Below are 57,671 nucleotides of genomic sequence, written 5' to 3' on the forward strand. Positions count from 1 at the left end.
TCGATTGCGTCTAGGCCTATTTCGGTTGCCTTGCTTTCAAGCTTCACCGATTTTTCTAATACACCACCAAGGCCGATGATGTCGCCTTGTGGCAAAAGCGCTGTTCTATCATCGTAAAGCCTTTCAAGATAAACACGCTCCCCGCTTGCGGGACCGTAATTATTCTTGCCGAAAGTAAGCATCAGGTACTTTCGCCTATTGATGCCCAGACTTTCCGCCTTCTTCTCCGGCAAGTAATGGCTAAGAAGAAAGTTTGCCCTAGCGTTATCAGTCAATCGTTTAGCTCCGCCGGTGGCGTCGTCATCAATATGTGCGTTATCGCTACCTTTGCGAGTATGAGCAAGGATAAGTGTGCAACAGCGCGCATTAGGTTTAAGCATCTCAACAGCGGTGATATAGGCCTTTGCATCGCCGTTGTCGTTCTCGTCGCCTGCGTTTGTCCGAGAATAGGTATCGATAATTAGCAACGCTAAGTTCGTCCCATATGCGTCCTCAATAGCCTCTGACAGCTTTACGCCATAGTCGGATAGACTCGCTTGTTTGCCGCGCTCTTTTGTTGTGAGCGAAGGATTATCCCCGCCAATATATTTTATGTGTATGTTTTGCACACTATCGTAAATCGCCTTGGCCGCTTCGTGCCCGTATTCTTTTTCGGCATTGGATGCGGCGTGCGCTATGCACTTTTGAAGGCGTCGCTCTGCTTCGGGTCTATCATCCTCGGCAGTCAAATACAGGACTTGCCCTTGTCGGTTTACCTTGTTGCTGAAAAGGTCACCACCGGACGCAACCGCGACGGTCATTTGCAACGCAAGATAGCTCTTACCGACCCCGCCTGCCGCGCTTAAAATCGCCACGATACCTTCAGGGAATATGTCTTGTATTAAGAATTTTCTAGGCTTCAAAGGCTTTGAGATTAAATCCTGATTCACCGTCGCATCGTGGAAGTAATCCGCCCAAATATCTTTATTCTGTGGCCCAGTACCGTCGGGCAAATAAGGCTTGGCGTAGTGAATAACCGTAGCAAACGTATTACCGCCATCTCGTTCGCTGTCGATATACGGCCAGACGCGTTCTAAAAAGAAGTCTTCATTGTGTACGGGATTACGGCGGCTGAATTCTAGCGCGAGATCAAGCGCGTCTTCGCTACCGCCAAACTGGTGATGAACACCACAAACAATACTGAACCAATCATCGTATTGGATTTGCTCTTGGTCTGCTTTCCCATCGTTCGGGATAGCTGCAAGGTATTTTCGGGCTTCTTCTATAGTGATGTCGGGCTTAGGCGTTAAGTCTTGCACGGACATTGCGGCGTCTATTTCGTCGAAGAAGGATTTCGAAGTAGTCGGCAAGCTAATGTCGCCGTGTTCGCGCGACCACAACACATCCCCTTTCTCAGTTTTTAGGCGTGATGAACCACGACTAACAGGCGTCATGCCAGCTTCTTGCGCCAGTTCCATAAACTTCTCTTGCAGTTCAATGATACTGTCCGGCGCGATTACTGTTAGATCGTCACGTTCAATGCTTATTAGGCCATCGCATCGCTGCAGTTTTCCGTTGTCTTGCATTTGCGCCCAACGCATCTTACGCCCGTTCGGGTGCGTGCCGTACGCAAGGAATTGTTGACCTGATCCAAGCACTTCAATTTGTGCGGTCGTCTGTTTTCCGTCGTCGTCTCTTGAGAATTTAGGCGTAGAGAACTTAGACAGGAGCACTATGCCGTCCTCCAAGCGGTAGAAAAGCATAAACTTAGGACTCTGGCCTATGCGAACGGGCGTATCCCCGAGCAACTTTATCGTCTGCCTCAGAAGCAATCCGGACAAATCTTTGTCGTAGCAATCCACGTCCACCACCACTAGGCCTCGTGCGGGTATGCCTACATTGCAATAATCCCCGCCATAGCCGTTAGACAGTGATTTGTCTATGTCACAAACATAACTTTCATCGCGCCACCCTTTAATAAGTGGCGCTTTTTGTTTATGTTTAATCGGGATAGGCTCGTAGCCTTTTGCTTGAAGCGCCTTACCATGTATGGCGAGCGCATTAGTTTGATTATTCATTGCTATCACCCCCACGGCCCCAAGCATCGAGCAGTTGCCTACCTCTCTCGATTGCCGTTGGCTCAATTAAACGATAGCGCTTGAGATATGTCGTTTTGCCGGTTCTATCACGATGCGGCTCTGACTTGCGTTCAAACACGATGCCGTAATCATTTGCCAATTTTGAAACGGTGCTATGCAGGCACAGGTCATTGTATTGGCTAAGCGCGTCTAGGCGATTTAATCCTTTCGCACCGGCTTGTAAAAAGCTGTCTAAGCAATCGGATAATTTCGTTTTCTTCGGATTTACGCGCATGACTCGGCCTCCATCAAACCCCGTCTTGCGACAGGCCGAAGCATTTGCCATTCACGGCTTAACGCAATGCGAAGCAATGCAGGTGTTTGTATGCTTTCAACCGGCAAGGCTTGAGCACCGAACAAGTCCGGGTCTTCAGCCTCATAAGTTTTGAAAACCTCTTTAACCTCTGCGTTTGATGAGTTTTGCTCACGACCTAGCAAGAAACAAAGCACGTGTGCTAAGCCTTTAGCCCGCTGTAATGGGGCGAACTTGCTCAGGGCTTCGCTTGCAGGTGAATGCTTGGTATCGATGCGCAAATAAATTTCATCACTGCCGTTAAAATCGTACTCTAGTTTGACGCCGCAATCGTAAGCCCATGTGAAAATCATTCCTAGGTCACCGGCGCAAAATCCAAGATGTTTAATGCCGTGGAAGGCTATCCAGAATGAACGCTTCTCAAACCAAAATTCTGTGTTGTTGATTGCTGATTCGAGTACAGCAAGCATGGCTTCAAGCCGCGCTTCTAAGCTATGGTTTGTATTGCTGTTTTTTGCTAAACTTTTGTTTGCAATCACATGCCTTGTGTTTGTTGGTGATGTAGAGCCGGTGGGGGCGAAACCACCGGCTTTCTTATTTAAGCTCATGCCTTATACCTCCGCCGCTTCATGCTTATTTAATTCTGCCATCACATCATCAAAGATTTGCTTGCGTTTTAGTTCTAACTTTTTAACTAAATTTATTAGCTCTGCGTCTTCGCAACCTGCGGCACGTGCTGCGATTAAGGCGTCAATCTCGTGCTTTAGATAGCCCGAGGAACGAGGGCCTAATCTGATCGGCTTAACCATCAGTCCTTCTTGTTGAAGGCTCCACATTCTAGTTTTCGTGCAGCCAGTAACAACTCGTGCTTCGGTGGGTCTGATTATTGAAATATTTTGCATCTGCTATGCTCCGTTAAGTTCCACAAAGTTCGTCTTTATGGATAGGAGCAATGCTAAAATCGGTGGGGTTTTAAGAGTAAGGAAGTGTTCTGCGAGTTTTTGAGAAGACTCTACCTTTTTTCGTTTACCAAAATCGTGACGCCGTTTTGACTAGAGTCCATATCAATACGCTTCACATTTTTAATGCAATCATCAGCGCTTTGACGAATGCCTAATATCTCGAAAACGTCATACAAAATTTTACTGAATAACGTAGTTCGACCTGTATCAGGGTTGCGAGTAGTAGTTGCGGGCAGACCGTTATCTCTGAGCGCCTTGGCAATTAACGCGGCGAGTATCCTTGCTTCGTCTTTGTTCGGCCCTGTCTTTGTTTCCATCGAGTCTAATTTGGTTTGTAGCCGAACAATAGCCGCACTTACATCTTCGCCCTGCGAAGCCAACAAGCCCAAAGCATCTTGCGCAAAGCTCAGGCATGGTTCGTTACGCATAAGTTTTACGAAGTTGATATCGGGCACCACATGACCGTTTGTAACTTTGCACATTTTGTCACTCGCTTTTTTCAGGGATACCAGACCCGAATGCATTTGCTTAACTGACCGCTTCAATTCAGTAATTGAGCTTGCTTGCGTCTGCGCCTTAATCGACGTGCTATAACCACAGGCCGCATCAAGTATGCTTGAAAGAATGGTGTCTGTCGCTTCGGCATCTGTACAGACTTCTAATTGCGGCTTAATTTTTTCATTTATCGATTGGCTGAGTGTTTCACGTTCGTCAGTGGGTAAAGCATCCGCTACCCAGTTAGTTAAGAATTTAGACATTATCCCACCACCTTAAGATTTCTTGCGCCTGCCGCAACACTCATATTGCCGGTGGCCGCCAATTCGATATGCTCAGACCACCACTGCATGAGCACGCGTCTACGCTCTAAGTAATCCGAACGGTTGTATGCTTTTCGTACCCTGTTTTTATCGACGTGCGACAAGCACACCTCGACAAGCTCACTGTCGAAACCTTGTTCATTTAACGTTGTGCTAGCCAACGCTCTAAGACCATGCGAGACGAGTTCACCTTTAAAGCCGATACGCTTAAGCGCCATGTTAGCGGTCTGGACATTTGCGTGCTTGCCGTGGCCTCTATGGCTTGGGAAAAGGTAATCACTGTTGCCACGTATTGATTCCAACGTATCGAGTAGCGCTAGTGTTTGCTCTGTTAACGGTATGACATGTTCGATGCCGCGCTTCATGCGTTCGGCAGGTATGATCCAGATTTTTTTATCTCGGTCTATTTCATCCCATGTTGCCATTGCCGTTTCACTCGGGCGGGTCATGGTGTGTAGTTGCCATTCAACCAAGCACCTAGTTGTCAGCATTAAGTTAGCACTCGCAAGGCTCTGCATAAGCTCGGGTAGTCTTTCCGGCTTAATCGTTGCCATATGTTTGGGTGCGGGCGTTATGAATACTTTTGCTATGTGCGTGAGCGGGTTGGCGTCTATGTAGCCGCTGTTTAATGCTAGGGTCATTATCTCGTTCACTGTGCGACACAATCGCTTAACCGTTTCTAAAGCACCTCTTGCTTCGATGGGGCGAAGCACTCTTTGCATAACAAGAGGCGTGATCTCTCTTATTGGCTTTTGCCCAAGCACCGGCAAAACATGATTTCTTAAAATCTCAAGGTGCTTGTCAGCGGTTGCTTTCTTTACTTTTGAAAGCTTGAGTCCATACCACTGATTTGTGACGGCTTCGAGCGTACGCGAATAAGCAACTTGCTCGGCTACTAGTGAGTCGGTTTTATGTTGCTTCGGGTCAATACCCTTATCTAGCAATGCGCGCGCATCTGCTCGCTTCTCTCGCGCTCTGGCTAATGTAACATCGGGATAGACACCAAAGCCTAAGTTTGTGCGCTTCTTAGTGATAGGGTGTTGATAGTTGAATATCCATGTTTTGGTGCCGGTCGGTTTGACGCGCACCGCAAGCCCTTTACCGTCTGACAGTGAATACTCTTTTGATTTTGGCTTTGCTTGTTTTACTTCTGTATCGGTCAGTGCTGTGGTCGTATTTGGCATCGTAATGTAACACTCCGCGTTCTTTATCGAGTCAATGTTACATTCAATGGTACATCAAGTTCTAGATGTTAGCGAACCAACAAGAACCAATTAGAACACTAGCTTAGCTTTAAGTTATTGTTTTTAGAGAGTTTTAGACCCGTATAGAGTATTTTGGAATGAAAAAATGGTGGCCCGACCCTGACTTGAACAGGGGACCTGCCGATTATGAGTCGGATGCTCTAACCAACTGAGCTATCGGGCCATTGTTTGAAGCGGAGCGAAGTATAATGATTTTTGCGTTTTATGTCACCAACACCCGCTATATTTTTCATAAAATCTAGCTAACTTGTTGCAATTGCTAAAGTTTGCCAAGACTTTGCCGTCATATATGTGCAATATATATCAAATTTTGCTATGTTTTGTGCATAGCATCGCGCATATGATTGGAGAGTGCGAATGAACGACCAACCGTATTTGCTTAGTGGGCGCAATACAATTATCCATAAGCAACGTAAAGTTGACCTACTCATTGTGAACAGCCGACAAGATCCAGTGCTAATGGTGATTCATAATGGTATAGAATCTTACACTGGAAAAATACCCGAGAACAAACTTGAAGCAAAACGAATGGACGTGGCTAAAGTCGACGTGGCGTCTCCCGAAAACTTTGGGGATTACCGTAATCTGCTGTTCGTTCAAACTTTGAATAATAAAGAGTACAAAATTGATTATTCGAAGAAAGGAACCGATTTGTTTATCACTGTTCATCAAGAGAGTACCTTCTAGACTCTTCCCAAAATAGAGCTTACGCTTAGGTAAGCTCTATACTTATACGCCCAGAAACTCTGCCTCAAACTTAATAAATAAAGCTATCGAGAAATTAACCGATATCTTTAATAGCGTTAATTTTTACTAATGCCCATTGCCGGGTAATTTAATTTGCTTTTTTTAGGTCGGACTCTTTCTATGCTATCAGTATTAATTTGTGACGATTCTATGGTCGCTCGCAAACAAGTCGCTAAATGTTTACCGCAAGATCTAGATAGTAGTATTCATTTTGCAAAGCACGGTGAACAAGCGCTTGACGCGATTTGTGAAAATAAAGGCGATTTGTTGCTGCTGGATTTAAATATGCCAGTAATGGATGGTTACGAAACGCTCTCTCATATAAAAGAACAAGAGCTGGGCACAAAAACCATCGTCATATCAGGTGACATCCAACCCGAAGCACGCCAGCGCGTCATCAACTTGGGCGCGATAGATTTTATTCAAAAACCGGTGAATCCTGATGAACTGCGTCGCGTACTTGAAAAGCACGATGTGCTAAGCCCCCAGCAAGGCAGTGCAGATGAGCCTTACGAACTCGCTGAAGATATTAGAGATTGCTATCAAGAAGTTGCAAATGTCGCGATGGGCCAAGCGGGTGATCATTTAGCGCGCATCATGAACGTATTTGTTCGTCTTCCCATCCCAAATGTCAATTTAATCGAAGTGTCGGAGCTTCACATGATGCTATCCGATGTTGATTCGAATGAGACTACCTCAGGCGTATGTCAGGGCTTTCTTGGCGACGGCATCAGCGGTGAGGCGCTTTGTGTACTAAGCGACTCAAGTTTCAGCGATATGGCGAAAATCATGCAGGTCAAGGGAGAGCTTGATGACCAGATGCAATTAGAATTGCTTATGGACGTGGGCAGTATTCTCATAGGAACCTGTCTTCGAGGATTAGCAAATCAGCTCGATATGCAATTTAGACAAGGACATCCTGTAGTGCTAGGTCAGCACCAAAGCGTGCAAGAATTGATTCAAGCTAACAAAGGCACTTGGAAGCGCACGCTTGCCATTGAACTGAGCTACGGGCTTGAAAATTTCAATGTGCAGTGCGATTTAATGCTCTTATTTACCGAAGACTCCATGGAAATGATGAACGCAAAACTCGCGCACCTATTGGAGGACGAGTAGTGTCAAATATGCAAGCAGCGAATGCGCCTATCAACAAAGACGCACTAAACGAAATACTCGAAATGCATTGGATGATGGATATGATCCAGACTGTGGATGTAGGCATTGTTGTGTTCAACCGCCAGTTTGAAGTAAAGGTATGGAATGGATTTATGGAAGCACACAGTGGCTTACTGCCTTCCGATGTACGTGATAAAGCCTTGTTTACTTTGTTTCCGGATATATCCTCAACATGGCTCTCTCAAAAGGTAAAAAGCGTGTTCGATTTACGCACTCGCGCCTTCGTAACGTGGGAGCAACGCCCCTACTTATTTAAGTTTAGAAACTACCGCCCCATTACCAGCAATGCACCATACATGTATCAAAATCTTGTATTTTCCCCATTGGTATCTGCCACAGGAAAAGTAGAACATGTGTGTATGATGATTTATGACATGACCGACGCTGCCTCTGCCAAAAAGCAGCTATTATCGCTACAGGTTAAAGAAGCGGAGCAAAACGAAACGAAGCGCTAGTCGCATGGCAATTGCTTTTTCATCGTTGCCGTGTGGCTGATTAAAAGTTGGTCTGTGAATTGCTAACCCCTCGTTAAGATTTCCTTATTCTAACGAAGGGTTTATGCAAGCGCGCATGCACTTTTATTTTTTTAGCCTGATAGTAGTGGTTTTACTTACTGGGTGTGGGTCCGGTGGCGGAACAAATGACTTGCCTGCGTCTCAAACCCAAGAGGTACTGGTAAACGCTGGTGTGAATTTGAGTGTGTCCGAGGGAGAGAGTGGGCAACTCTCAGGAGCGGCAAGCGGCGGGACGCCCCCCTACACCTATACATGGACCGCGCCAGAAGCAATCGCGTTAAGTCAAACTGATAATAGCAATGCAGATGCGAGCTTTGTCGCCCCCACCTTGATACAAAGCACCAGTTACACGCTAACGCTTGAGGCTCGCGATAGCAATGGTTCGGGCGGACAAAAATCTATCACTCTAACGGTTGAGCCTATAAATCTTCTGCCTGTTGCACAAATTACCGCCAATAACCTAGCTGAATATGCTGCTTTAAGCTATCCGGTGAACACCGAAGTGACGCTGGATGCATCCAGGAGTTTTGATGAAGATGCACCACGCGATTTGCCGGAAATTGCCGCTTACAATTGGCAACAGCTTGCCGGTAGTGACGTTTTGCAAGGCGCAAACACCACAAGCTCAAGCTTAAGTTTTATTACGCCTGTGACCATTGAACCAATGCAAGCTGAATTTTTGTTGACGGTGACTGACCAAGAGGGCGCGAGCGCTAGTAGTCAAATAAGCCTCTCATTGCTTGGTGAAAGAGGCACCTTGCCGTTAGTGAATGCAGGAAAGGCAATTGCAGTGTTTTCGGGTGAGCAGTTGTCACTATCTGGAAGCGTTAGCAGTTTATCGCCGAATGCCGCACCGTTTGCCCTTGAGTGGCAACATGACTTCAGCGAAGCGATTGTCATAAACAATGAACGTACTCTGGGCACCTATGCGCTGGCGCCAATTGTGTCTGAGCCTACACCTATCAACTTTACCTTGACTGCGATAGACAGCTTCTCAAATAGTGCAGCGGATACTCAAACCTTTACGGTCTACCCCCCACAAAAAGGAGTAGTCAACGACAGCGGCGTCACGTTAAGCACAAGCTCTAACCTTATTAGCGAAAACTATGCGCCAGACTATGCCGGTCAAGATGCGCAGTACGGTGCAGACAGGCAGCAAGTCACGGGCTTAATAGATAAAATTGGGCATGGGCAAGCAGGCTTTGATTTCACTAAGCTTAACGCCAATGGTGATCCCATTGGACATTTGGAAGATTCCTTTTCATGTGTTCGCGACAATACGAGCGGTTTAGTTTGGGAGGTGAAAAGTATTTCGGTCAGCGAGCCTGGCGCTAATTCACATCTTTTCACTTGGTACTCAGAAGAAGAAAATGGTGGCTTTGAAGGTGAATTAAACCTAGGTAGTGAACGTTGTGCGCTGACTAGCGGGCAATGCAATACGCAAGCTTATGTAGATTATGTCAATTCGGTCGGTTTATGTGGATTCTTCGACTGGCGTTTACCTAACGTGTATGAGCTACGGTCAATTGTGCACTATGGAAAATCGAATGCGCCATTCATTGATGATGACTTCTTTGCCAATGCATTGCCTAACGATTCAGCTTCAATATCACTTTGGTATTGGACATCACAGTCAAGTGCTGACGGCGTTAGTGAAGAGCTTGCTCGCACTGCCTGGGCAATCGACTTTGGCAGCGGCCTCGACAGCTTCTTAAATAAGGCAAACGAAGCACATATTCGTCTGGTTAGAGCGGGAAGAAATACACAATGAAATACGCATTTTTAATATCAAAGAGATGGGTTTTAGTTAGCTGCTGGGCGGTTTTGGCTTTAAGCAGCCTCAGCGTGGATGCGTCAACAGAGTCAATATGCTTGTCAAACATTACTGAAACAAGTGCTGCCGACGATTATGAAGAAGTTGACTCTAACGAAGTTGCTCATATCCCAACAGGCTTAGTATTTACCCGCTGCGCAATAGGTCAAAAGTGGGAAAATGATCAGTGCGTTGGAGTGGCGAGTTTAATGACTTGGCAAGAAGCATTAAATACCAGCCTTGGTTTCGAGCTTAATCAATCAAAGAACTGGCGTTTACCAAACATCAAGGAGCTAAGCGTTATCGTGGAGCGCTCCTGCGTTAGACCGTCCGTAAATACTGAGATTTTTCACAACTCCCCGATTGATGATTTTTGGACGTCTACACCATCTATGCAAAATGCTGAGAATGCGTGGTTTATCTCATTCGCTAACGGCACAAGCTCAGTTAAGAACAAAGATCGCAGCTTGGCGATCCGCATGGTTCGAACGCGCTTACCGACTGAGTGAGCGCGAATCATATAATCAGGCTTACGCAGGTTCTGCTGGGAGTGTTTCGATGACTCTTTTGGCAAGTTGAGATACGAGCTTGCGCATTTTCGATACCGCTTCGCCGTACCCGTCTTTGTCCATTTCCGCCTGCAAATTAAAGCGATGTTTGGTGGTATCCGTCAGTTCCCAAGTGATGTCATTGCTAACAACTTGATTTGGACTGCCTATAAACTCTGCAATCTGAAAATAACCGGTAAAATGGACGTCGCCTTCCTGAGTCGGATAAAAATGCTCAATATGTACGTTAACCACTATGCATTCCGTGCATGAAGAATAAGCAGCGCTATCGCTCAGCGTAGCATTTATATCTGCACTTAGCGCACTGCTGATGCTGTCAGACACTCTATTCGCCCAGCGATGATATTGTGCTATTTGCATGGCGTTATTGCTGTTGACCATGACTAGACTCGATTGCTTTAAATAATCGGGCACATCTACAACCGTCACCTTTGCTTTTGCCACCTTGATCGTATCTGCATCAGCTGAAAGTGCAGTGTCCAATAAATAGTGCTGAGTTTTTGGTAGCGGTTGAACAGACGAGCAGGCAGCAAGACTAAACAATAAGAAAATACTTAACACTCTAACTATCATGGCTTTTTACCTTCTGGCTCAGGGTCGGCAACCGCGTCCTCGCTAAATATAATGGTATTGGGTTTTGCACTGACTTTTTCGATAAAAGGTTGCAAGCTGTCGAGTGTTTCTTGCAGCTTTATTAAATTTGATTCAAGCGCTTCATATGCGGGTGAGCCTGGTTGCATACCACGCAAGGCTTTTTGAGCTTCGGTCATGGTGCGACTGATATTGTCGACCATCTCTTTGGTGGCTTTGACGGTTTCATCTGCTTGCTTCATGGACTGTTGGGCAACAGTCATAGTGTCGTTCAGTGCAGCTATGATTGCATCTAAGTCTAATTCATTTAATTTGCTGAGGAGTTTGTCGGTTTGCTCTAGTATGCCGTCAAAGCCAGATGCACCAACCGGAATAAGGGTATATCGGCCGAACGTTGTGACTTCACTGCCACCCTCTAAGCTCATATCAAGACTGACTTTCATGGCGCCCGTAAGATAATTCGCGCTTTCTATCGTTGCGGCAAGACCATCTTCAATCCAGAGTTCAAATTGGTTTTGGAACCATTCCATACCATAGCTGGCATCTTGAGTAAGCCGTTTTGGCTCAATATGAATAATCACCGGGATGCGCTCTTCCCCCGGATTGATTTGTTGGGTTTGATGAAAGCCTAAATATGGTGTTGCCACGCGCCCTATCCGAATGCCTCTATACTCAACAGGCGTGCCGGCAGTCACACCGGCAACGGAGCCGGAAATGAGCAGTGCAAATTCTAAATATTCATATTCCCGATCTTCGGTAACGCTGGTTTTGTTTGGATAGAGTTTGAAACTTCGTGATTCAGTCACGCGCTGTCCCATACTTAGGTCTTCTGGAACGTCAAACTGCACGCCACCTGCAATGAACGATTCAATTGATGAGAAATCTACACTTAACCCTTCCAGGCCGGTGCTGACCTCAAAGCCGCCAGCATTCCAAAAGAAGGAGTTAGTCGTTACCAGCTTATGATATGGGGCGGTGATGAAGACCTCATAGCTGATTTCACCTGTTTCTACATCAAAGTCGACAGCTTCAACCGCACCTACATCGAATCCCCTGTAAATAACTGGGTTACCAACTCGTAGCGCTTTACCGCCATTGGATGTCAAAGTGAGCTTTAAGCCATCATCGTTGGGGTTAGATATGGGGGGCGTTTCAAGCCCTTCAAATTGTGTGCTGGTTTGATTGTTTTTACCCGGCTCCATCGCGATGTAAGCGCCTGAAAGCAGCGTGCTTACGCCACTTATACCACTAGAACCTATTCGAGGACGCACCACCCAAAACTGGCTGTCGCTGCGCAAAAAGCGCTCCATTTCTCGGTCAATGCTAACGTTGGCAATGACTCGCTCATCGTCTTCACTAAATTGGATGCTTTCAACTAAGCCAATATTAACATCTTTATATTTAACGCGTGTCTTTTTGACCTCTAAGCCTTTGGCGTTTTCAAATGATATGGCAATGTTTACGCCGCTATTTTGCCAAGCCTCATAGACTAAACTGAGTGCAATCAGAATAGCGATAATGGGCAAAGCCCAAATTGCTGAGATAGTCGATTTTCTCTTAATGATAGGCGCTGAAGCAGTTTCATCTGCTTGCTCGGTATTACGTTTTTCGTTGTTCTTTTCAGTGTCTGGATCAGTCATTCATAACCTGTTTAGCGCTCTTTGTGGCGCTTGTACCTGTTGCCATTTTATCCCAAATTAGTCGCACGTCGAACTGTTGAGCAGACAGCATCGTCAGTAATACCACAATTGCGAACGCCTGAACTGCGACACCTGGATGGATAGCGATAATGCCGCTTATTTGCACCAGCGCCACCAGAATTGCGACTACAAACACATCTACCATTGACCATTTGCCAATAAACTCAGTGAGTAAATATAAGTCTGTAAGCTCTTTATATTTCATTGTCTCTCTGACTTTTACACAGTAGCATAGCCAAGCAATGATCAACATTTTTGCCACTGGGATAATCACGCTGGCGGTAAAAATAACAAAAGCAACAAAGTATGAGCCGTGATCAAGAAAAAGCAGCACGCCACCAATAATTGTCGATCCCTCCTCGCTCCCCAATACGTCGGTTTTCATGATCGGATATATATTGGCAGGAATGTAAAAAAGCATTGCCGTTAGCAATAAGGCTAGTGTTTTTTGAACGCTGTTGGGTCTTCGCAAATACAAACGCTTATTACACAAAGTGCAATGCGAATGTTTGCGAACGTCGGTTAAAGATAAGCATCGCGTGCAGCTAGCAAGCCCTAAATCTGAAGCGCGTTTGTGCGATTGTGAAGGCCTGTTGCCCTGTAAATGTGTCGCCGAGTCATGCACCAGAGAACACCTTCTGCGTGTCATGTTTATTCATTCTCACCCAAAACCAAAGTTGACGTTTGCTGACAATGTTACTAATTATCGAAAGCAATATGGTAAAAGCAATGTAGGACCAAAAAGAAATGCCCAGCACCAGCTCAGCCATTTCAATCAATTTAAACAGAGCGACGAGCATGGCGATCACAAAAACGTCGGCCATAATCCATGGTTGTAAGGCTCCTAATAGTTTTGCAAAAAAGACTGTACCGGTTTTGTCAGCGCTGAACATCATTGGGAATAACATCATCAGCAAGCCTGTCAAAAAGATGCCTGGCAATACAATTACGCCAGCAAAAACGAGTGTTGCAATTAAGTAATAACCATCTTCTACAAGCACCATAGGTGTTTGCAACAAGATAATGGTATTGCTTGCTCCGCTTCGCTCCATCGAAAGGAAGGGAAATGATACGGCTAGTCCAAGACAAATGAGCGCGCAGAGTGCATACGCAACCGTCATATCGATAGGGTAGCGCCTGCCAACAAATTGCGTTGTTCCGCATTGAGGACAACAGAGTTTTTCATTGATGTTGAGTTGGCTAGGGAGCGCAATCAAGGTATCGCAGTCATGACAGGCTATGCGCGTGGCTTTTTCATCCATGACTATTTACGGCCTCATTTAGCGTATAGTGTACATGTGAAAAGTATAACCGATCTTAAGGAGATAGAAAGCTCAGCATCTACCTGCAAATCGTCAGTGCGATTTTGGATGGAGATTTGATACATATACGTCTATTTTCGCTACTACTAAAAATAATAACAATTTTGTGGATTCTCATAATGCAGATTAATGGGCTATTTTGCACCTTTAAAGGGTATGCTCTCATTATGAATTAACATTACATTCACATATGGCAAGACGATGAAAAGACGTGAAATGCTTTTGGCCAGCGCATCTTTGCTAGGGCTTAGCGCTATGACTCCTGTAATGGCGGCTTTGCTGGCTACAAAGAGCGGCTCTGAACAAAGCGCCGGTTTCGAGTCAGCTTTTAGCGCGCAAGAACGGGACATGTTAAGTACGATTGTCGATTTACTGATCCCCAAAACCGACACGCCCGGCGCTTTAGAAGCAAAGGTAGATATCTTTATCGATGAGTTGGTCAGTAACTGGTATGGCTCGCAGGAGCAAGCCTATTTTTTAAAGGGCTTTCGAATACTGAATCATCACTGTATTTCGTCATTTTCAAAAGGCTTTCTAGATTGCGATAAACAGCACCAGCTTGTCGCGTTAGAAGATGCGCAGCAAAACGCGCTTGGTTCGCTGAGCGACGGGAAACTTGGACTGGATACCGAGCGGGTGTCAGCTAACCCCAATGATTGGGCGTTGTGGGGCGATAGACCGCGCGCGGGCGGGGCTTTTTTTGCACAGCTAAAAGGGCTTACAGTACTTGCCTACTACACATCAGAACTAGGCGCGACGCAGGCACTTATTTATGATCCAGTGCCGGGCAGTCACGATGGAAATTTTGATTTTGCGAAAGTGAATAAGCACTTTATTAGTTAAAGGTTAAAGCATGACAAACGACTATGATTATGACGCAATTGTTGTTGGTTCTGGCGCCAGCGGTGGTTGGGCAGCAAAGGAGTTATGCGAAGCTGGGCTTAAGGTGATGGTATTGGAGCGTGGCGGGCCAATGGAGCACAGCAAGGGCTATGTCACTGAATTTCAAAAACCGTGGGAACGAGCCCATGACAATGGCGCAAGTGATGCCCGTCGACAACAAGAATACGGGCCTTATGCGAACCACGTCGGCAGTCGAAGCGAGCACTTTTTCGCTAAGTTCAAAGATGCGCCTTATGTGACCGACAAGCACAGTTCTTTTGTATGGGTGCGTCCAGGTACCGTGGGAGGTAAGTCGCTTACTTGGGGCCGTCAAGTTTATCGATGGAGCGATTTAGACTTTGAAGCAAATAAAACTGACGGTCACGGCATTGATTGGCCTATTAGATACAAAGATATTGCGCCATGGTACGAGAGAGTAGAGCGCTATATTGGTGTCTCAGGCTCAAAGGAGAACTTACCTCAGCTGCCTGATAGTGTTTACACGCCAGCGATGTCCTTAAATGCGGCGGAGCTCTTTGTAAAAGACAAAGTGGAAAAACAGTTCCCCGACAGAAAAATCATTATCGGAAGGGTCGCGAATACAACTGAAGCTAAGCCTGAGCAAGGCCGAAATAAATGTCAGTTTCGCAATCAATGCAGTACAGGTTGTTCTTTTGCTGCGTATTATTCATCAGTTAGTGTCTCACTACCGGCAGCAGATAGAACCGGAAATTTAACTATTAGACCGCATTCTGTTGTAAGCGAACTCATTTACGATCACGAAACAAAGCGCGTCTGTGGAGTGCGCATTATTGATGCAAAAAGCAAAGCGTCTTTTGTGCTTAAATCTAAAATTGTGTTTTTATGTGCTTCGACTATTGCCTCCACCCAGATATTAATGAACTCTAAATCAGAGCATATGCCTAAAGGCCTTGGCGGGCATTCAGGTGCGCTTGGCCGTTATCTAATGGATCATACTTGGGGCACACGAATTACAGGCCTCGTGCCCGGCCTGGTTGGAAAAATTGAGCGTGGCCGCAGGCCAAATGGTCTATACATTCCGCGTTTTCGCAACTTGAACGGTCAGCAAGACAAAGATGTCAACTTTTTACGTGGATACAACTTTCAAGGAGGCGCCAGTAGCGAAAGCTGGTGGCAACGGGCTGCTGCGTCTAGCGCAATCGGCGAGCAGTTCAAACTGGATGTGCAAACTCCTGGACCATGGCGTTTAGCTTTGTATGGTTTCGCGGAATGCTTGCCTTATCGCGATAATTATATGACTTTGGATGAGGGTCGCAAAGATCCATACGGTATTCCTCAAGTGCAATTTCACGCATCTTTCAGAGAAAATGAATTTAATGCTGCTGCAGATATGATAAGACAAGGTGAGGCGATGCTCAAAGCCGCAGGTTTATCCGAGATCAAAAGCAATTTAGGTGAGATGCGACCTGGCTTAGCCATTCATGAAATGGGAACCGCTCGCATGGGGCATGATTCGTCTAACTCAGTGCTTAACAAATGGAATCAAGTGCACGATGCGCCAAACGTATTTGTCACAGATGGTGCCTGCATGACTTCTAGCAGTAGCGTTAACCCCACGCTTACGTTTATGGCAATAACGGCAAGAGCTGCAAATAAGGCGGTTGAGTTACTCAAAGCGAAGCAAATCTAGACTCAAACAAACTCACCAAGCAGCGTGTTGAGATACCTGCGGCCTAAATCGGTAACTTGCCAATGAGTGCGGGTTTGTGTCACTAAACCTTTGTCGCAAGCGGTGTTTAGGGTTTGCTGGTCTTTGTCACTAAGCTTGGAAAATGTGAGTTTTTCAAAGTCATCGATTGGGCAGGGCTCAACTAAGCGAAATCGATTCATAAAAAACTCAAAGGCGAGATCGCCTTTTGGGACAACATGTTTTTTGTAGAGATATGACCTAGATAAGTCCATATAGCCTTTAGGATGTTTTACCTTTTCTGTTCTTAAAATATGACCAGAATTTAGGTCAGTTATTTTACCGTGGGCACCACAACCAATGCCGATGTAATCTCCGTATCGCCAGTAATTGAGATTGTGTTGGCATCGATGCTCGGGCAGCCCGTACCCTGATATTTCGTACTGTTCATAGCCATTGGCACTAAGCAATGCTTGTCCTTGTTGTTGAATATCCCACAAAATGTCGTCGTCGGGCAGTACTGGAGGTTTGGATGCGAAAGAGGTGTTGGGTTCAATAGTAAGCTGATACCACGATATATGAGGCGCATCACTTTTCATTGCAGTGCTAAGGTCTTGCATGGCTTGTTCAAGCGTTTGTTTGGGCAGCCCGTGCATAATGTCTGCATTGTAAGAATTAAGACCCAAGCGCTTCGCATAGCTCAAGGCATCGCGGGCTTGACGGGTATCATGAATTCGCCCCAAGATACGAAGATGCTCGGTGTTAAATGATTGTACGCCTACCGATATTCGGTTTATGCCAGCTTGTTTAAAACCTTCAAATTTCTCCGCTTCTACCGTTCCGGGATTTGCTTCCATTGTAATTTCTGCATTTTCTAATACGGGTACACGCTGCTTGATGCCATTTAGTATTTTTTCAATTCCCGAGGGGCTGAATACGCTTGGGGTGCCACCGCCAATAAAAATACTGCCAATGCTTCGCAGCGCACTGTCGTATTTAATCCACTGTAGATCATGCGTTAAATCGTCAAGCAGGTGCGCGATGTACTCATTCTCTGGGACTCCGCTTTTGATTTGGTGGGAGTTAAAATCACAGTAGGGACACTTTTGCACGCACCAAGGGATATGGATATAAAGAGAGAGAGGAGGCATCGGTTACAGCGCGCTTGAAACGTGCTGCATAAGCTGAGTAAGCGCTTTTCCTCGATGGCTTTGGGTATTTTTAATTTGTTTATCTAGCTGCGCCACGGTGCATTTGTGTTCGGGTAAATAGAACACCGGATCGTATCCAAAACCACCTTCTCCCAATGGCTCCTGAGCAATCACGCCATGCCATTCACCCTGACAAATGATGGGCGTTGGATCGTTGCCGTGGCGCATAAACGCAAGTACACACAAAAATTTAGCGTGTCGATGTTTTTTGCCATTCAATTCGTTGAGCAGTTTTTGATAATTACCCACATCATCGCCGTGTTTCCCAGCATAACGGGCGCTGTAAATACCGGGAGCACCATCGAGTGCATCTACTACTAAGCCACTGTCGTCTGCAATAGCCGGTAAGTTAGTTTCACGAGATGCGTGTTTGGCTTTTAGAATGGCGTTTTCAATAAATGTTGAGCCCGTTTCTGCCACGTCGGACACTAAAAATTCGGATTGTGGCACAACTTCAATTTTGTATTGCTCGAACAGGGAGGAGAATTCAGCTACTTTGCCCTTGTTGCCCGTAGCTAAAACAATCTGCTGCATGCTCAGGGGTAAACTCATCTTTTGTGACGCTTTTTGACTTTAGTTACTGGTGTTTTACGCTTAAGTTTGGTTTTAGATTTGTTTTTTGATTTATTCTTCTTAACTAGCTTTGGCGCTTTGTGCTTGGGGCGTAAATCATCGATAACACGCGCTTTGAATGCTTCACCTGTGTAGCGTTCAATCTTACCCACCCATTTATAATCATGCGCTTCAATTAATGAAATGGCGGTGCCTTTTGCTCCCGCTCTGCCGGTTCTACCAATTCGGTGCACGTATACGTCAGCGCCGCGCGGCATGTCGTAATTGATAACATGACTTACGTCAGGAACATCAATACCACGTGCAGCAACATCGGTTGCTAAAAGAATATTTGCCTCACCAGATTTAAACGACGCTAACGCGGCGTTGCGCTTGTCTTGGGGCATTTCACCTTGCAAATATACCATGTTGTATGCATTGAAGAGTTTGTCTTTCAGTGCATGCAATCGCTCACGTGTTTTGATAAATACGATGCACGAGTCAATAGTATTATTGAGGTGATATTCCAGTAGCGCATCTTTGTGCGCTAGGTCATCACATAAGTGATACCACTGCTGCGTCTTCGCCTTTTCTTTACGAGAGGGTGTTGCGTTGAAGATTTTTGGATCATCAAGCAAGTCATTGGCAAAGTTTCTTACGCCACGTCCTTCCAGTGTGGCAGAGAAGAGCATGCTTTGCTTTCGCCATCTTGCTTCGCCTGCAATTTGATTAACAATAGCTGAAAAACCCATATCAAGCATACGGTCCGCTTCGTCCAAAACAAGAGATTCAATGTCTCTGCAGTCAAACGTTTCTTTCTCGATGTGTTCAAACAATCGCCCTGGTGTGGCAACCAAAATATCCACTTGTTGCTCTAAGGTTGCTTTGTCGGTGCCGTAATTAATACCGCCAGTGATCACGCCGCAGGATAAATCGCAGTGTTTAGTGATAGCTTTGGCTTGCTCACATACTTGATTAGCAAGTTCCCGTGTGGGCACTAAAACTAACGCTCGGGCACTTCCTTGCTGATGTTTGGGGTGATCTAGCAGAAACTGACATACAGGCAACAAAAATGCGGCTGTTTTGCCCGTGCCGGTGGGGGCACTGGCTAATATATCATGTCCTTCCATGGCATCTGGAATAACAAGACTTTGAATGCTAGTAGGCTGAGTGTAGCCCATGTCAGCGAGTGCACGACAAAGCGCGTCATCTAACTCTAGTGATTCAAACATGTGCTTATTCCTCTTGCGGTTGCCATTGATTCAGTCATCAGCAATGGCATAAATGTTTTCAGTATTTTGGCGGGGAGTTTACACGAAATTTTGCTTGTATGGATGACAAGATTTACCAGATCATCACTATGCCATCGAGGGTTGGCTGTCCAAAGAGAAACTGCGCCTTAAATCATCCAAGAGGCTGTGCCCTTGAAACATAGAGACTCGGCACCTTGCGAACTTCATTAAAGCGCTTAGCAATGGCCAAATGCTTGTTCTTGTTCTAGCGAAGCGTTTTAACGTTTAAACTTAAGGATTTTAGCACTCGACGCATTAGATGAGACTTCGCCAATGGCGCGTTTATCCTCAGAATTATCTGGAACCTGCGTGATAATATTTGCGTTTTTGCCGGCCAGGTGATTAAGGTGAACACGCATTTTATTAAAAGAGTCGTGCATCATTTTGGTCACCTCCAAACACGAAACAAATGGCTTGTGCTTATTTGCTTCTCGCTTCGCATCAATTTGGAATTGTAGGCCTCGAAGGCGTTTTTGAGATTTTTTCGAGGCCTTCTGTAACGCTTGCTCGATTAGTTGTTTGCGCATTTCTTCAAACTCTTCAGGGGAAGAGTTGTGTAGCTCTTTCATACGATCGAAATCAAAATCTAACTCCGTAGACATATACCTCTCCATTACATCTCAATTTGCACTCAACTCATTGCAATGTACAAGTTTGCAGGAAATATGCCTAAATATATCTTTATGTTTATCAAAAGCTTACTACTTCCTCGCAGTGTGCACCTGTGAAAGTGTAAATAAAGTTGACACCGGCCATCGCTTTTTGTTCTGTGTTAATTAACCTCAACTCGGGATAAGCGACAGCGCCAAGTAGTGCTAGTTTAATAAATACATAGTTAAAATAAGCATTTGCACTATCGCTTATCCCGAGTTGAGGTTAATTAAAACAACAACCGGGTTCGAGCTTGGCTTGTAAGATACTCAGAAGATATTCCAAAGGCAGTTTTCCTTAAGGTGTAGGATTTTAGGTGTGAAGCAATACCAAATTATTGAAGTGCGTTTGATATTGATTCGAGGCGAGCCTTTCGGATAGCGTCTCTTATTTCAGAGCCTTGCAGACCCTGCTTGACGAATGCTTGAGCATCAATGCTGCCAAGGCTGTCCAGTAGATTTAGCCACAACTCCTGTTGAGGATAGGCTTTGCTTGCAAAGTCTTTTCGTCCTAAAAAGTCGCATTTGCAGGCATCTAGTAATAGCTTGAACCTATCTTTGCGCCTAAATGCATCTGCTTTTTCAAAAACATTTATAATCTCTTCAGCGGACTTTTCTTGGACTCGGTGGATCACGCTATGGTGCTCGCTGACCAACAGGGCCAACTCTTTGCAATCATTGGGCACACTCAAGCGCTTGCTGCATGCTTTGATGGCGCTTAAGCCTAAGTCATCGTGCCCGTGATGAGAGGGCCACTGGGTAACATCCGTGAGGGCTTTGCCGTAGTCATGGGTCAATGCTGCATAACGCACAGCAAGCTTAGTTTTGGCAAGGGCAGCTTGTTTAATAACCATCATGGTGTGCAATCCGGTGTCAATTTCAGGGTGCCATTTGCTTGGGTTCGGTACTCCCCACAATACATCCAACTCTTTAAACCAATAGCTAAGCGCGTTCACTGACTTTAAGGTGGTGAAATACACCTGAGGATCGTTTTCCATCAAACTTTTAGCAGATTCTTGCCAAACGCGCTCAGCGCTTAATGTCTCTAGCTCGCCGCTAGTAGACAAGGATCGCATTAGATCGAGCGTTTCACTGGCAATACCAAATCCTAGATAGTGATAGCGCGCCGCAAAACGAGCGACTCTTAACACGCGAAGAGGGTCTTCACTAAAAGCATCGCTTACATGTCTAAGAATTCTATTTTTGAGATCTTTTTGGCCACCGAAAGGATCGATAATATTGCCCATTTCATCCTGCGCCATGGCGTTAACTGTGAGGTCTCGCCTTAACAAGTCTTGCTCTAGGGTAATTGAACTTGACGTATCGCACTCAAACCCCGTGTAGCCCGTACCTTTTTTACGTTCGGTCCGAGCGAGGGCGTATTCTTCTTTCGATTTAGGATGTAAAAATACGGGAAAGTCTTTGCCAACCTGCACAAATCCCAGGTCTAACATTTGTTTTACCGTTGCGCCCACTACCACGTAGTCGCGCTCTTTTATTGCGCGACCAAGCAACTGATCTCTGACAGCTCCGCCAACTAGATAGGTTTTCAAATGCTTTTGACCTTTATTATGTGCATTGCTGATTATCTCTCAGGCAAAGCTTATGAACAAATACTAATTCTATTTAAACCGCGTAGGCGTTAAGCGCATTTGATATCTTATCGAAGGAAAAGTTGAACAAACTAGACAGTCATTGACTCAAAGCGCTTATCTGATACCGTTACTGCAATAGACACTCAAGCATCTAAAAAACCGTGTATTTAAATTATTTCGGATTGAGCGACAATCCATTCTCGATCGCTCCAAATCCAGCGTACTTGTTCATGAGCACGCAACACAAGCAGGCATTAGCGCATCTTTCTTTCGGTCTGCGAGAGTCGGGTGGCTTTGTGATGTTAACAGGGGAAGTGGGCACGGGAAAAACGACCGTATCGCGAAAACTAATGCAAGATTTATCGGCAGACACCCAAGTTGCCATGATCCTCAATCCGACCCTATCTGCATTAGAACTGCTCGCTACCATCTGTGATGAACTTGGTATCGGATATACGGACAATGACAAAAGCCTTAAATCCTTCACCGACAAAATCTTGAAAAAGTTGGCTGATAACCATGAGCAAGGCATCAATACGGTGCTAATTATTGATGAAGCGCAACATCTTTTACCTGAGGTCTTGGAGCAATTACGGCTACTCACCAATTTGGAAACGAATCGAGAAAAGCTATTAAAAGTGGTGCTTATTGGACAACCTGAGCTTCAGCAGTTACTGCGCAGAAATGAGCTAAGGCAACTTGCGCAGCGGATCACCGCTCGATATCACTTGCTCCCCCTGACTCAGCAAGAGGTAGGGCAATATGTTGATCATCGCCTGAGCGTTGCAGACCTAAGCCAAAGCCCGTTTACGCGCGCATCAATTGAGCATTTGTTCGCGATTTCAGGCGGTATCCCTAGGGTGATTAATCTTTTGTGCGATAGAGCGCTGTCTTTAGGCTACGCTCTACAGCGCCCGTTTATTGACTATCAAGTGATGACATCTGCAAGCTATCAAGTTCTGGGTGACGATATTGTAAAGCAGCGTCAATGGAGCCTTTGGCGCAAAAGATACATTTTCTCGTTTAGTTCGGCGCTCGCAGTGGGACTTATCGCAGGGTACTTGCTGGTATGAGCCAATTAGTAGTAGTACCCATAGACCAGCTTGCACCGGGTATGATGGTCACTCGCGTGATGCAGCAAAATGGGCCGGTTAAAATTCGCCGTGTAGGCATGATAAAGTCAAACGAGATGGTAAAAGGCCTTAAAGAAATGGGTGTTTTACTGCTTGAGGTGAATCAGGAAGCATCATTAGGCACTTCACAAGCGCTGGAGCCTGAAAATGAGCCCGACACTACAGCAGCAGTCAAGGATGAGCCGCCGCAATTGAATGTTGCAACCGTTACCCAGCGTTTGATGGCGCAAAACAAACATAATGAAGTGGTTGATAGGGAGTTATCGCAGCATTTCCACCGCTCTATGTTTATGCCAGCAGTGGAAGAAATGCCCTCGAAATGGCGCTTATATGGACAGCCATACTCGATTTTATTCGCCTGCATTGCATTTGGTTTTTTAATTGGCCTTAGCGTATTTTATTTGCCAGCTAAGATTGCCCAATCTTCACTGCTTGCAGATGATGCTGATGTCATGCAGCACCAAGCGGACGAAGCGCCATTGCAAGTGTCTCAACCCAGTATCATGCAAACCCCACGTGTCGATGAAGATGAAAAACAAGTTAACGCCAATGCCGCGGCTTTAAATGGCGCCGATGTTCCAAGAAGCGATGCAGACTCTTTGGCGGCTGTGGCGTCAGCACAAGAGAAAACTGAAGGTACCATTAGCGCACAAACACCTAGTTTGTCAGACAGTGATAGTTTAAGCGACGCAAGTAATACCAACATCGACGGCGTAGAGGTTGAAGATGGGCAAATTGTTCTGGGTTACGTATCTCCAGAATTAGCTCCCGAGCTCGGCATTCAATCAGGTGCAAATAGTGGAGCACAGGCTCCACAATCAAGCGCGCCACAGCCAAGCGGCGAAAATCAAGCATCAAGCTCATCACTGCTTTCATCAGAATTACTTAGGCGGGTCAATCAAGCCGCAGCTGAGTTAGAGGCAGAAGAACAGTTTGATGATGTTAATCGCGACTTCCCTAATAATATTTCTCAATTTGATGACAGTGAAATCGAAAGCGAAGCTCAGCCCGCCGGGCCTGCAATAATGCAAAGAATTGATCAGCTACCATCGACAATTTTAAATCGAATCCCTGCAATGAGTTTCAGTGCGCATATGTATGCTTCAAGCGATAACGAACGTTGGGTTAGGGTAAACGGTAGACGATTGATGGAGGGAGATGAGATAGAGAATGGGCTCAGGATTGAAGCTATTGAGCCTGAAAAAGTCATTTTGAGTTTTTCTGGTGAGACCTTCTCTATCAATGCGCTTTCCGATTGGTAGGGGCGGCTTGTAGCCTGATGTTCTATTGTTTCGAGTTGAATTCACAACTCAACTAAACTGGACAGTCGTTTCCCCACTTCATTTTTGACACCTCAGATTACCTTAGTTACGCCCTTCACCTACAGTGCGAAGTTTGTCGGAATATTTAGTGATAGAATGATCTGCTATCTTCTTTTTACCTGACACCCAAAACCCTGACTTATGCAGTCTCTTTAGCAGTAAGGTGATATAGCTATAAAACCGTAGGTTATAATGCAGACGCGCAGAGTGTCCGCTTCCTAGCAAATAACTGACATAACTAGGGTGTTGATATTGGCTGATATTATCTAAAAATGTCACCATGCGTCGTTCAAGTTGACTACCGAAAATGGGGCGTAGAATAATAAAAAAGCTTGATAAAAACTTAAGCAACATCAAAATGCCTTTCAGGCCGATAGCCAGCCACGGATTTGGCAAGTGAGGCACCATGTCACTGTCGTTAATGAGTTGGTATGTGGGCGTTTTTAAGCCATAGGATATTTCTTTTTTGCCAATAGGCGGGGCACCAAAAGTGTAACACGCGCCTCGAATTTCAAAGGGTAACAATCGCGTTGCAATAGCCGCCATTGCTCCGCCTAAAGAGTGGCCCGTCACAAACATTTGGTCGTATTCTAATTTTGCTAGTTCATTAATCAGCTTAAGCTCTAGATTTTCATAGTAGTTCAAGAAACCGCTGTGAAAGGTCAAATCAGCGTTACCTACTCTGCGTATCTTTGGATTCGCTTTGACGTCTGCTTTTATATCTCTCCAACTTTTGCCTTGGGTACCTCTAAATGATAGAAATGCAACTTTTTTTCGATGCCCACCATTGAGTTCATAGATGCGAGTTGTCAAAAAAGCTTCTGCGCCCTTATCATTAAAAAACTCTGCTGATTCAAAGTCTTTCGCTTGTAAAATAGCGTTAAATGCTTCCTCTGCTTCCCCTCTCTCATGCGAGACTGCATTTAAAAAAGGAGAAAGCCTATCGAGTAAAATCTTTTTCTCATCTTCATCACGAATTACATCAGAAACAATTTCAAGCACTTCTTGCTTACTTTGGTTCCCTTCAAACGGAAAATAGGCCAATCGAGAAAGTTCAGCACAAACATACGCCATTCGGTCAGAAAACGCGGCTCGCTCGACCGGTGCTTGCATAAGCTTTTCAGATTCAAAATACAGTTCAGACATTATTACCTCAAGCAGCGCAGTGCATGGGAAGGCTGTAGCGTGACATGCCATCGTTGATCAATTACAGACAGCGTGTCAACTAGGTAAATTACTAAAGCAAGCACGATACACTTTGCAAAGATTTTCTTTGGTTATGCTTTTACAATCACAAACGTCAATCATGTTGTAAAGGCTTGTGGTTCAGTCATGCCCATTATAGAGGTGAAAAATAACTTATTTATTGTGGTAGCCGGAAGCTTAAATCAATGCGCAGCTATGCAAGCAACATGGCATGGGCTCAATGATTATGCTCGTAGTGAGCAGATGCTGAACGCGGCTCTTGAACATATTAAAAAAAGTCGCAAGTTACAGAGCGGTGGATTCAGCAGCGGTGTTGATGACGTAATTTTCTTAACGGTGCTCGGAAACTATATAGTTGCCCACTCTCCGTGTGCTAGAGCTCAAATAGCGTCTAATGAGTTGCCGTTTATTGCAATCTGACATTTCCAGAGAGCGCTTGTTCTAAAAAGGCCAATCTTTCTTCAATGTTTGCTTGCGCATCACATAGATTGTTGCATCGTTTTAACAGGCGCTGCATATCTTCGAAGTGCTCGTTAGCGCCTTCAACATCTTGGCGTAATAACTTCATTAGGGCTAATCGATACATTGCGTCATGTAAATGTTTGTTCAGGCGAATCGCACTCTCAAAATTTTCCTCTGCCTCTTCTGTGCGGCCAAGCTGCAGCTGTGACATGCCGACCATATATACTTGATAGCCTCTGTCACTACAGGTAACCTCTCGAACCGGACCTTTATTTTGAAGGCTTGTGCCCGAAGTGACTGAAGAAGGTGCGATGGTGCTGGTGCCAGGTGCCCCCTGGTCAGCGCTAGACAAGCTATTACTCAGAGACTGGTTAATTTGTGCATTTCTTGCATCATCTGCAAAGGCCATTAGATTTCTCTCGGCTCTAAGCGCACATTGCACATTTTCTTTGAATTTAATTTCAGCAAGTTCAAAATTTCCCATTTCAAAGGCTTGTAAGGCTGCATCACCCGCACGACCAACCACTTCAATCTGTTCTACATTGTCTTGCTCGCTACTTGCTTCGACCTCCTGGGCGGATTCTGGCGCGCTTGCCGGTTTTGCGCTATCTGACTCTTGAGCATTGGCATTTATACTAACTGAAATACTCAACGCGCACAGAACTGCACACAAACGGGTGCGAGAATGCTGGGCTAAACTGAGATTAGGACAAACAGAATTGAGCACATACATTTAGATAGATTCCCTTATATAAGCACTAAAGCGATGAGTTGTAATTGACCAGCAGTATAATATGCGAATTATTATATCAGGATAATTCGCATTTGCTTTCACGTTTACACAGTTTTTACGTGCTTTGGGGCAATAATGTTTAGCCTAACAAGGCGCTTCTAAAGAAATGAGGTAAGTTTAGTTTGAATTCTTCAGGCCTTACGGCGCCCAGAATTTTGTCTGATGATTTGTTAAGATCAATCAGTTTTACTTCGGTATGGTGCTTCATTCTGATGCTGTAAAAAGCCATTACATTTGGCTTTAGCGGGCGATCTTTTCGGCGTTGAACAACAATGGCAAGCTTACCGCTTTTTAAATGTACTAACGAACCCACTGGATAAAGTCCAACCGCTTGAATAAACGACTCCACAAGATCTGTGTCGAAGGCCTTGTTCTCAAGCAAAGACTCTAATACCTCTTGCGAACCTTTAGATGACTTGTATGCGCGTTCAGTGATCATCGCATCGTAACAATCAACAATCCCTGCCATTTGTGCATATGTGGATATTTCGTCACCCGATTTTTGTTTTGGGTAACCGCTTCCATCAATACGCTCGTGATGGTTAAGCACTATCTCAGAGACCAAGGGCGGTAAATCAGCATAGCGTTCAATCACTTCCTGACCAATGTCTACATGGGTTCTCATTAAGGTAATGTCGGCTGCGCTGTATGCGTCTTCGCGAGTACTGAGATCGTCTGGCAATAATGCCATGCCTACATCCATTAATAAGCCTGCAAGCGTCAAATCTTCAATATCGGCTTGTGGGCATTCACGATGTTTGGCGAATATGCCCATCAAGATCGCACAGTTTAAAGAATGTTCAGCAAAGTAGTTACTGGTTTCATTCAGCATGATCAGGCAGCTTAAAGCATCATGATTATCAAACACTGAATCAATAATGTCTTGGCAAATGCCGTTTAGCTCGTCAAAATCTGGCGAGCTTCCGCTTCGCAATTGTGATACAAAACGCGATTGTACTTCTCTGGCCTGGGTATACAGTTTATCGGCTTTCGCGAGGTCTTCTCTGTGTTGGTCAAAATCCAGCATGGCTGAGCTTGTTCTAGCTTTTGACATCGCTGGCTTTTTGGCTTCTGCCGCGTTTCTTGCAGCGCTATGAATGCTTTTGTCTGTGTCAATTTCAATAGACAGCACCCCTCGACGCTTGAGGCTTTCAATCGTGCCCATGGATTTGATTAAGCCTTGGCTTTTGACTTGTAATTTGCCTTCACATTCTTTGATTTGTGAAAGGTACATCCCAACTTTTACATTATCTATTGCGATAGTTTCAAACATACGAACGATACAAAACCAAATTGGAGGAGCAAAAACCTATATTTTTGCCCGAGTAATTAGTGTTATTGGGTGTATCGGCCAAGAAGGGGTTTATTAAAGCCAAATTTGCCTTTTTGACTCAAAATCTGAGATTTTGTTTTCCAGTTCGAGCGTCTGTCCAATTGCATCTAAACCCTTTAGTAAATTGTCTTTATGATGCCTCGCTATTTCAAATGTAAACGACAAATCTCTAGCGTTTACCGTTTGCGCAGGCAGGTCAATATCAATAATGATATCTGGGTTTTCCTCGAGCAGCTCAAATAAAGTGCTGACTTGTTGTGAATTCAACGTCACTGGTAATAATTGATTGTTAATACAGTTGCCATAAAAAATGTCGGCAAAGCTGACGGCAATAATGGCTTTGAACCCAAAGTCCGCCAAAGACCATGGGGCATGCTCACGTGATGAACCACAGCCAAAATTTTCTCGGGTGATGAGTATGCCGGCACCCTCATACTCGGGCTTGTTAAGGCTAAAATCTGGGTTTAGAACGCTTTCGTGCTGGTCAAGATAACGCCAATCGTGAAATAAATGCTTGCCATACCCACTTCGAGTCACGCCGGTTAAAAACTGCTTCGGAATAATTTGATCGGTATCCACATTGGCTTGGTCAAGCGGTGCTGCGCGCTCTTTAATGATGCTGATCCCAGTCATAATAAGCCTCCGTTGTAAGTCACCTTTGCTTTTGTATTGCGTACTTTCATATCTAATTCCCGCATAGTACTTTTTATCATTAGGAGTTTAGCTCCCTTACATCTGCAAATTTTCCGGCAATTGCGGCAGCCGCAGCCATCTCAGGACTCACTAAGTGTGTGCGTGAACCTCGTCCTTGACGACCTTCAAAATTGCGATTGCTGGTAGAAGCGCAACGATCACCATCTTTCAATACATCATCGTTCATGCCAAGGCACATGGAGCAACCCGGTAAGCGCCATTCAAATCCCGCTTGCTTAAATATCTGATCCAGGTTTTCTTGTTCCGCTTGCGCCTTTACTGCCACCGAGCCTGGCACAACAATAGCGGTCACGTCTGCTTTCACTTTGCCATGTTTTGCAATTTCAGCCGCGGCGCGCAAGTCCTCTATCCGGCTGTTTGTACAAGAGCCAATAAACACATGAGATATTGGGACCTCAGTCAGTTGTTGACCGGGAGAAAGCCCCATGTAGGCGAGCGCTTTTTCAGCGGACGCTTTTTCAATTGGATCGGTAAAATCATCTGGAGAGGGTATTGCTTCGTTAACGGCTACTACTTGTCCGGGATTAGTTCCCCAAGTTATCTGGGGAGCGATATCTTCAGCTTTGAGTGTCACGAGCGTATCAAACTCAGCATCACTGTCTGAGTACAGCGACTTCCAGTATGCGAGTGCTTGCTCCCAATGCTCTCCCTTTGGCGCGTGCTCTTTGCCTGCTAAATATGCGAAGGTAATTTCATCAGGTGCGATGAGTCCTGCTTTGGCACCTGCCTCAATGCTCATATTGCATATGGTCATTCGCTGCTCCATCGATAGTTCGCGTATTGCACTACCTGCATATTCGATGACATGACCTGTTGCGCCAGCGTGGCCAATTTCTCCGATAATTGCCAAAATAATGTCTTTTGCGGTGACGCCTAAACCGAGCTTTCCTTCTACGTTAACCAACATGCTTTTTGCGCGAGACTGCTTTAGGGTTTGGGTGGCAAGCACGTGCTCAACTTGTGAGGTGCCGATACCAAACGCCAATGCACCAAACGCACCGTGGGTAGCGGTATGTGAATCACCACAAACTACTGTCATGCCTGGCTGTATTAAGCCAAGTTGTGGACCAATGACATGCACAATACCTTGGTTTTTATGTCCTACAGGAAAAAGCTCAATACCATATTTTGCGCAGTTTGCAGCTAAGGTATTCAGCTGAAGTTCGTTTTGGGGACCGCAGGCATCGAGCGCCAACGAACGTGTAGATATACTGTGATCCATCGTACCGAATGTGAGGTCTGGACGACGAACCTTGCGGTTTTTCTCAATGAGTCCTGCAAAAGCTTGGGGGGTTGTCACCTCATGGATAAGGTGGCGATCAATATACAGGACAAGGTCTTCTCCGATACTGTCGACAAGATGCGCATCCACAATTTTTTGATATAGCGTTTTGGCCATAGTGATTCTTCTTCGTTTTTACATGTTTTCGATAAGCGAGCAAACATGCTCACCGACTTGTGCGGTTGATTTTGCCTCTGCGCGTTTATTAGCGGGCAAAAGCTCTGCGGTCAGCACGCCATCTAAAAGTGTTTGCGTCACTGCTTGTTCAATCATATCCGCCGCTTGCGTTTCATTGAGTGAAAATCTTAGCATCATTGCGGCAGATAAAATTTGTGCGATAGGATTAGCAATGCCTTTGCCAGCAATATCTGGCGCAGAACCACCCGCAGGCTCATACATACCAAAGCCCTCAGAGTTAATGCTGGCTGATGGTAGTAAACCCATAGATCCTGTAATCATCGCGCATTCGTCCGATACGATATCGCCAAACAGGTTTGAACATAACATCACGTCAAACTGAGCAGGGTTGCATACTAATTGCATCGTCGCATTATCAATGTAGATATGATCAAGTTCCACATCTGGATAGTCTTTTGCAACTTCTTCTGTCACCTCGCGCCATAAACGGCTAGTCACTAGCACATTAGCTTTGTCTACCGAAGTGACTTTTTTACTGCGCTTTTGGGCGGCTGCAAAAGCCGAGTGAGCAATACGCCGAATTTCGGCTTTTGAATAGCGCATCGTGTCAAACGCGTTTTGTGTTTCTCCTTCTCCCTCAATGCCTTTAGGTTGGCCAAAATAAATGCCCGATGTTAGCTCTCTTACGACCAAAACATCCACACCGCTTGATGCAATGTCTACTCGTAGTGGTGACAAATGCTCAAGACCTGAATAGATGCGAGCTGGTCGTAAGTTGCTAAATAGATCAAAGTGACTTCGCAAGGTCAGTAGGGCAGCGCGTTCAGGGCGTTTTTCTAGCGGTAAACTATCCCACTTTGGTCCACCAATTGAACCAAACAAAATAGCGTCGGCGGCCTCGCAGCCTTCAAGGGTTGCTTGTGGTAAGGCTTCACCGAAATGGTCAATAGCATAGCCACCCACTGCGTACTCCTTGCGTTTAAAGTGTAAACCGAGTTTTTTCGCAGTAAGGTCTAAGACCTTGTTTGCTTGTGCCATGACTTCAGGCCCAATGCCGTCTCCTGCTAGCACTGCAATATTGTGTTCCATTTTACACTCCTGCTATTTTTTCTTGTTTTTGTTGGTCTATTTGATCTGCTAAATACATATTGTTGAGTACAAAAATTAAGGATTTTACGCCAGCTTCAACAATATCCGTCGCTAATCCAATACCGTTAAAGCGGCGGTGTTTGTACTCCACAATCACGCTTACTTGAGCAAGTGCATCCGCCCCTTCGCCTTTGGAGTCGAGTTTAAAATCGACAATATCTAAATCATGGCCGTCAATTGCATGAATAATCGCGTTGAAGGCCGCATCCACTGGACCGTTGCCAGTAGCAGATTCGGTAATAGTAGAATCACCTGCAACTATGCTGACGGTTGCCGATGGAATAATGTTGTGTCCGGACGTGGCCTGCAGATACTTTAAAGCATAGTGAGCATGCTCATGTTTTTGTTGGTTGAAGAACAGTAGCGCTTCTAAGTCATAATCAAATACCTGACCTTTTTTATCCGCTAGGCGCAAAAATGAGGCGTACACTTCATCCAAATCGTACTCAGTTTCGTGATAACCAAGCTCACCCAAGCGATGCTTGATCACATGGCGACCCGACCGTGAGGTAAGGTTTAAATTGTTTTTGTTAATGCCGACGCTTTCCGGCGTCATTATTTCATATGTGTTTTGACCCTTAAGCACGCCGTCTTGGTGAATTCCAGAAGAGTGACTAAAGGCATTCGCCCCAACAATGGCTTTATTCGCTTGTATTGGCATGCTGCACAATTGACTTACCAATTTTGACGCTTTGCTAATTTCTTGAGTGTGAACGCCAGTGGTATATGACAGAAGCTGTTCTCTTGTTTTTAGTGCCATCACGATTTCTTCAAGTGAACAGTTACCGGCGCGTTCACCAATTCCATTTACCGTGCACTCTACCTGCCTGGCACCATGCTGCACGGCGCTAAGTGAGTTGGCTACTGCTAAGCCCAAATCATTATGGCAATGCACTGATATCACCGCTTGGTCGATGTTGGGCACACGGTCAAAGAGCGCGCCGATGATGCCACCAAACTCTGATGGAATGGTGTAGCCTACTGTATCAGGGATATTGACAGTCGTCGCACCTGCTTTTATCGCAGCCTCTACCATTCGACACAAATAATCAATGTGAGTACGCCCAGCGTCTTCGCATGAAAACTCAACATCTGGTGTGTATCGCTTCGCGTGTTTGATCGCTTTTATCGCCATTTCGACGACTTCGTCTTGCGACTTTCTCAGCTTTGTGTCGACATGAATATCGGAGGTGGCAATAAAAGTATGAATGCGGAACTGCTCGGCTACTGACATAGCTTCTCCACAGGCATCAATATCCTTCTCTAATGCTCTTGAGAGACCGCATACCCGAGATGTCTTCACATGCTCAGCAATGAGCCTGACCGATTCAAAGTCGCCTGGAGACGACACCGGAAAGCCAGCTTCAATAACATCTACCCCGAGACGTTCTAGCATCAGCGCAATTTGCAGTTTTTCTCGTCCACTGAGACTTGCAGGTAAAGCCTGTTCGCCATCTCTTAAAGTGGTGTCAAAGATAATCACTTTGTCGTTGTTGCTACTGATTTTACTATCGCCCATGTCTTTATCCTAAACCTAGTTAAAAACTAAAAGTTACACCTTGTAAACGCCGTGTCTCTGAATTTAAATGAAAAAATTCAAGCCATAAAAAAACCCGCGCGGTGCACGGGTTTAGTTTTATCTGCTTACAGACTACCCGTGCGCCTAAGCTGCCAGACCGAGTAGAAGAAGGCTAAAGCCTTCGTTTATATTGTTAGCGTTAATTTTATTATAAACGCCTTGCACCGAATGTTGCATCATCTGCAATTATCACTTCTGTATCGTATTGGTCTCAAATGTAATCGTCTTGAGCATGTGGGTCAACCACAAAAGCGCTTTTTATTGGCTAGACCAGTTGCTATTACACCTAACCTGCTTTTGAAAATGCGTTATTCGCCAGACGCGCTTTCATTTCCTTTCTACGCTGATGCAAAAGCGGCTCGGTATATCCATTTGGCTGAACTTTGCCTAAAAAGATCAAGTCTTTGGCTGCTTGAAAACCAATGCTATTTTCTAAATCAGGCAACATGGAAATGTATTCAGGATCAGCATGATTTTGTCTGTCCACCAACTCAGCCATTCTTGTGAGAGACTCATTCACCTGCTGAGGCGATAACAAACCGTGTTCTAACCAGTTTGCAATGTGCTGGCTTGAAATCCGTAAAGTTGCCCTGTCTTCCATTAAACCAACATTGTTAATGTCCGGCACCTTAGAGCAACCAATGCCTTGATGTACCCATCGAACAACATAACCTAATATGCTTTGCACATTGTTGTCGAGCTCTTGCTGTATTTCTTCGCTGCTAAGCTCTCTGCCAGTTTCTAACAGCGGAATATCAAGAATCTGGTTAATGCCGTCAAATGTTTGCTTCGCTAAGTGTTCTTGAATGGCAAACACGTCAACCTGATGATAATGCAGGGCGTGCAATGTTGCAGCGGTAGGTGAGGGCACCCATGCTGTATTTGCTCCCGCTCTAGGATGCGCAATCTTTGCTTTCATCATATTTGTCATTTGGTCCGGAATAGGCCACATGCCCTTGCCAATCTGAGCTTTGCCAGACAATCCGCAGTGCAATCCTGTAATAACATTTGCCATTTCATAGGCTTGCAACCAAGGCCTATTTTTAAGCTCAGCTTTGGGCGCAAAGGGTCCCTTAAGCATTGATGTGTGAATTTCATCGCCGGTTCTATCTAAAAACCCCGTATTAATAAACACGACACGCTCTTTGGCCTGAGCGATACACTCTGCCAGATGCAAACTGGTGCGGCGCTCTTCATCCATGATGCCTATTTTGATGGTAAAGCGATTTACATCAATAAGGTTTTCAACTGCGGTGAACAAGTCATGAGTAAATGCCACCTCTTCCGGGCCATGCATTTTAGGCTTAACGATATAGATACTGCCTCGTTTGCTGTTTTTAAATGGACTGTTGTTTAACACATCGTGCTTAGCAATCAGTGATGTGATTACCGCATCCATAATGCCTTCAAAAATGGGCTCATTGTTAAAAAGCACGGCATCGTTTTGCATTAAATGGCCGACGTTTCGAATAAACATGAGGCTGCGCCCAGCTAGCGTTAAGTTTTGTGAAGGCTGTTGCGCGTCTTTGTATACTCTGTCAACGTGCATTTTGCGAATAACTGTCTTTGAGTCTTTGTTAATTTCGGTTTTTAGCGTTCCTTGCATCAGACCAAGCCAGTTGCGATAAACCTGTGTTTTATCTTCAGCATCAACTGCAGCAACAGAGTCCTCGCAATCCATAATCGTGGTAAGCGCTGCTTCAACTAAAATATCTTTAATGTTGGCTGGGTCACTTCTGCCAATAGGGTGCTGTTCGTCAAGCTGTATTTCAATATGCAGACCGTTGTTGCTTAATAGCAAGGAATCGGGCTTGTCTATACTTCCATTAAAGCCAATAAATTGCGCCGGATTGGCTAAAGCGGAACTTGAGCCATCAGATAAATTGACAATAAGCGTATTGTCGATTATCCCGTAGTGTACGCTATGAGAGTGAGACCCGCTTTGCAAAGGGGCAATCTGATCTAAGTACTCTCTGGCTCGCTTGATGACCGCAGCACCGCGTGCTTGATTATATTTGCCGCGATTGCTGAGCTCACCTTTAGTTGAGATTAGGTCAGTACCGTAAAGCGCATCATATAAGCTGCCCCATCTAGCATTTACTGCATTAAGAGCGTAACGCGCATTGTTTATGGGCACTACCAACTGAGGTCCCGCAATATTCGCAATCTCACTGTCGACATGTTGAGTGCTAATTTGGACTTTCTCACTGTTAGGTTCTGCTGCGCTTGGACGAAGGTAAGATATGGATTCAAGAAAGCGCTTATACTCCTCGAACGATGCGTCGTTATTATGAATATGAAACTCATCTATCGCTGTTTGAAGTTGTGTGCGCTTGTGAAGTAAAGCGTGATTGCGCTCAGTGAAGCTATCGAGCAGCTTTTCAAAACCCTGCCAAAATTGAGTTGCATTAACACCTGAGTTAGCCAATGCCTCTTGCATAACAAACTCATACAAAGTCTGTTCAATCTTAAGCTGCCCTTTGTCAATATAGGTTGTCATAAGCCATCTCCCCGCGTCATTTTATAAAATTTAGCGATTACTTTTGATTAAAGCTTTTACCAGTGTAGAGCGCTTATTGAAATATGTTTAGTGTATGTTAAATATTCTAGGTATAAATTACATGAATGATTGTTGGTACGTATCATAATAGTGTGCTTGTGCAGCATAAAAGTAAGGAAAACCTCCTATCCTTTTCAGAATTTACGCTGTCATTTCCTCAGCCACTTCGTTAATGAGTCTTCGTAACCAAATATGGCCGGCATCGTGATGAAGCAAAGCACTCCACGCCATTTTTAAAGCGATAGGAGGGATATCAAATGGGGGAGGCACGACTTTTATCGCTGGGTCGTCTTTAAATATTTTTGCCGCTTTGTTGGGTAAGGTAGCAATCAGGTTTTGTGTTTTCGCTAATTGCAATGCTGCGTGATAGTGACGGGTAAACACACGAATGTCTCTTTGTTTCCCTATCTTAATCAGTTCAGCATCCACCCAACCCAGCTTTTGCACTTCGTTAGGGTCGATGCCTACACCTACACCGAAACCGGTTTTACTTACCCATATATGCTGCCCGCGTAAATAGGCGTCTAAGTCAAAGTCATTTGCTGAAGGATGATCTGAGCCAATTACACAGGCAAAAGTATCATACCAAATCACTTTTTGATGAAAAGACAGCGGCAGTTCATCAAAGCGATTTATCGCCATGTCTACCTTCCCTTGCTCAACATCATGAAAGGTCACATCAGAGGGTGTAATTAGGTCTAAGGTAATGTTAGGCGCGAGTTTAGATAGTTTACCAATAAGTTCTAGTAGCAGAGTCGATTCCGCATAATCACTTGTCATGATCCTAAACGTACGTGCACTTGAAAGCGGATCGAATTCCACCTCCGGCTGAATCGAGGACTCAAGGCGGCTTAAAACATCGCGAATAACAGGCTGTAGCTCAATCGCTCGCTTCGTTGGCGTCATCCCTTCACTGGTTCTGACCAAAAGGGGATCTTTAAACAAATCGCGTAAACGCTTAAGTCCATTACTCATTGCCGGTTGGGTAATACTTAGCTGGTTAGCGGCTTTTGTTACACTACCTTCTCTTAGGAGAACATCCAAATATACAAGCAAATTTAAATCAACCTTGGCAATGTTCAACGAGAATACTCCTGTTAAAAGAAAGAGTGTATAAGTTTACGCCATGTAATGTAGATAATCCATTGGTGGTATGAATGGAAGATAGCATGCTAACTGATTGAAATTAATCACTTTATATAATTACAGTTAAAAAACTATACCATGCTTTTTTCACACTCATAAATTTGATGAATGCGCATGAGGTTTTCAAGATGTAAGTGCGCTAGGTCACGGATACAATGGTTGATGAAGAATGCTTTAAGATGTGGCGTTACGCTTTGAAAGCGTCGAAATCAGGGATGATTTCGTGAGCGCCCATGGATGGGTTCACAGCGTCTTTCAAAGCGTAACGCCACATCTTAAAGCATTCAGCAATCTTAAATAAACCAAAAAAACGCCCCGAAGGGCGCTGAACAAGAAAGGTTTGTGTATGTATTTGATTAGGCAACTACGTCAAACTGATTCATGGTGTTGTCTTCGCCAGAGGCTTTAAGCGCTTGTTCGCCAGAGAAGTATTCTTTGTGAGTATCACCCAAATCAGAACCGGCCATGGCTTGGTGCTTGACGCAGGCAAGACCTTGACGAATTTCTTGGCGCTGAACTCCTTTTACATAAGCGAGCATGCCGTCGTCACCAAAGTAGCCCTTTGCTAAATTATCGGTTGAAAGTGCCGCAGTATGATATGTCGGCAAGGTGATCAAATGATGGAAAATACCCGCTTCTCTTGCAGCATCCTCTTGGAATGTACGAATTTTGCTGTCAGCCTGTAGCGCAAGTTCAGAATCATCGTAAACCGCAGACATTAGCGCGTCTCGGTCATAAGCACTTGTGTCTTTACCCGACTCTTTCCATGCATCGAAAACTTGTTGGCGGAAGTTCAAGGTCCAGTTAAATGACGGACTATTGTTGTAGACGAGTTTCGCATTGGGTACCTCTTCGCGGATAGCATTGACCATTTCGGCAATTTGTCCAACGTGCGGCTTCTCAGTTTCAATCCAAAGTAAATCTGCTCCGTTTTGCAGGCTAGTGATGCAGTCGAGCACGACACGCTCAACGCCAGTGTTTTCTTTAAACTTGTAGAGTCCGTTTGGCAAACGTACAGGTTTGACTAACTTACCGTCTAGCTTCATTACGGTATCGCCTTCCCCAAGCGCATCAACACTGTCGACCTCGGCGGTTTCTAAAAAGGCATTGTATTGCGCGGCTAAATCACCTTCGCTTTGCGAAACCGGAATTTTTTGGGTAAGGCCAGCACCGAGAGAGTCAGTGCGCGCTACAATCACCCCATCATCTACGCCAAGCTCCAAAAAGGCATAACGAACTGCATTAATTTTCGCTAAAAAGTCTTCGTGCGGCACAGTGACCTTTCCATCCTGATGACCGCACTGCTTCGCGTCAGAAACTTGATTTTCAATTTGGATACAGCACGCCCCAGCTTCGATCATCTTCTTCGCGAGTAAATAGGTGGCTTCTTCGTTACCAAAGCCCGCATCGATATCAGCAATAATGGGCACTACGTGCGTTTCAAATTCATCAATTTGCTGTCGGATTTGAGCAACATTTCCGCCTGTCGCCTTGGCCTCATCAAGCTGATTAAATAAGTTGCCTAGCTCACGCGCATCGGCTTGGCGTAGAAAGGTGTAAAGCTCTTCAATAAGTGCTGGAACAGACGTTTTTTCATGCATTGATTGGTCTGGCAATGGACCAAATTCGGAGCGAAGCGCCGCAACCATCCATCCAGAAAGATATAGATAACTTTTACTTGTTGTGCCTTGATGCTTTTTTACAGCCAGCATTTTTTGTTGACCAACAAAACCATGCCAGCAGCCTAGAGACTGAGTGTATTGCGCGCTATCGGCATCATAGTCAGCCATATCTTGACGCATTATCCCAGCTGTATACTTAGCAATCTCTAAACCTGTTCGAAAACGATTTTGCAGCTTCATGCGAGCGGCATACTCTGGACTAATTGCATTCCACGCACTGCCTTGCGCATTCTTCAATTCAGCAAACTTCGAGATTTCTTGTTCGTATTGAGACATGATGGTTTCCTCTATTTATCTGTAAATCGCGTCTTAGAAGCATGTTGCATCTGCTAACACAACTTTGCTTGTTAAGCGTCTTTCATCATCCTAAGAGAGAAATTCAAATAAAACGAGTGTATATAAATCATCTTGAGTATTCACACCGTGAATGTTAATTGGCAAGCCTTCTGTTTAAATGCTTGTGCTCGTCGACAACATTTTCCTTCGATACTTATGGAAGCGTTTGGATTCATTGTATACTTGTTCAATTAATGGGAGCGATGATGAACGCATGTTAATAACTCCACTGTCTTTTTAAAACAAACATAATTATGATGGAATCCAAATAAATGATTGCAACCGCCCTGTCTTTTTTGAACGCTGTTAGACATCTGAACATAGAAATATCTAGTACTATTGCAAAGCGAAAAGTCTCATTGCTAGGTGCCGCTTTGCTGTCAATTGGCTCCCTTATTCTAAGTGCGACAGCGTTTGCAAAAGATGCTAACAGCAGAGCATCAGCTGAATCTTCGGTAAGTGCACCTCAAAATATTATTATGGTAGTGGCTGACGGAATGGGGCCTGCTTACGTTTCCGCATATCGATTTTTTAATGACGACCCTGCCACTGAGAGTGTGGAAACAACCATATTCGACGATATTCTGCTTGGCACAGCGCGCACGCACCCGCATCAACAGTCAGGCTATGTGACTGACTCTGCCGCAAGTGCTACTGCTTTAGCTGCTGGCGTAAAGACTTACAATGGTGCAATTGGTATGACAGTGGATAAAAAGCCGCTAGAAACGGTTCTTCATCGAGCACGAAAGTATGGCATGAAAACAGGGTTAGCTGTCACCTCAACTATTGTACATGCGACGCCCGCATCTTACATGGTGGCAAATGAGCTGCGACGGAATTACGAGCAAATAGCAGATAGTTTTTTCGATGACCGAATAAACGGACAGTTTCTGGCTGACGTGATGCTAGGTGCTGGCAGGGCTCATTTTATTCGCGATGACAGAAACATTGTTGAAGAGTTTATAGAGGAGGGCTTTCAATACGTATTTGACTACTCTCAGCTTTCATCAGTCGACCCTGCTAAACCGCTTATTGGCCTTTTTGGTGAAACCATGCTGCCATGGTCGCTTGACGATGTTGAACCAAATCGCTTGAGCGTAATGACCGAAGCTGCACTTGATCACTTAAATAACGATGATGGATTTTTCTTATTAGTTGAAGCAAGTCAAGTAGATTGGGCTGGCCACGGAAACGAAATAGCCTCTGCCATGGCGGAAATGGAGGATCTGGTTGCGACATTGAAGATCATTGAGTCTTTCGTCAACACCAATCCTAACACCCTAGTGGTTATCACTGCTGACCACAGCACCGGCGGATTAACTGTAGCGGGTGCTGACGGCTATCGCTGGGATCCAAGTTTTATCAAGAGTGTTTCAGCATCTGTTCCGAGTATTGCACAGGGGATGATGAATAGTGAAGACAGAGCCAGCTACGTGTCTGAAAAGCTAGGATTTGAACTCAATGAAGCGGAAGCCAGCATGGTGGAGACCGTCGTAAAGGAAATGAGTAAGCGAGACATAGAGCAAGTCATTAAAGATATTGTTGATGCTCGCACCAATACCGGCTGGACAACTAACGGGCATACTGCGGTAGATGTAAACGTTTATGGCTATGGCCCCGGTGCAGACACCTTCAAAGGTAACTTGGATAACACAGAAATTGCTAAAGGTTTGTTTGAGCTTTTAGACGCACGGGCGCAACGCTAAAGCGATACTATTTTGGTACGTACCGTCAGCTGACGCGGGCGCGCTCATTGATTGAGAAATGTTTCGATAGGTTCGCCGGTGCAGGCCGATATTTGCTTAAATAAATAGATTAACGCGCTGATAAGCAGCACCATAGACGGAATGACAATCACCGGGTAACTCAGTGCAGTCATTCGTCCTAGTTCTTCTGTGTATGCGGTGGTGCCAGGCTCTGACACGAGTATCCATTTCGCTAACATGTAGTTAAGCGCTGACGATAAGAAAAATGATCCGGCGACAATGTACGAGCTCACAGCAACCTTTTGATTAAAAGTCTCATTCGCATTGTGCTCAGTTAAACTAGCGTTAAGTTTATCCCAGTTGATGATTTGATCGTTCAAAATTAACATCTTAACCAAGGGTTTGTGACCAAATTGCGTCGCGATTACCGCAAGTCCAATAATTGCAGGTATGGCTGCTTCCTTGATTGCCATATATTCGGCTGGCAGCTTAAGCAAACTAATGCCACCAGTGAGCAATACACTGATAATCCCCAAAACTGAAAAGCCGTTTATTTTCTTTGTCTTTTTCAGATCGTAGAGACCAAAACAAAGCGGAAAGGAAAGGGCAACGACCACGCTCCATGCAGGGCCAAGATATTCATCCGAGCTAAGATAACTCATGACCAGTACCGGTATGGCAATATTAAATACTAAATTGCCAAAAAAACCGGTTTGTTGAGGTTTAGGCTTCGCCGTTGTTGACTCAGGCGAGCTTGTCTCAGGTGAACTATTGTTAGACATTATTGTATTTTCTCATAAATTTTTACTGTTGGCGTTTAAGCCTTTCCAATCAATATCGCGAATGCGCTTATCGGCGATGTAGAATATTTTGTCTTTTGGATACAGCGTTTCATCAAAAGCAGGGTTTACTGAAATACTTTGCATGTTTTCATGCGATGCAAATCCAATAAAGGTGGCGTTGTATTGTTTCTTTAGCGCCAGAAAAAAAGCTTCGACGCTCAGAGCGGGTGCGGATTCAGGAATGGTATCTGAAAATTGAGCTTGTCCATCATACACATCGAGCAAATCATGATGAAGTAAGCTTGAGCCCGGGTCAAAAGCCGATTTCGCAAGCATTTCTACCGCTACGCTCGGCGTACACTCTATTTCTGGACAATGTACTTTCAGCAGCGGTACTAAGGTTTCGTCATCAAAATAAGCGACCTTATGCGCAGTTTTGTTGCGCTTCGAGCAATACAGCGCGGTTGTCATGGTCATATCATCATGCGGGTTGTCTATAATTATGGTTGCCGCTTCTTTGATACACGCCCGGTCCATTTCATCGTCATTATTAAAAGAGGTGACTCTGACGAAATCAATTTTGGAAGGCATGGGGTTTTCAATATCCGCCTTCACGCATAAAAGAATATCAGGATCAAGCGGTGAGTTTTCTTTCTCAATTAGCAAGAGCTTCAACAATTGCATCGTGCGCTTACCATTCCATCCGATAATAACAACGTGATTATCTAGGTTAAGTGAGTTCAAACCTTTTGCTCCTTTTTGCCATTGTTTACCAACAAACGATGCTACTCGCCCCAAAATTAAGGCAAATATACTCAAGCCCATCGGGATGACGTACAAGGCGACGATCCATTTGCCTGCCTCCGTAGAAGGAGACATATCGCCATATCCAACTGTAGAACCAGTTACAATTAACCAATACGTAAAATCGTGCGAAGCTAATAAATCTTGTTCGCCTGCCGCGTAAAGCAGCATCCAGCAACTTAGTGCGTAGAATGCAGTGAATGCAAGAATCACGTACCAACGCATCTCGCTTAGGTAGCGCGACATTATTCGCTTTGCTTTTATCCAAGTAGTCATAGTGATTTGCAGCGTTTCCTCATCTCTACAAGCGCGTATAGAGTAATAAACTATGCGGTAATTACAAGCTCAACGTTTCCGTATTTCATTTGCTCAGCGCGCACAACTGCGCGCAACGGCATGCAACTAATTGTATTGCCAAACGAATCCTAACAAAATAAAACCCAGCCAAAAGGCTGGGTGAAATTAAGACATGGGAGGTGTCCAAAGTTGTTTGAGAAATTAATGCGTTAACACGCGTGTCATCCCAACAATCACATTTTACGATTGATTATTGAACAATTAGGTATAATGCTCAGCTATTCAGTATAGCGCGGTGTACCCAAAACATAATATTCTCTACATATAGACTAAAGGATGATTTTTTGTGACAGGATGCTCTTTTTCTCCGACTTTGTCCGTACTACATGGGCATTTGAAATAACTATCAAAGAAGACATTTTTAAATATGAAAATAACGGATTTCGATTTCGACCTCCCTGAACAGCTCATTGCCAAATACCCCGCGCAGCAAAGAAGCGCCAGTCGCATGCTTTGCCTCGATGGACAAAATGGTGAAATTCAGCATAAGCAATTTACCGACATTGTTGATCTGCTTGAGGAAGGTGACTTATTGGTTTTCAACAACACGCGCGTTATTCCGGCGCGCCTGTTCGGCCAAAAAGCCTCAGGCGGGAGGGTTGAAGTGTTGCTTGAGCGCGTGCTCAGCGATAATACTGCGCACGCTCATATTCGCGCAAGTAAGTCGCCAAAGGCTGGCACTGAGCTTAGCATGGAAGGCGGCATTAAGATTAAGGTGTTAGGCCGAGAAGATGCGCTGTTTCATATCGAATTTGCGAGTGATGAAAACGTGTTTGATTTATTAGAAAAACACGGGCATATGCCGCTTCCTCCATATATCGACCGGCCAGATGAAGATAGTGATAAAGAGCGTTATCAAACGGTTTACAACGAAAAGCCAGGCGCAGTAGCCGCACCCACGGCAGGATTGCATTTTGATGATGAGATCCTCGCTAAAATCAAATCGAAGGGCGTAAATACCGCCTTTGTGACTTTGCATGTAGGGGCTGGCACCTTTCAGCCGGTTCGAGTTGAAAATATTAAAGATCATGTGATGCACGCTGAATATGCGGAAGTTACAGAAGAAGTGGTTAAACAAGTATTGGAAACCAAAGCCGCTAACAAACGAGTAGTTGCTGTGGGGACCACCTCGGTTCGTTCCATCGAGTCTGCCGCGCATCAAGAGCATCTAAAGGATACGGATGTATTGCTTGAGCCCTTTTTGTCTGACACCAGCATATTTATTTACCCTGGCTTTGAGTTCAAAGTCATTGATGTGATGTTGACCAACTTTCACTTACCACAATCGACCCTGATGATGCTAATCAGCGCCTTCGCAGGGCGCGAGGAAGTAATGAAGGCATATTCGCAAGCGATTGAGAAAGCGTATCGATTTTTCAGTTATGGTGATGCAATGCTCATTAATAAGAAGTAACAAAGTGCATGCCACTAAGTTTAATATGGTCGTATTTTGTTCCGATATTCCTAATGCCATCTAAGCCTTAAGTTTGCTATACTCGCCGCCAGTTCAAATGTGTGTAGTAGCGTGGAGTAAATGAAGTTCAACTTAACAAAGACCGACGGTTTGGCTCGTCGCGGTCAGTTGGTGTTTGAAAGAGGTGTGGTCGAAACACCTGCTTTTATGCCAGTGGGCACTTACGGTACGGTAAAAGGGATGACGCCTGAAGAACTAGCAGATACCGGCGCGCACATTTGTTTAGGCAATACCTTCCACTTAATGCTGCGCCCTGGCACGCAAATAATTCAAGACCACGGCGATTTGCATGACTTTATGCACTGGGACAAGCCTATACTGACGGACTCTGGTGGATTTCAGGTCTTTTCTTTAGGCGATCTTCGTAAAATAGATGAAGAGGGCGTAACCTTCCGCTCGCCAATTAACGGCGAAAAAATTCTACTGACACCTGAAAAGTCTATGCAGGTTCAGCGTGAGCTTGGTTCTGACATTGTTATGATTTTTGACGAATGTACGCCATATCCAGCTACAGAAGAAGAAGCCGAGACTTCAATGCAGCTGTCGCTGCGCTGGGCCCAGCGAAGTAAAGAAGAACACGGCGACAATCCTGCCGCCCTCTTTGGCATTATTCAAGGTGGCATGTACGAAGCTTTGCGTGATATCTCGCTCGACGCACTGGAAAAAATTGATTTTGATGGTTATGCCATAGGCGGTCTTTCGGTGGGTGAGCCAAAAGAAGACATGATGCGCATAGTGAAACATACTGCACCAAAAATCCCTGAGCATAAGCCAAGATATTTGATGGGCGTGGGCAAACCAGAAGATATCGTGGAGTCGGTGCGCCGCGGCATTGATATGTTCGACTGCGTGATGCCAACACGCAATGCACGCAATGGACACTTATTTGTGACCGAGGGCGTTATAAAAATCCGTAATGCCAAACAAAAAGTCGATACTTCGCCTTTGGACGAAAATTGCGATTGCTACACTTGTAAAAACTATTCTCGGTCATACTTACATCACTTAGACAAGTGCAATGAGATACTCGGTGCTCGGCTAAATACTATTCATAATTTGAGATATTACCAAACTGTGATGAAGGGTTTGCGTGAGGCTATTGAGGCAGGAACCTTGGATGAATTTGTCGCTGATTTTTATGCGAAAAAAGGGAAAGACGTTCCCGAACTGTAAAATGCATATAGCAACGGCATAGTGAGCGGCGGTTGCCATAATTAATCTAGGCTTACAAGAATAAAGCGGGGCAATAATGCACTGCTGGTAGAGAATAATAATATTGCTGTTTAAGAAGGAAATAATATGAGCTTTTTCATTTCGAGCGCACATGCACAAGAAGCAGGCGGTGCTTCTACAGGCTTTGGTTTTGAGCCACTTATCATGCTGGCGGTTTTTGGTCTTATCTTTTATTTCTTGCTCTACAGACCTCAGGCAAAAAGAGTGAAAGAACATAAAAACTTGGTTTCTTCCCTAGCCAAAGGCGACGAAGTGCTCACCCAAGGTGGCGTTGTTGGCAAAATCACAAAAGTAAGCGACGACAAAGACTTTATTGAAGTGTCGCTTAATGAAACAAACAGCATCATGGTACAAAAATCTGCCGTGAGTGCCGTATTGCCAAAAGGCACCATGAAGTCTCTATAGAGACCTTTAGGATTAGGATAATATCGTGTTAAACCAAACACCTGTATGGAAATATATTTTGGTCGTCTTTGTATTGGCAATGTGCGCCTTGTACGCACTACCCAATATTTACGGAGAAGACCATGCGGTGCAGATATCCTCTGGACGTGATACCACCGTAACTCAAGCGCTTGCAAGTGATGTTGAAGCTAAGTTGCAAGATGCGCAGATCGATTTTAAAGCTGTCGAGTTTGCAGACGAGCGTATCTTAGTGCGCCTGCCAGATTCTGATACTCAGCTAATTACCCGAGAGGCACTTGATGACGAACTTGGCGATGATTATTTCGTTGCCATGAACCTCGCGCCTGACACGCCTGACTGGTTGGAAAGCCTCGGCGGCACACCTATGAAGCTTGGTCTTGATTTGCGTGGTGGCGTTCACTTTTTGATGGAAGTGGACATGAACAGTGCCATTGACGCCGCAGTAGGTGGTGTAGTTGACGAGTTTAGAGACCGCTTACGTGAAGAAAAGCTTCGGTATCGTAGCGTGCGCAAAAGCGGAATGTCCGTTGATATCGTTTTTCGCGATGCAGATGTACTTGAAAGCGCACAATTTTTCCTGCGCAATGACTATCCTAATATGACCATTGATGAGCGCGATGATTTAACCCTGCGCGCGACCTTTTCTGAAAACCGCCTTGCTGAAATTCGCGACTACGCAGTAAAACAAAATATCACGATTATTCGCAACCGGGTTAACCAGCTTGGTGTTGCCGAGCCTTTAGTGCAAAAGCAAGGTCAAGATCGCATCGTAGTGCAGCTACCGGGTATTCAAGATACTGCAAAAGCGAAAGAAATTTTAAACGCGACCGCGACGCTTAATTTCAGAGCGGTTGATGAAACAGGTGACGTGCGAGACGCGGTAAATGGTCGTGTTCCTGCAGGTGCGGAGTTACTATTCAGACGTAACGGTCAGCCCGTTTTATTGAAAAAACAAATCGCGCTTGAAGGTAGTCACATTATCGACGCGACGAATTCTGTTGATGAAAACGGCTTTCCTCAAGTCAATATCGACCTTGATTCTAAAGGCGGCACTAAAATGTCCAACTTTAGTAAGCAAAATGTCGGAAAGCCTATGGCAACGGTATTTATTGAGTTCAAAGCCACCGATGAACGCGGGCCTGACGGGAAATTGATTTTTGAAAAATCAGAAGAGGTCATTAACGTCGCAACCATTCAAACTCAGCTCGGCAGCTCATTTCGGATCACGGGACTTGACTCCGCCGCAGAAGCACGCGATTTAGCGTTGTTGCTTCGCGCAGGTGCGTTGATTGCTCCTATCCAAATAGTGGAGGAGCGCACCGTCGGGCCTAGCTTGGGTAAAGAAAACATCGAGTTGGGAATGCAAGCCATCACCTATGGCTTAGTTGCTGTGCTGGTGTTTATGTTGATTTATTACCGCGCCTTTGGGGTGGTGGCTAATATCGCCTTGGTCACTAATGTGGTATTGATTGTGGGAGTTATGTCGATGATTCCTGGCGCGACCTTAACTTTGCCGGGCATGGCGGGTATTGTCTTAACAGTAGGGATGGCAGTTGATGCAAACGTCCTTATTTTTGAGCGGATCAGGGAAGAACTAAGAGAAGGGCGAAGTCCACAGCAGTCGATACATTTTGGATACGACAATGCCTTTTCTACCATTTTAGATGCCAATATCACCACGTTTATTGCTGGGATGATTTTGTTTGCCGTTGGCACCGGGCCTATTAAGGGTTTCTCTATTACACTGATGATCGGTATCTTGACTTCTATGTTTACCGCAATCGTTGTTACACGCGTTATGGTCAACCTCATTTGGGGTGGCAAGCGTGTGAAAAAGCTAGCGATTTAAGGAGTCGGTAATGCAATTTCAAATATTAAAACTAAGCGAAACCGTCAACTTTATGAAACTTCGCTTTCCAGCGATGATTTTCTCGACGCTTTTGATTGTAGGCTCAATCGCCTCTTTAGCAGTGAATCAGCTTAACTGGGGATTAGATTTTACGGGCGGCACAGTGATTCAGGTAAACTATCCTGATGGTGCTAACCTAGAATTAATACGAGCGGAGCTTACTGAGGCGAATTTCCCAGATGCGGTGGTTCAAAATTTCGGCAGTAGTCAGGAGGTGCTTATCCGAGTTGCGCCAAGAGATGATTTGCAAGCCGAAGTCATCGGTGACATGGTGCTGGCTGCCTTGAAAGCCGATGTCCCTAACGTTGAAATGCAGCGAATTGAGTTCGTTGGACCTAACGTAGGGGAGGAGTTGACAGAGCAGGGCGGACTTGCGATGTTGGTAGCCTTGATATGTATATTGATTTACGTGGCAATGCGTTTTGAGTACCGCTTTGCTTTAGGTTCAGTAGGCGCACTTGCACACGACGTGATCATTACCCTTGGCTTGTTCAGTATCCTTCAGTTGGAATTTGATTTAACCGTATTAGCGGCGTTATTAGCGGTTATAGGTTATTCACTCAACGATACGATTGTGGTCAGCGATCGTATTCGAGAAAATTTCCGGAAAGTGCGAAAAGGCGGGCCCGAAGAGATTATCAATATTTCGCTGACACAAACGCTTAACCGAACCATTGTCACGTCATTGACCACCATCTTGGTGCTGTTAGCGCTATTCTTTAAAGGTGGCGCATTGATTCACGGTTTTGCAACGGCGCTCCTTTTCGGCGTATTTATCGGCACATATTCATCCGTTTATATCGCGTCTTCTGTCGCACTGTTTTTGGGTATCAGTAAGGAAGACTTGATGCCGCCAGAAGTCGAAAAAGAAGGCGAGGATTTAGAGCCGCTATAACACCCTGAAATTTGGCGTTTAAGTCTCGATGATAAAGCACACCGCGCAGTTTTGATGCTTCGCGGTGTTTTTGTATCTTAGTGCTTTTAACTCCTGTTCGCTTCATTGTAGTCACCCCGCTTATTTCCTTGCACTTAACATTTGAAGCGCTCCGCTTTGCATCCACGAAACTTTTCCAAAATTTAGCAGTATAAATACACATATGTGTTTAGGCATTTGTTTTGAGATTGTCAGCGGAGAACAGAATGGATCTATCAAAATTAGTAGGCGGTTTAAGCAAGTCTGGTGCACTAAGTGGCTTCATGGGAGGCGTTGCCGGTGGCGGATTAACCAGCATGGTGGCAAGTAAAAAAGGGCGTAAAGTAGGCAAGAGTGCCCTTAAAGTGGGAGCGCTTGCGGCTGTTGGAGGCCTTGCATGGAAGGCCTATCAGTCATATTCGGCAAATAAAGGTGTACAGAGTACAAATGCCACTCATACACCAAGTGCTAACGCATACGGCACAGCGCCAGCGCATTCTCCCAATCCGGCCGTTGCACCCGCTCCTAACTCAGCCCAATTTGACTTTAGGCCTGCGGCACTTCCTCAGCAAGCATTTGAAGAAGTGGTAGATGAAGGCAACGAACAAGGGCAGATGATCCTAATGCGAGCCATGATAGCGGCCGCTTATGCCGACGGACATATCGATGAAGTTGAGCGACAGCGTATCTTTGCGCAAGTTGAGTCAATGGATTTATCGATTGAAGAAAAGGCTATGTTATTTGATGAGCTTCGCAAGCCATTAAGTCTACATGATTTGGTTGCACAGGTGCCAAATGCACAAACCGGCATTGAAGTGTATGCGGCAAGTGCAAGTGCTATAGATACTTCGCAGCCTGTGTCCCAGCAATTTTTGACTGAGCTGTCACAACAATTATGCATTCCTGGAGAGTTGGTAACGAGTATTCATCAACAGCTCAGCGAATATCAACAATAGAACGATAACATTAACGAGACCGAATATATGAAATCATTGAAGATAGGATTAATTGTTGGCGCGCTTGCGGTAACAAGCTGTGTGTCATGGGTATTTGCTAAAAGCCCGTTTAACGACATGCCAAAAGGGAACTACGAACTTGATTTGAGCCATGCCAGCATAGTATGGAAAGTGTCACACTTAGGTTTATCCGACTACGTGGCAAGGTTTGCTAATTTTGATGCCAGCATTGAATTTGATGCGATGAATGTGGAAAAGTCAGTTGTAAGAGCCTCGATTGATCCCATGTCTATTCAAACAGCTTATCCAAATGCGGACGAAAAGGACTTTGATAAGGTATTGGCCACCGAAAAGGGCTGGTTTAATGCGAGTGAATTTCCATCCATCGATTTTGTGTCAACCGATATTGAAATGACAGGCGATTCTACCGCGGTCATGACTGGCGATTTAAGCTTCTTAGGTACAAGTCTGCCCGTTGTTCTGGATGTCACATTCAATGGCGCCATGCAGCGTCAGCCTTTCAGTGGAAAGCCAACCATGGGCTTTTCGGCAACAACAACGATTGAGCGCAGTAAATGGGGGATGACTAAGTATGTTCCTAATATCGGTGATGCAGTTGAGATTATGATTGAAGGCGAGTTTGCAAAAGCCGATGACTAAGCCTCCTAAGCTATACATCGAATTCTGCGTGGTATTGGCTAGGATAGTTTTCAAATGACAGCTCAAGGAAAGCCGAACCGATATCATGGCATCAGTATTTTTCTGCACTGGTTAATGGCCATCGGTTTGTTATTTATGATTGCGTCGGGTGTTTACATGGTAAATGTAGACATGCCTAAGGCTGACCAGTATCAGCTGTTTCAAATCCACAAAGCGAGTGGCGTCGTCATGCTTTGGGCGATAGCCATTCGTATATTAGTTAGATGGTTGACGCAACAGCCAGCTATGCCAGATGAGTTTTCGAAACGTGAATCGCGATTAGCAAAATTGGGCCATATAGGCCTATACCTCGCACTTGTGCTCATGCCGTTAAGCGGTTGGTTGATGGTATCGGCTAGCCCTTTTGGTTTACCCACCTTCGTTTTTGTGGACTGGATCAAATGGCCACACATACCTTTTGTTGAGCGCAATAAAACAATAGAAACGATTGCGCGAAATGTACATTGGGTGCTTGCTTCAGCACTTCTGATCATGGTGGTGGGGCATATCAGCGCGGTGGTATTGCACAAAAAGAAGCAGGGAATTTCATTAATTAAACGTATGTGGTGGAGTAAAAAGGTTTGAAATTATCAAGGAAGTATCAGTCGGTAGCGCTATGTTTGGTCATGGCTTGGTTTGCAGCTTTTCAAGTTATTGCGCAGGTCAACATTGACCAAACACAAGGTAGTGTAGGCTTTGCAGGTGAGCATGCAGGTATGGAGTTTTCTGGGGTATTCGAGCGCTGGCAAGCTACGATGCTCCTTCCAACAGAAAGCGCGCAAGCATCGGAGGCATTTATTAACGCGGAATTTGATTTATCTAGCGCGACGACGGGGGATGCAACGTATGATGAGACACTTCCCGAAGGCGATTGGTTTGATGTAGACAACCATCCAAAGGGCAGGTTTGTAAGCGACAGAGTGAGCCCCCAAGGTAATGACTACTTGGTAGAAGGGCAATTGACACTGCGAGGTAAGACACACCCGATATCTTTTACCTTAGTGTCAGAAGGCAGTCGTCTAAGCGCCAGCTTTAATGTTGATAGAATTGCATACGCTATTGGACTCGATTCAGACCCTGAGGCAGAGTGGGTAAGCAGAAACATTGCTTTAAGTCTCGATATTCCCAATGTGGCAAATTAGAAGAGCGCCAGTATTAATAGCAGATAACTGCTTAAAAAAAATACCTAAGTATAAACGCCATGATTTCCAATTTGTTCAAAGTGCATACAATGCGCTCGTCCCTTAACCTTGTTGGAAATAATCATGAAAAAACTCGTTTTACTTGCCGGTGTTATCGCGTCCTTCTCTTTCTCATCTGTAGCCGCTCCAAAAGCGTTCACAGCAGCTGATGAAAACTTTGAAACAAAAGCGTGCGTAGTAGCCGCGTCTGAAGGTATGGATGCAGTTAAAGCACTCGTATCGGAAAAAGGTTTGGTGTTTCGTAACTTTAAACAAAGCGTTACGTGCAACAACAAGTCCTTGAACACCTTTGCTAAAATGTATCATGGTAAGGCGAGCAGCAATGATGCCCCAGTTGTCGTTGTAGCGAAGAACAATAACTTCGAATCTCGCGTTTGTGTTTCTGCAGTTAATAACGGAATTAAGCACACGCTTGCTAAGTTCCGCATCAACCAAAACGAAATCCTTTGTAATGGCAAGCCGTTGAACAAGTTTGTCAAAGCAAGTAAAACAGGTCAGCTAGCAAAGCTGAGTTCTGAGGACTAAGTTAAACAGCTTATGTAACAATTTGATGTTGAATTTTTGATACACATGAAAACGGCGAACTTGTCATATTGACGTATAGTTCGCCGTTTTCATGTAATGTAGATAGAGGCTAACCCAGTTGAAAGATTTCGAGTTAAAACTCAGCTTATGACTTAAGACTCTTCACGATATGCTGGACTACGCGAGGATTGCCCGCTACCAAGCCATTGGCACTCCCCGCTTGTTTCATCTCCGCGTATAGTGGGTCGTTGTTGCCATCGTAGTCTGTTATTAATCCACCCGCTTCTTTGACCAAAAGTTCCCCCGCTGCAATATCCCAAGAGTTAAGTCCTTTTTCCCAGTAGCCATCGTAGCGACCTGCGGCAACGTAGGCCAAGTCAAGCGCGGCAGAGCCTGAGCGTCTCACATCCCCAACTTTTTCAAATATTCGTTGAAACTGAGTGAGTGATTCATCAAGTCTAGCCTTGTTTCTAAACGGGAAGGCTGTGGCTAAAATGCAGCTCGACATGTCTTTGGTTTTAGTGGCTCTGATTCGGTAACCGTTAAGTTGGGCGCCAGCACCTTTGCTACCTGCAAATAATTCACCACGAATAGGATCAAATACTACGCCTTGGTCAAGTTTGCCCTTATACAAAAGTGCAATACTGACGGCAAAATGTGGAATGCCGCGAATAAAATTGGTCGTGCCATCCAGTGGGTCAATCACCCAAGTGAAATCTGGGTTGTTATTGATTGTTCCGCCTTCTTCCCCTAAAAACGAATGGTCAGGATAAGCTTCTTGAATTTTTGAAATAATGGCGACTTCTGCTTCTTTGTCTATTTTAGTCACAAAGTCGTTGATACCTTTTTGCTCGATATTAAGCTCTGAGCGATTTTCGAATCCGCGAGCGATAATTGTTCCAGCACTTCGTGCTGCACGCACGGCAATATTGAGCATAGGATGCATAGTCTTCACCAATCAAGTTTTAAAAAGAACGTTTGTCAACATGCACTTTCATGCATACTTGGGATGCACGTATATGCGCACCAAAACCGCGCGGATTGTATCAGAGCCGGTATAGACTTGCTATCTTCGCATGGTCAATCACACATGATATGATGCGCTGCTTAAATTTTCAGGCTCTAAGGCTTGTCGCAAGAGATATTACTTATGTTAGAGGCCATTCGAATCGTCTTAGTCAATACGACTCATACTGGGAACATCGGTTCAACCGCGAGAGCGATGAAAACCATGGGGCTATCCTCACTTTATCTTGTAGGCCCTAAAACGGCGCCTGATGGTAAATCGAGCGCACTTGCAGCAGGCGCGGGAGATGTTTTAGGCAAAGCCACTATTGTGGATACTTTAGAAGAGGCGATAGGTGACTGTGGCCTAGTGATTGGCACTTCAATGCGCACTAAAACGCTCTCATGGCCGATGTTATCTACTCGCGAGACTGCCGCGAAACTTAACACTGAAGTCCAACATCATCCAGTCGCTTTAGTCTTTGGTCGAGAAAGCAACGGTTTATCCAATGATGAGCTACGTATGTGCCATTTCCATACCTTTATTGAGGCAAATCCTGACTATAGCTCACTAAACTTAGCCGCCGCCGTACAAACCTTTTGTTATGAGATTCGTATGGACTATTTGGCAACTGAACGCGCGAACATTCAAGCTCAAATCGAGAATGAATATCCACTTGCGCATGATTTAGCGCGTTTCTATGTCCATTTAGAAAGCACCCTCGAAAAGACCCGCTTTATTCGAAAGAGTCATCCTGGCTTAGTCATGGAGAAACTCAAGCGTTTGTTTAATCGCGCCCGGCCTGAAGCCTTAGAGCTGAATATTCTACGCGGTATTTTGGCTTCCATCGATAAGCAACATCAAAAGCTTGTAACACTTGAACAAAGCGACAATGACGAGCAAACTAAAGACAGCGTTACGCAGAAATAGTTGGAGCTATCGACTAGTGAGTGAATTACATTTTCCTATCTATTTAGACTATGCATCGACCACACCTGTTGATCCTCGCGTTGCTGAGGTGATGAAAGACTGTTTAACAGTAGAAGGTAATTTCGGAAATCCAGCTTCTCGTTCTCATCGCTTTGGATGGTTGGCGGAAGAGGCGGTTGATATTGCCCGTAATCAAATCGCTGATTTAATCAACGCAGATCCTCGCGAGATTGTATTTACCTCAGGCGCGACAGAGTCAAATAATCTCGCTCTCAAAGGCGCAGCACACGCGAATAGGCGTCGTGGTAAGCATCTGATTACCTTGAAAACTGAACATAAAGCTGTGCTAGACAGTATGGAGCAATTGGCACATGAGGGCTTTGAAGTAACTTACCTTACGCCCAAGCCAAATGGTCTGGTTGATGTGCATGAGCTTAAACGTGCAATTCGCGAAGATACTGTGCTTATAAGTGTAATGCATGTGAATAATGAGATAGGCGTTATTCAAGACATCGAAGCTATCGGTCAACTTTGCAAAGAGCGCGATATTCTGTTTCATGTAGATGCAGCTCAAAGCACGGGAAAAGTGCCAATCGACGTGAACTTAATGAAAGTGGACTTGATGTCATTCTCAGGGCACAAAACCTATGGTCCGAAAGGCATAGGAGCGCTTTACGTTAGGCGAAAACCGCGCGTTCGTATTGAAGCTCAAATGCACGGCGGCGGTCACGAGCGCGGTATGCGCTCTGGCACCTTGGCCACTCATCAAATTGCAGGCTTAGGAGAGGCTTTCAGAATCGCTCAAGAGGAAATGGATTCAGAAGTACGGCGTATTGAGGGTTTACGAGATCGGTTGTATAAGGGCGTAAAGGTACTAGACAAGGTATATGTAAATGGCGATTTTGAACAAAGAGTGCCGCACAACTTGAACCTAAGCTTTGATTTAGTAGAAGGGGAAACGCTGATGATGGCACTTAAAGACTTGGCCGTTTCGACAGGTTCCGCATGCACCTCAGCAAGCTTGGAGCCATCGTATGTACTAAGTGCGCTTGGTTTAAGTAATGAACTTGCCCACAGTTCCATCCGTTTTAGTATCGGTCGCTTTACCACAGAGCAAGAAATAGACTTTACGATAAGTCTTATTCTGGATGCCATTCGTAAACTAAGACAAATAGCCCACACCGGACAAATACGCGCATAGCATTTTAATATCATTACGTAAAGATAGTAGTGAATAGGATGGTATATTGCGCGTGTTCTAGTGAGTAGTAACATGCCACAATTAATATTTCTACCGAATAAACAACTTTGCCCTGATGGCGCCGCAATAGAAGTAAAATCAGGGAGCTGTATTTTGGATGTTGCGCTTGAGCATAAGATTGAGATCAATCATTACTGTTCTAAGTCTTGTGCTTGTGCGACTTGCCATGTCATGCTGCGAGAGGGCTTTGATTCAGTAGAAGCTGCCGATGAGCTTGAAGCGTGCATGCTTGAAAAAACATGGGGAGCTGATGCGCAGTCGCGTTTAAGTTGTCAAACGAAAATAAGAGATGAAGATTTAGTGGTCGAAATCCCGAATTCATTCTTATAAAACGAACTCGTTTGTGTGTGGCTGGCGAAAAACCAAGAATTAATAAAAATAGATTGGGATTTTGGAGTGAAAGTGCATATAATCGCGCGCTAGCAAATGACTAACGTTTTCTCATACACAAAGAGCGTTGCTCACATACTTAGAAATTTCACAGAATCACTTTTACAGGAAATCATCATGGCTTTAGAACGCACTTTTTCAATAATCAAACCTGATGCAGTCGCGAAAAATGCAATTGGTGCCATTTATAACCGTTTTGAGAGCGCGAATTTACGCATAGTCGCTGCTAAAATGGTGCATTTGAGCAGAGAAAAAGCGGAAGGTTTTTACGCTGAACACAAAGAGCGCCCGTTCTTCGGTGATTTGGTAGATTTTATGACCTCAGGCCCGGTGATGGTTCAAGTACTTGAAGGCGAAAATGCAGTGGTTAAAAATCGTGAGATTATGGGTGCAACTAACCCAGCAGAAGCGGCCGCAGGCACGCTTCGCTCTGATTATGCCGCGTCAATTGACGAAAATGCAGTACACGGTTCTGATGCGCCAGAATCTGCAGCGCGTGAAATTGCCTATTTTTTCTCGGACGAAGAGATTTGTCCTCGCACTAGATAAAAAGCAACTCGCTCGCTGTCCTGGCAAACGACAGCTGCAGTTAAATAGATCAAGGGAGCACAAGCTCCCTTTTTCACATTGGATTTTCCGGAGTAGCCTATATGACTGAACTTGCATCAAAGACACCTGTAAAGTCAGACACAGTCAAAAAAATTAACTTGTTAAACTTTAATCGCAAAGGGCTGCGCGAGTACTTTGAGTCCATTGGTGAAAAGCCGTTTAGAGCCGACCAATTAATGAAATGGATTTATCATGAAGGTCAATCGGACTTTGACAAAATGAGCAATCTTAATAAGGCTTTGCGCGCCAAACTAGAGGCAAACTGTGAAATACGAGCACCTGAGATTTCCCAGTTCCAACAAGCCTCAGACGGCACAATTAAATTTGCCATTATGTTGGACGGTGGGCAAGAGGTGGAAACCGTTTGGATACCGGAGTCTGATCGTGCCACCTTATGCGTCTCGTCCCAAGTGGGATGCGCACTGGAGTGCACCTTCTGCTCTACAGCACAACAAGGCTTCAATCGTAACTTAAGCGTTTCTGAAATTATTGGCCAAGTATGGCGAGTAGCTACCTTTATTGGACTATCAAAAGACACCTCCCAGCGGCCTATCACCAATGTTGTGATGATGGGCATGGGCGAACCGCTGCTAAATCTCAAAAATGTCGTGCCTGCAATGGATATTATGCTGGATGATTTTGGTTTTGGCCTTTCCAAACGCCGCGTAACGCTCTCTACTTCCGGCGTGGTTCCCGCGTTAGATAAGCTTGGTGATGAAATTGATGTGGCGCTGGCGATATCCCTTCACGCGGCAGATGATAAACTGCGTGACGAAATAGTACCGGTTAATAAAAAGTATCCCATCGACGTATTTCTTGCTGGTGTTCGCCGCTATTTGAAAAAATCCAAGGCAAATCAAGGCAAAGTTACGGTTGAATATGTAATGTTGAGCAATATCAACGACAGCACCGATCAAGCACATGAACTTGCAAAGGTGCTCAAAGACACGCCCAGCAAAATCAACCTGATTCCGTTTAATCCTTATCCAGGCTCACCTTACACATGCTCAAGCAATTCTCGCATTGATCGGTTTGCTAAAGTGTTAATGAACTATGGATTTACCGTTGTAGTCAGAAAAACACGCGGGGATGATATTGACGCTGCATGTGGTCAACTCGTGGGAGACGTGGTTGATAGAACTAAACGTATGCTCAAAAAGCAAATGAAAGGTGAGGCTATTTCGGTGAAAATGGCAAACTAGGCCGAAGGCATTGCATATTTTTATAATTGCATAATAATGAAAGACTTAATGCTCGGTGTATTACTAAACATACATAAATTATAGTGATGCCGTAGCGTGAGAAACTGTATCTTGAAATGTAGCCAAAAGTGAGTGAAGCAATATGACCATGTTGAGAGTCTGCATTTGTGCCCTGATTGTAGCGGTAATTTCTGGATGCGTATCCGAACCAACCGATCCGTCTTTTATCGGCGCAAGAGCTTTTGATCCTGATGAGGCATCGAAAACGCGGGTCAGCCTAGGCTTAACCTACTTGCAAAATGGCAATTTTAGCCAAGCAAAGTTTAACTTAGATAAAGCGCTGGAGTTTGCGCCACGAAACGGCCAAGCGCACTATGCCATGGCCTTTTACTATCAACAGGTAGAAGAGCCAGAGCTAGCAGAAGAAAGCTATGAAAAAGCCTTATCCTTTTCAAGAAATGATCCCGACGTGGTAAACAGCTACGGTGCGTTTTTGTGTGAGCAAGGAAAATATGAAAAGGCAAAAGAGTATTTCTTAGCCGCGGTGAACGACAGGAATTACGTGTCTACGGCCGAAACGTATGAAAATTTGGCGATTTGCTCGCAAAGCCAAGGCAACAACGAGGAAGCGATAGAGTTTTTCAACAGTGCTTTAAACCATCAGCCAACTCGCCCAAAGAGTCTCCTGTTACTTGCCAATCTGTACGCTGAAGAAGAACAATGGGAAGAAGCAAAACGTGCGTTATTTAAGTA

Annotated in this window: 55 protein-coding genes and 1 tRNA gene (2 of these 56 only partly in view); 27 read left to right on the forward strand and 29 right to left on the reverse strand. The window is 44.9% G+C overall.

What is annotated here, in order from left to right:
* From PN836_RS17445 to PN836_RS17475, 7 genes are all read right to left on the reverse strand, one after another.
* On the reverse strand, nucleotides 1-2,057 hold the 5' portion of the coding sequence (locus tag PN836_RS17445) for an AAA family ATPase (protein WP_395340742.1). The gene continues 256 nt to the left of window position 1, outside the view; 2,057 of the gene's 2,313 nt are visible here — the first part of the coding sequence; it begins with the start codon at nucleotides 2,055-2,057; its stop codon lies off the left edge, out of view.
* The gene (locus tag PN836_RS17450; protein ID WP_395340745.1) at nucleotides 2,050-2,352 is read right to left on the reverse strand and encodes a hypothetical protein; all 303 of its coding nucleotides are present in this window, start codon (nucleotides 2,350-2,352) and stop codon (nucleotides 2,050-2,052) included. The genes PN836_RS17445 and PN836_RS17450 overlap by 8 nt, the downstream gene beginning before the upstream one ends.
* Complete coding sequence (locus PN836_RS17455) at nucleotides 2,343-2,978, reverse strand: hypothetical protein (protein WP_395340748.1); 636 nt, start codon at nucleotides 2,976-2,978, stop codon at nucleotides 2,343-2,345. The genes PN836_RS17450 and PN836_RS17455 overlap by 10 nt, the downstream gene beginning before the upstream one ends.
* A 3-nt stretch (nucleotides 2,979-2,981) precedes the next feature.
* On the reverse strand, nucleotides 2,982-3,272 hold the full coding sequence (locus PN836_RS17460; protein ID WP_395340750.1) for a helix-turn-helix transcriptional regulator: 291 nt from the start codon (nucleotides 3,270-3,272) through the stop codon (nucleotides 2,982-2,984).
* 110 nt (nucleotides 3,273-3,382) lie between these two features.
* Nucleotides 3,383-4,090 (reverse strand): hypothetical protein, encoded by a 708-nt coding sequence (locus PN836_RS17465; RefSeq protein WP_395340752.1) that lies wholly within the window; start codon nucleotides 4,088-4,090, stop codon nucleotides 3,383-3,385.
* A complete protein-coding gene (locus tag PN836_RS17470; protein WP_395340753.1) occupies nucleotides 4,090-5,334 on the reverse strand; it encodes an integrase domain-containing protein in 1,245 nt (414 codons plus the stop codon). The genes PN836_RS17465 and PN836_RS17470 overlap by 1 nt, the downstream gene beginning before the upstream one ends.
* A 167-nt stretch (nucleotides 5,335-5,501) precedes the next feature.
* Nucleotides 5,502-5,578, reverse strand: a tRNA-Ile gene (locus tag PN836_RS17475).
* Between the two features lie 194 nt (nucleotides 5,579-5,772).
* Here PN836_RS17475 and PN836_RS17480 point away from each other — a divergent pair.
* The 5 genes from PN836_RS17480 (at nucleotide 5,773) to PN836_RS17500 (ending at nucleotide 10,175) form a co-directional block, all read left to right on the forward strand.
* Nucleotides 5,773-6,102: a hypothetical protein gene (locus PN836_RS17480; protein ID WP_395340755.1), complete on the forward strand. Its 330-nt coding sequence runs from the start codon at nucleotides 5,773-5,775 to the stop codon at nucleotides 6,100-6,102.
* 180 nt (nucleotides 6,103-6,282) lie between these two features.
* A complete protein-coding gene (locus PN836_RS17485; RefSeq protein WP_395340757.1) occupies nucleotides 6,283-7,278 on the forward strand; it encodes a response regulator in 996 nt (331 codons plus the stop codon).
* Between the two features lie 8 nt (nucleotides 7,279-7,286).
* On the forward strand, nucleotides 7,287-7,793 hold the full coding sequence (locus PN836_RS17490; RefSeq protein WP_395345730.1) for a hypothetical protein: 507 nt from the start codon (nucleotides 7,287-7,289) through the stop codon (nucleotides 7,791-7,793).
* Nucleotides 7,794-7,908: 115 nt separating this feature from the next.
* Nucleotides 7,909-9,624 (forward strand): DUF1566 domain-containing protein, encoded by a 1,716-nt coding sequence (locus tag PN836_RS17495; protein ID WP_395340759.1) that lies wholly within the window; start codon nucleotides 7,909-7,911, stop codon nucleotides 9,622-9,624.
* A 74-nt stretch (nucleotides 9,625-9,698) separates the two neighbouring features.
* On the forward strand, nucleotides 9,699-10,175 hold the full coding sequence (locus PN836_RS17500; RefSeq protein WP_395340760.1) for a DUF1566 domain-containing protein: 477 nt from the start codon (nucleotides 9,699-9,701) through the stop codon (nucleotides 10,173-10,175).
* A gap of 21 nt (nucleotides 10,176-10,196) precedes the next feature.
* Here the strand turns inward: PN836_RS17500 and PN836_RS17505 are convergent, their stop codons facing one another.
* Genes PN836_RS17505 through PN836_RS17520 form a run of 4 tightly spaced genes read right to left on the reverse strand, consistent with a single transcriptional unit; the run spans nucleotide 10,197 to nucleotide 13,788 of the window.
* The gene (locus PN836_RS17505; protein WP_395340762.1) at nucleotides 10,197-10,808 is read right to left on the reverse strand and encodes a PqiC family protein; all 612 of its coding nucleotides are present in this window, start codon (nucleotides 10,806-10,808) and stop codon (nucleotides 10,197-10,199) included.
* Nucleotides 10,805-12,466 (reverse strand): intermembrane transport protein PqiB, encoded by a 1,662-nt coding sequence (gene pqiB, locus PN836_RS17510; protein WP_395340765.1) that lies wholly within the window; start codon nucleotides 12,464-12,466, stop codon nucleotides 10,805-10,807. The genes PN836_RS17505 and pqiB overlap by 4 nt, the downstream gene beginning before the upstream one ends.
* Nucleotides 12,459-13,175: a paraquat-inducible protein A gene (locus PN836_RS17515; protein WP_395340767.1), complete on the reverse strand. Its 717-nt coding sequence runs from the start codon at nucleotides 13,173-13,175 to the stop codon at nucleotides 12,459-12,461. The genes pqiB and PN836_RS17515 overlap by 8 nt, the downstream gene beginning before the upstream one ends.
* Entirely contained in the window at nucleotides 13,144-13,788 is a 645-nt protein-coding gene (locus tag PN836_RS17520) for a paraquat-inducible protein A (protein WP_395340769.1), read from the reverse strand. The genes PN836_RS17515 and PN836_RS17520 overlap by 32 nt, the downstream gene beginning before the upstream one ends.
* 261 nt (nucleotides 13,789-14,049) lie before the next feature.
* On the opposite strand from PN836_RS17520, the gene PN836_RS17525 reads away from it, so the two are divergent.
* Together PN836_RS17525 and PN836_RS17530 are read left to right on the forward strand one after the other, a co-directional pair.
* Nucleotides 14,050-14,691, forward strand: a complete 642-nt coding sequence (locus PN836_RS17525) for a gluconate 2-dehydrogenase subunit 3 family protein (protein ID WP_395340772.1) — start codon at nucleotides 14,050-14,052, stop codon at nucleotides 14,689-14,691.
* Nucleotides 14,692-14,701: 10 nt separating this feature from the next.
* Nucleotides 14,702-16,402: a GMC family oxidoreductase gene (locus PN836_RS17530; protein WP_395340774.1), complete on the forward strand. Its 1,701-nt coding sequence runs from the start codon at nucleotides 14,702-14,704 to the stop codon at nucleotides 16,400-16,402.
* Between the two features lie 2 nt (nucleotides 16,403-16,404).
* Here PN836_RS17530 and hemW read toward each other — a convergent pair whose 3' ends face one another.
* The 5 genes from hemW to PN836_RS17555 all read right to left on the reverse strand — a co-directional run bounded on the left by hemW (nucleotide 16,405) and on the right by PN836_RS17555 (nucleotide 21,657).
* Nucleotides 16,405-17,550 (reverse strand): radical SAM family heme chaperone HemW, encoded by a 1,146-nt coding sequence (hemW, locus tag PN836_RS17535; RefSeq protein WP_395340776.1) that lies wholly within the window; start codon nucleotides 17,548-17,550, stop codon nucleotides 16,405-16,407.
* A gap of 3 nt (nucleotides 17,551-17,553) precedes the next feature.
* Nucleotides 17,554-18,162: an XTP/dITP diphosphatase gene (locus PN836_RS17540; RefSeq protein WP_395340779.1), complete on the reverse strand. Its 609-nt coding sequence runs from the start codon at nucleotides 18,160-18,162 to the stop codon at nucleotides 17,554-17,556.
* Nucleotides 18,159-19,394 (reverse strand): ATP-dependent RNA helicase SrmB, encoded by a 1,236-nt coding sequence (gene srmB / locus PN836_RS17545; RefSeq protein ID WP_395340781.1) that lies wholly within the window; start codon nucleotides 19,392-19,394, stop codon nucleotides 18,159-18,161. The genes PN836_RS17540 and srmB overlap by 4 nt, the downstream gene beginning before the upstream one ends.
* Nucleotides 19,395-19,672: 278 nt before the next feature.
* Nucleotides 19,673-20,056, reverse strand: coding sequence for a DUF3135 domain-containing protein (locus PN836_RS17550; protein ID WP_395340783.1), 384 nt, complete (start codon nucleotides 20,054-20,056; stop codon nucleotides 19,673-19,675).
* Between the two features lie 383 nt (nucleotides 20,057-20,439).
* Complete coding sequence (locus PN836_RS17555; RefSeq protein ID WP_395340785.1) at nucleotides 20,440-21,657, reverse strand: multifunctional CCA addition/repair protein; 1,218 nt, start codon at nucleotides 21,655-21,657, stop codon at nucleotides 20,440-20,442.
* 203 nt (nucleotides 21,658-21,860) lie between these two features.
* Here PN836_RS17555 and PN836_RS17560 point away from each other — a divergent pair, with 203 nt between their 5' ends.
* A complete protein-coding gene (locus PN836_RS17560; RefSeq protein ID WP_395340788.1) occupies nucleotides 21,861-22,772 on the forward strand; it encodes an ExeA family protein in 912 nt (303 codons plus the stop codon).
* Complete coding sequence (locus PN836_RS17565) at nucleotides 22,769-24,094, forward strand: general secretion pathway protein GspB (RefSeq protein WP_395340791.1); 1,326 nt, start codon at nucleotides 22,769-22,771, stop codon at nucleotides 24,092-24,094. Before PN836_RS17560 ends, PN836_RS17565 begins: the two co-directional genes overlap by 4 nt.
* A 102-nt stretch (nucleotides 24,095-24,196) precedes the next feature.
* Here the strand turns inward: PN836_RS17565 and PN836_RS17570 are convergent, their stop codons facing one another.
* The gene (locus PN836_RS17570; protein WP_395340794.1) at nucleotides 24,197-25,300 is read right to left on the reverse strand and encodes a lipase family protein; all 1,104 of its coding nucleotides are present in this window, start codon (nucleotides 25,298-25,300) and stop codon (nucleotides 24,197-24,199) included.
* 186 nt (nucleotides 25,301-25,486) lie between these two features.
* On the opposite strand from PN836_RS17570, the gene PN836_RS17575 reads away from it, so the two are divergent.
* Entirely contained in the window at nucleotides 25,487-25,780 is a 294-nt protein-coding gene (locus PN836_RS17575) for a hypothetical protein (protein ID WP_395340796.1), read from the forward strand.
* On the opposite strand, the gene PN836_RS17580 is transcribed toward PN836_RS17575, so the two are convergent.
* The 9 genes from PN836_RS17580 to PN836_RS17620 all read right to left on the reverse strand — a co-directional run bounded on the left by PN836_RS17580 (nucleotide 25,767) and on the right by PN836_RS17620 (nucleotide 38,474).
* Nucleotides 25,767-26,555, reverse strand: a complete 789-nt coding sequence (locus PN836_RS17580) for a hypothetical protein (RefSeq protein WP_395340798.1) — start codon at nucleotides 26,553-26,555, stop codon at nucleotides 25,767-25,769. The genes PN836_RS17575 and PN836_RS17580 overlap by 14 nt on opposite strands.
* A 139-nt stretch (nucleotides 26,556-26,694) precedes the next feature.
* Entirely contained in the window at nucleotides 26,695-27,888 is a 1,194-nt protein-coding gene (locus PN836_RS17585; protein ID WP_395340801.1) for an HD-GYP domain-containing protein, read from the reverse strand.
* A 93-nt stretch (nucleotides 27,889-27,981) separates the two neighbouring features.
* A complete protein-coding gene (gene leuD, locus PN836_RS17590; RefSeq protein WP_395340804.1) occupies nucleotides 27,982-28,581 on the reverse strand; it encodes a 3-isopropylmalate dehydratase small subunit in 600 nt (199 codons plus the stop codon).
* 79 nt (nucleotides 28,582-28,660) lie between these two features.
* A complete protein-coding gene (gene leuC, locus PN836_RS17595) occupies nucleotides 28,661-30,061 on the reverse strand; it encodes a 3-isopropylmalate dehydratase large subunit (RefSeq protein ID WP_395340806.1) in 1,401 nt (466 codons plus the stop codon).
* An 18-nt stretch (nucleotides 30,062-30,079) separates the two neighbouring features.
* The gene (gene leuB, locus PN836_RS17600; protein ID WP_395340809.1) at nucleotides 30,080-31,171 is read right to left on the reverse strand and encodes a 3-isopropylmalate dehydrogenase; all 1,092 of its coding nucleotides are present in this window, start codon (nucleotides 31,169-31,171) and stop codon (nucleotides 30,080-30,082) included.
* A gap of 1 nt (nucleotide 31,172) precedes the next feature.
* A complete protein-coding gene (leuA, locus tag PN836_RS17605) occupies nucleotides 31,173-32,750 on the reverse strand; it encodes a 2-isopropylmalate synthase (RefSeq protein WP_395340811.1) in 1,578 nt (525 codons plus the stop codon).
* Nucleotides 32,751-33,096: 346 nt separating this feature from the next.
* Nucleotides 33,097-35,310: a malate synthase G gene (locus PN836_RS17610; protein ID WP_395340813.1), complete on the reverse strand. Its 2,214-nt coding sequence runs from the start codon at nucleotides 35,308-35,310 to the stop codon at nucleotides 33,097-33,099.
* Nucleotides 35,311-35,511: 201 nt separating this feature from the next.
* Nucleotides 35,512-36,453, reverse strand: a complete 942-nt coding sequence (locus PN836_RS17615; protein ID WP_395340816.1) for a LysR family transcriptional regulator — start codon at nucleotides 36,451-36,453, stop codon at nucleotides 35,512-35,514.
* Nucleotides 36,454-36,872: 419 nt separating this feature from the next.
* Complete coding sequence (locus tag PN836_RS17620) at nucleotides 36,873-38,474, reverse strand: isocitrate lyase (protein WP_395340818.1); 1,602 nt, start codon at nucleotides 38,472-38,474, stop codon at nucleotides 36,873-36,875.
* 332 nt (nucleotides 38,475-38,806) lie between these two features.
* Here PN836_RS17620 and PN836_RS17625 point away from each other — a divergent pair, with 332 nt between their 5' ends.
* Nucleotides 38,807-40,240, forward strand: a complete 1,434-nt coding sequence (locus tag PN836_RS17625) for an alkaline phosphatase (RefSeq protein WP_395340820.1) — start codon at nucleotides 38,807-38,809, stop codon at nucleotides 40,238-40,240.
* Between the two features lie 44 nt (nucleotides 40,241-40,284).
* On the opposite strand, the gene PN836_RS17630 is transcribed toward PN836_RS17625, so the two are convergent.
* Complete coding sequence (locus PN836_RS17630; protein WP_395340822.1) at nucleotides 40,285-41,022, reverse strand: VC0807 family protein; 738 nt, start codon at nucleotides 41,020-41,022, stop codon at nucleotides 40,285-40,287.
* A 12-nt stretch (nucleotides 41,023-41,034) separates the two neighbouring features.
* Entirely contained in the window at nucleotides 41,035-42,102 is a 1,068-nt protein-coding gene (locus tag PN836_RS17635; protein WP_395340825.1) for a potassium channel family protein, read from the reverse strand.
* Nucleotides 42,103-42,550: 448 nt separating this feature from the next.
* Here PN836_RS17635 and queA point away from each other — a divergent pair, with 448 nt between their 5' ends.
* From queA to PN836_RS17685, 10 genes are all read left to right on the forward strand, one after another.
* Entirely contained in the window at nucleotides 42,551-43,597 is a 1,047-nt protein-coding gene (queA, locus tag PN836_RS17640) for a tRNA preQ1(34) S-adenosylmethionine ribosyltransferase-isomerase QueA (protein WP_395340828.1), read from the forward strand.
* Between the two features lie 120 nt (nucleotides 43,598-43,717).
* On the forward strand, nucleotides 43,718-44,830 hold the full coding sequence (gene tgt, locus PN836_RS17645) for a tRNA guanosine(34) transglycosylase Tgt (protein ID WP_395340830.1): 1,113 nt from the start codon (nucleotides 43,718-43,720) through the stop codon (nucleotides 44,828-44,830).
* A gap of 126 nt (nucleotides 44,831-44,956) precedes the next feature.
* Nucleotides 44,957-45,295: a preprotein translocase subunit YajC gene (gene yajC, locus PN836_RS17650; protein WP_395340832.1), complete on the forward strand. Its 339-nt coding sequence runs from the start codon at nucleotides 44,957-44,959 to the stop codon at nucleotides 45,293-45,295.
* A 25-nt stretch (nucleotides 45,296-45,320) separates the two neighbouring features.
* The gene (secD, locus tag PN836_RS17655; protein WP_395340834.1) at nucleotides 45,321-47,165 is read left to right on the forward strand and encodes a protein translocase subunit SecD; all 1,845 of its coding nucleotides are present in this window, start codon (nucleotides 45,321-45,323) and stop codon (nucleotides 47,163-47,165) included.
* Nucleotides 47,166-47,175: 10 nt separating this feature from the next.
* Nucleotides 47,176-48,120 carry a protein translocase subunit SecF gene (secF, locus tag PN836_RS17660; protein ID WP_395340837.1) on the forward strand — a complete coding sequence of 315 codons (945 nt, stop codon included), beginning with the start codon at nucleotides 47,176-47,178 and terminating at the stop codon, nucleotides 48,118-48,120.
* A 245-nt stretch (nucleotides 48,121-48,365) separates the two neighbouring features.
* Nucleotides 48,366-49,094, forward strand: coding sequence for a tellurite resistance TerB family protein (locus PN836_RS17665; RefSeq protein WP_395340839.1), 729 nt, complete (start codon nucleotides 48,366-48,368; stop codon nucleotides 49,092-49,094).
* A 27-nt stretch (nucleotides 49,095-49,121) separates the two neighbouring features.
* Entirely contained in the window at nucleotides 49,122-49,754 is a 633-nt protein-coding gene (locus tag PN836_RS17670) for a YceI family protein (protein ID WP_395340840.1), read from the forward strand.
* A 54-nt stretch (nucleotides 49,755-49,808) separates the two neighbouring features.
* Complete coding sequence (locus tag PN836_RS17675) at nucleotides 49,809-50,378, forward strand: cytochrome b (protein WP_395340841.1); 570 nt, start codon at nucleotides 49,809-49,811, stop codon at nucleotides 50,376-50,378.
* Entirely contained in the window at nucleotides 50,375-50,935 is a 561-nt protein-coding gene (locus tag PN836_RS17680; RefSeq protein WP_395340844.1) for a YceI family protein, read from the forward strand. The genes PN836_RS17675 and PN836_RS17680 overlap by 4 nt, the downstream gene beginning before the upstream one ends.
* A 123-nt stretch (nucleotides 50,936-51,058) precedes the next feature.
* Entirely contained in the window at nucleotides 51,059-51,520 is a 462-nt protein-coding gene (locus tag PN836_RS17685) for a hypothetical protein (protein WP_395340845.1), read from the forward strand.
* Nucleotides 51,521-51,665: 145 nt separating this feature from the next.
* Here the strand turns inward: PN836_RS17685 and PN836_RS17690 are convergent, their stop codons facing one another.
* Complete coding sequence (locus PN836_RS17690; protein ID WP_395340848.1) at nucleotides 51,666-52,466, reverse strand: inositol monophosphatase family protein; 801 nt, start codon at nucleotides 52,464-52,466, stop codon at nucleotides 51,666-51,668.
* A gap of 204 nt (nucleotides 52,467-52,670) precedes the next feature.
* Between PN836_RS17690 and trmJ the strand changes: the two genes are divergently transcribed.
* The 6 genes from trmJ to pilW all read left to right on the forward strand — a co-directional run.
* On the forward strand, nucleotides 52,671-53,456 hold the full coding sequence (gene trmJ / locus PN836_RS17695; protein WP_395340850.1) for a tRNA (cytosine(32)/uridine(32)-2'-O)-methyltransferase TrmJ: 786 nt from the start codon (nucleotides 52,671-52,673) through the stop codon (nucleotides 53,454-53,456).
* Between the two features lie 16 nt (nucleotides 53,457-53,472).
* Nucleotides 53,473-54,657 (forward strand): IscS subfamily cysteine desulfurase, encoded by a 1,185-nt coding sequence (locus tag PN836_RS17700; RefSeq protein WP_395340851.1) that lies wholly within the window; start codon nucleotides 53,473-53,475, stop codon nucleotides 54,655-54,657.
* 72 nt (nucleotides 54,658-54,729) lie between these two features.
* On the forward strand, nucleotides 54,730-55,047 hold the full coding sequence (fdx, locus tag PN836_RS17705; RefSeq protein WP_395340853.1) for an ISC system 2Fe-2S type ferredoxin: 318 nt from the start codon (nucleotides 54,730-54,732) through the stop codon (nucleotides 55,045-55,047).
* A 177-nt stretch (nucleotides 55,048-55,224) separates the two neighbouring features.
* Nucleotides 55,225-55,656, forward strand: a complete 432-nt coding sequence (gene ndk, locus PN836_RS17710) for a nucleoside-diphosphate kinase (RefSeq protein ID WP_395340854.1) — start codon at nucleotides 55,225-55,227, stop codon at nucleotides 55,654-55,656.
* A 101-nt stretch (nucleotides 55,657-55,757) separates the two neighbouring features.
* Nucleotides 55,758-56,918, forward strand: a complete 1,161-nt coding sequence (locus PN836_RS17715) for a bifunctional tRNA (adenosine(37)-C2)-methyltransferase TrmG/ribosomal RNA large subunit methyltransferase RlmN (RefSeq protein ID WP_395340857.1) — start codon at nucleotides 55,758-55,760, stop codon at nucleotides 56,916-56,918.
* A gap of 148 nt (nucleotides 56,919-57,066) precedes the next feature.
* Nucleotides 57,067-57,671, forward strand: the 5' portion of a protein-coding gene (gene pilW, locus PN836_RS17720; protein WP_395340858.1) for a type IV pilus biogenesis/stability protein PilW. The gene runs 604 nt beyond the window's last position; the window shows 605 of its 1,209 coding nt (coding positions 1-605); the start codon lies at nucleotides 57,067-57,069; the stop codon falls past the right edge of the window.

Origin of the sequence: Ningiella algicola, from assembly GCF_028401415.2 — a bacterium.
Taxonomy (GTDB): Bacteria; Pseudomonadota; Gammaproteobacteria; order Enterobacterales; family Alteromonadaceae; genus Glaciecola.

What these genes read in the sequence shown, in the direction of transcription:
- PN836_RS17585 (WP_395340801.1), bottom strand. Translation starts at nt 27,888, where the DNA reads ATGTTTGAAACTATCGCAATAGATAATGTAAAAGTTGGGATGTACCTT.
- PN836_RS17450 (WP_395340745.1), bottom strand. Translation starts at nt 2,352, where the DNA reads ATGCGCGTAAATCCGAAGAAAACGAAATTATCCGATTGCTTAGACAGC.
- PN836_RS17550 (WP_395340783.1), bottom strand. Translation starts at nt 20,056, where the DNA reads ATGTCTACGGAGTTAGATTTTGATTTCGATCGTATGAAAGAGCTACAC.
- fdx (WP_395340853.1), top strand. Translation starts at nt 54,730, where the DNA reads ATGCCACAATTAATATTTCTACCGAATAAACAACTTTGCCCTGATGGC.
- tgt (WP_395340830.1), top strand. Translation starts at nt 43,718, where the DNA reads ATGAAGTTCAACTTAACAAAGACCGACGGTTTGGCTCGTCGCGGTCAG.
- leuC (WP_395340806.1), bottom strand. Translation starts at nt 30,061, where the DNA reads ATGGCCAAAACGCTATATCAAAAAATTGTGGATGCGCATCTTGTCGAC.
- PN836_RS17465 (WP_395340752.1), bottom strand. Translation starts at nt 4,090, where the DNA reads ATGTCTAAATTCTTAACTAACTGGGTAGCGGATGCTTTACCCACTGAC.
- leuD (WP_395340804.1), bottom strand. Translation starts at nt 28,581, where the DNA reads ATGACTGGGATCAGCATCATTAAAGAGCGCGCAGCACCGCTTGACCAA.
- PN836_RS17610 (WP_395340813.1), bottom strand. Translation starts at nt 35,310, where the DNA reads ATGACAACCTATATTGACAAAGGGCAGCTTAAGATTGAACAGACTTTG.
- PN836_RS17495 (WP_395340759.1), top strand. Translation starts at nt 7,909, where the DNA reads ATGCACTTTTATTTTTTTAGCCTGATAGTAGTGGTTTTACTTACTGGG.
- secF (WP_395340837.1), top strand. Translation starts at nt 47,176, where the DNA reads ATGCAATTTCAAATATTAAAACTAAGCGAAACCGTCAACTTTATGAAA.
- hemW (WP_395340776.1), bottom strand. Translation starts at nt 17,550, where the DNA reads ATGCCTCCTCTCTCTCTTTATATCCATATCCCTTGGTGCGTGCAAAAG.
- PN836_RS17540 (WP_395340779.1), bottom strand. Translation starts at nt 18,162, where the DNA reads ATGAGTTTACCCCTGAGCATGCAGCAGATTGTTTTAGCTACGGGCAAC.
- PN836_RS17485 (WP_395340757.1), top strand. Translation starts at nt 6,283, where the DNA reads ATGCTATCAGTATTAATTTGTGACGATTCTATGGTCGCTCGCAAACAA.
- PN836_RS17565 (WP_395340791.1), top strand. Translation starts at nt 22,769, where the DNA reads ATGAGCCAATTAGTAGTAGTACCCATAGACCAGCTTGCACCGGGTATG.
- PN836_RS17455 (WP_395340748.1), bottom strand. Translation starts at nt 2,978, where the DNA reads ATGAGCTTAAATAAGAAAGCCGGTGGTTTCGCCCCCACCGGCTCTACA.
- PN836_RS17635 (WP_395340825.1), bottom strand. Translation starts at nt 42,102, where the DNA reads ATGACTACTTGGATAAAAGCAAAGCGAATAATGTCGCGCTACCTAAGC.
- PN836_RS17570 (WP_395340794.1), bottom strand. Translation starts at nt 25,300, where the DNA reads ATGTCTGAACTGTATTTTGAATCTGAAAAGCTTATGCAAGCACCGGTC.
- ndk (WP_395340854.1), top strand. Translation starts at nt 55,225, where the DNA reads ATGGCTTTAGAACGCACTTTTTCAATAATCAAACCTGATGCAGTCGCG.
- PN836_RS17715 (WP_395340857.1), top strand. Translation starts at nt 55,758, where the DNA reads ATGACTGAACTTGCATCAAAGACACCTGTAAAGTCAGACACAGTCAAA.
- PN836_RS17580 (WP_395340798.1), bottom strand. Translation starts at nt 26,555, where the DNA reads ATGTATGTGCTCAATTCTGTTTGTCCTAATCTCAGTTTAGCCCAGCAT.
- PN836_RS17620 (WP_395340818.1), bottom strand. Translation starts at nt 38,474, where the DNA reads ATGTCTCAATACGAACAAGAAATCTCGAAGTTTGCTGAATTGAAGAAT.
- PN836_RS17670 (WP_395340840.1), top strand. Translation starts at nt 49,122, where the DNA reads ATGAAATCATTGAAGATAGGATTAATTGTTGGCGCGCTTGCGGTAACA.
- PN836_RS17460 (WP_395340750.1), bottom strand. Translation starts at nt 3,272, where the DNA reads ATGCAAAATATTTCAATAATCAGACCCACCGAAGCACGAGTTGTTACT.
- PN836_RS17505 (WP_395340762.1), bottom strand. Translation starts at nt 10,808, where the DNA reads ATGATAGTTAGAGTGTTAAGTATTTTCTTATTGTTTAGTCTTGCTGCC.
- queA (WP_395340828.1), top strand. Translation starts at nt 42,551, where the DNA reads ATGAAAATAACGGATTTCGATTTCGACCTCCCTGAACAGCTCATTGCC.
- PN836_RS17685 (WP_395340845.1), top strand. Translation starts at nt 51,059, where the DNA reads ATGAAAAAACTCGTTTTACTTGCCGGTGTTATCGCGTCCTTCTCTTTC.
- pqiB (WP_395340765.1), bottom strand. Translation starts at nt 12,466, where the DNA reads ATGACTGATCCAGACACTGAAAAGAACAACGAAAAACGTAATACCGAG.
- PN836_RS17525 (WP_395340772.1), top strand. Translation starts at nt 14,050, where the DNA reads ATGAAAAGACGTGAAATGCTTTTGGCCAGCGCATCTTTGCTAGGGCTT.
- leuB (WP_395340809.1), bottom strand. Translation starts at nt 31,171, where the DNA reads ATGGAACACAATATTGCAGTGCTAGCAGGAGACGGCATTGGGCCTGAA.
- PN836_RS17520 (WP_395340769.1), bottom strand. Translation starts at nt 13,788, where the DNA reads ATGGATGAAAAAGCCACGCGCATAGCCTGTCATGACTGCGATACCTTG.
- PN836_RS17630 (WP_395340822.1), bottom strand. Translation starts at nt 41,022, where the DNA reads ATGTCTAACAATAGTTCACCTGAGACAAGCTCGCCTGAGTCAACAACG.
- PN836_RS17625 (WP_395340820.1), top strand. Translation starts at nt 38,807, where the DNA reads ATGATTGCAACCGCCCTGTCTTTTTTGAACGCTGTTAGACATCTGAAC.
- trmJ (WP_395340850.1), top strand. Translation starts at nt 52,671, where the DNA reads ATGTTAGAGGCCATTCGAATCGTCTTAGTCAATACGACTCATACTGGG.
- PN836_RS17665 (WP_395340839.1), top strand. Translation starts at nt 48,366, where the DNA reads ATGGATCTATCAAAATTAGTAGGCGGTTTAAGCAAGTCTGGTGCACTA.
- srmB (WP_395340781.1), bottom strand. Translation starts at nt 19,394, where the DNA reads ATGTTTGAATCACTAGAGTTAGATGACGCGCTTTGTCGTGCACTCGCT.
- PN836_RS17490 (WP_395345730.1), top strand. Translation starts at nt 7,287, where the DNA reads ATGCAAGCAGCGAATGCGCCTATCAACAAAGACGCACTAAACGAAATA.
- PN836_RS17675 (WP_395340841.1), top strand. Translation starts at nt 49,809, where the DNA reads ATGACAGCTCAAGGAAAGCCGAACCGATATCATGGCATCAGTATTTTT.
- PN836_RS17480 (WP_395340755.1), top strand. Translation starts at nt 5,773, where the DNA reads ATGAACGACCAACCGTATTTGCTTAGTGGGCGCAATACAATTATCCAT.
- PN836_RS17530 (WP_395340774.1), top strand. Translation starts at nt 14,702, where the DNA reads ATGACAAACGACTATGATTATGACGCAATTGTTGTTGGTTCTGGCGCC.
- PN836_RS17515 (WP_395340767.1), bottom strand. Translation starts at nt 13,175, where the DNA reads ATGACACGCAGAAGGTGTTCTCTGGTGCATGACTCGGCGACACATTTA.
- PN836_RS17470 (WP_395340753.1), bottom strand. Translation starts at nt 5,334, where the DNA reads ATGCCAAATACGACCACAGCACTGACCGATACAGAAGTAAAACAAGCA.
- PN836_RS17690 (WP_395340848.1), bottom strand. Translation starts at nt 52,466, where the DNA reads ATGCATCCTATGCTCAATATTGCCGTGCGTGCAGCACGAAGTGCTGGA.
- PN836_RS17575 (WP_395340796.1), top strand. Translation starts at nt 25,487, where the DNA reads ATGCCCATTATAGAGGTGAAAAATAACTTATTTATTGTGGTAGCCGGA.
- leuA (WP_395340811.1), bottom strand. Translation starts at nt 32,750, where the DNA reads ATGGGCGATAGTAAAATCAGTAGCAACAACGACAAAGTGATTATCTTT.
- yajC (WP_395340832.1), top strand. Translation starts at nt 44,957, where the DNA reads ATGAGCTTTTTCATTTCGAGCGCACATGCACAAGAAGCAGGCGGTGCT.